The following is a 55,861-nucleotide window of genomic DNA, read 5'->3' as shown; positions in this document are numbered from 1 at the left end:
TCCAGCGCGATCACCACCTTGGCGAACTGCCCGTGCCCACCCTGTTGCTTGCGGTGGGTGTATTCGAACAGATCGACTGCCGCGGTGATGGTTTCGCGATAGGCCACACGCGGGGCGCCGATGTCGGCGTCGACCCGGAACTCCCGTTTCATCCGGTCGACCAGGATCTCCAGATGCAGTTCGCCCATGCCACCGATGACCGTCTGACCGGTTTCGGCGTCGACATGCACCGTGAACGTCGGATCCTCGTCGGCCAGCCGAGCCAGGGCGGTGCCCAGCTTGTCCTGGTCGGCGCGGGTCCTCGGTTCGATCGAGACGGCGAGTACGGGGTCGGGGACGGTCATCGACTCCAGGACGACGGGGGCTGCCCGATCGCACAGGGTGTCGCCGGTTCCCGTCGCCTTCAGGCCGATCACGGCACAGATCTGCCCGGCCTGCACCCGCTCGACGGCGATCTCGGTGCTCGAATGCATCTGGAACAGTTTGCCGAGACGCTCCTTTCGTCCATTGGTCGAATTCAGCACGGTCGCACCGGGTTCGGCGGTACCGGAGTACACCCGCAGGTAGACGAGCTTGCCGAAGAACGGGTGCAGCGCGACCTTGAACGCCAGCGCCGCGAACGGCTCGGCGATATCGGGCGCGCGGTGGACGTGCTCGCCCTCCGGCGAGAACCCGTGCACGGCCACGACATCCAGCGGCGACGGCAGGTAGTCGACAACCGCGTCCAGCAGTGGCTGCACGCCGATGTTGGCCAGCGCCGAGCCGCACAGCACCGGGTAGGCCTGTGCGTCGATCGTCATCCGCCGGATGGCGGCTTTCAGGAGGTCGACGGTGATCGCCTTGCCCGCGAGATAGCGCTCCAGCACTTCCTCGTCGGCCTCGGCGACCGCGGCCTCCAGCGCATCCCGATGCTGGAAGGCCTTGGTACGCAAGTCTTCCGGAATCTCGATGGTCTCGAAGCGAGCACCGCGATCGGTGTCGCCACGCCACACCTTGGCGGTCATCTCGACCAGGTCGATGATGCCGTCGAACTCGCGTTCCGCACCGATCGGCAGCTGAATCACCAACGGGCGCACCCGGAGTCGCTCCGCGATGGTCCGCACGGTGAACGCGAAATCGGCACCGAGCTTGTCCATCTTGTTCACGAAACAGATCCGCGGGACGCCGTACTTGTCGGCCTGGCGCCACACCTGCTCCGACTGCGGCTCCACGCCCTCCTTGGCGTCGAATACCGCGATCGCACCGTCGAGCACCCGCAGCGAACGCTCCACCTCGACGGTGAAGTCGACGTGGCCGGGGGTGTCGAGGATGGTGATCTGGTGCTCGTTCCACCAGCAGGTGGTCGCCGCCGCCGCGATCGTGATGCCGTGTTCGCGCTCCTGGATCATCCGGTCCATCACCGCGGTGCCGTCGTGCACCTCGCCGAGGGTGCGGGTGACGCCGGTGTAGAACAGCACCCGCTCGGTCGTCGTGGTCTTGCCCGCGTCGATGTGGGCGGCGATGCCGATATTGCGTATTCGGGCGAGATCGATTCTGGTCATGGGAATCCCCCAGGCTGGTCCGGTCGAGGAATCGACGCTCGCCAGTTGTGCGTTCCTGGGACGGCACGGGCGTCGGATCACGCGGCGCCGCACCGGCGCCGAACGACCCGATGCGAGCTAGAACCGCGACTGCGGACGTGCTGTAACCATGCGACAAGTTCTACGCGCCCGATCGCGCGGTGTCGACGGGATTTCCGCAGCCCGGGCATAAACGCGCGACCACGGCGGTTCGTCACAACGAACAGCCCCGCCACCCCCTAGGAGCCGATCGATGCCCGAAACCCCGCTCGACCTGCACGCCCTCATCGCCGACTCCCGCATCGGCATCCTGGCCACCATCAAGTCCGACGGCCGCCCCCAGCTCTCCCCCGTCACCCCGTACTACGACCGCGCCGCGGGCATCATCTATGTCTCCATGACCGAAGGCCGCGCCAAAACGATCAACCTCCGCCGCGACCCGCGCGCCGCGCTCGAGGTCACCAGCGCCGACGGCTGGTCGTGGGCCACCGCCGAAGGCACCGCCACCTTGACCGGCCCCGGCACGGACCCGAACGGCCCGGAAGTCGAAGCCCTGGTCGACTACTACCGCGCGGCCGCAGGCGAGCACCCCGACTGGAACGAGTACCGCGAGGTCATGGTCGCCGACCGCCGCGTGCTCATGGCGTTGTCCGTCGAGCACGTCTACGGCGCCAAGATCCGCTGAGTCAGGTTGTCGCCGAAAGGAACTCGGTGACATCCGGGGCGAACCGGGCAGGTCTGATCGCACCCGAGTGGCTTGTCGCGGGGTAGATGATCAGGCGGATCGGCGTGGCCGGGCCGGCGATTGCGCAACAACGACTCTCAGCCCATTGCCAAGGAACCTCGGTAGCTTGAGGAACAGCACGTCCGTTCTTCATCAGGCAGGAGAAGCCGTTGATTCAGGAATCGTTGTTGCGTCGGGGATTGCAGGGGATGAACGCCGGGGTGGTGGCGTTGACCGAAGCGCCTGTCATCGGGAAGGTCCTGGGTAAGTCGTTCGCGCAGATCAGCTATGTGGGTCGGCGTTCCGGGCGGACGTTCACCACGCCGGTGAACTATCGGCGTTCCGGCGAGGAGTACGTCATCGGCGCCGCGATGCCCGACAAGAAGAAGTGGTGGCGCAACTTTCTCGATGAAGGCGGCCCCGTCACCCTCCGCATCGACGGCACAGACCATGCGGGCCACGCGGTCGCCCATCGCGATCCCCGGGGCCGGGTCACCGTCCGCGTGCGGCTCGCCGCGGCCGGCTGACCCTCCCGGAAAACGCCGAACGGCGCCGCTCCCGGGGGAGCGACGCCGTTCAGGTTGTGCAGTGGGTCTTACCGACTCACTTGATGATCTTCGTGACGCGACCGGCACCGACGGTGCGGCCACCCTCGCGGATCGCGAAGCGCAGGCCTTCGTCCATGGCGACCGGCTGGATCAGCTTGACCAGCATCTCGGTGTTGTCGCCGGGCATGACCATCTCGGTGCCCTCGGGGAGGGTAACGACGCCGGTCACGTCCGTGGTACGGAAGTAGAACTGCGGGCGGTAGTTGTTGAAGAACGGGGTGTGGCGGCCGCCCTCGTCCTTCGACAGGATGTACGCCTGGCCCTCGAACTCCGTGTGGGGAGTCGTGGTGCCCGGCTTGACGACAACCTGGCCACGCTCGACATCTTCGCGCTTGATGCCACGAACCAGCAGGCCGACGTTGTCGCCCGCCTGGCCCTGGTCGAGCAGCTTGCGGAACATCTCGATGCCGGTGACGGTGGTCTTGGTCGACTTCTCCTTGATGCCGACGATTTCCACCTCCTCGTTCACGTTGACGATGCCGCGCTCGACACGACCGGTGACGACGGTGCCACGACCGGTGATCGTGAAGACGTCCTCAACGGGCATCAGGAACGGGAGCTCGGTCTCGCGGACCGGGTCCGGGATCGAGTCGTCGACGGCCTGCATGAGCTCGACGATGGCCTCGGCCCACTTCTCGTCGCCCTCGAGGGCCTTCAGACCGGAGACACGCACGACCGGCGCGTCCTCGTCGAATTCCTGCGAGGCCAGCAGTTCGCGGACCTCCATCTCGACGAGCTCGAGGATTTCCTCGTCATCGACCATGTCCGACTTGTTCAGCGCGACCAGGATGTAAGGCACGCCGACCTGACGGGCGAGCAGCACGTGCTCGCGAGTCTGCGGCATCGGGCCATCGGTGGCCGCGACCACGAGGATGGCGCCGTCCATCTGCGCCGCACCGGTGATCATGTTCTTGATGTAGTCCGCGTGGCCCGGGGCGTCGACGTGCGCGTAGTGGCGCTTATCGGTCTGGTACTCGACGTGGGAGATGTTGATCGTGATACCACGAGCCTTCTCCTCCGGCGCCTTGTCGATCTGATCGAACGCGAACGCGTCGTTCAGATCCGGGAACTTGTCAGCCAGCACCTTGGTGATCGCTGCAGTCAGCGTGGTCTTGCCGTGGTCGACGTGACCGATGGTGCCGATGTTGACGTGCGGCTTCGTCCGCTCGAACTTCGCCTTCGCCACTTTTGGGTCCTCCTGGACTTGTTGGTGCGTGCATTTGCAGCAGTGCGTGTGTCATCCCCGCTGGAGGCGGGGATCGGGGGTATTACTTGACGCCCGGCACTTGCGGTCCAGTGTGCCACTGGACCGCAAGAGGGTTTTATTCGCCGGTCGCCTTGGCGATGATCTCCTTGGACACATTGGCCGGAACCTCTGCGTACTGGGCGAACACCATGGAGTAGTTCGCGCGACCCTGGGTCTTGGACCGCAGGTCACCGATGTAACCGAACATCTCCGAGAGCGGAACCAGCGCCTTGACGACACGGGCACCACTGCGTTCCTCCATGGCCTGAATCTGGCCACGGCGGGAGTTGAGGTCGCCGATCACGTCGCCCATGTATTCCTCGGGCGTGATGACCTCGACCGCCATGAGCGGCTCGAGGATCACCGGACCGGCCTTACGGGCCGCTTCCTTGAGGGCCTGCGAACCCGCGATCTTGAACGCCATTTCCGAGGAGTCGACGTCGTGGTACGCGCCGTCGAGCAGGCTGACCTTCAGGTTCACCAGCGGGTAGCCGGCGAGCACGCCGTACTGCATGGCATCCTGGGCGCCCGCGTCGACCGACGGGATGTACTCACGGGGCACGCGACCACCGGAGACCTTGTTCTCGAACTCGTAGGTCGCGCCGTCTTCGCCGACGAACGGCTCGAGGGCGATGATGACCTTCGCGAACTGGCCGGAGCCACCCGTCTGCTTCTTGTGGGTGAACTCGTGCTTTTCGACCTTCTTGGTGATGGTCTCGCGGTAGGCCACCTGCGGCTTGCCGACGTTCGCCTCGACCTTGAACTCGCGACGCATACGGTCGACGAGGATGTCGAGGTGGAGCTCGCCCATGCCGCCGATGACGGTCTGGCCGGTCTCCTGGTCGAGCTTGACCGAGAACGTCGGATCTTCGCGCGCCAGCTTCTGGATCGCGGTGCCGAGCTTTTCCTGGTCGGACTTGGTCTTGGGCTCGATCGAGACCTCGATGACCGGATCCGGGAAGGTCATCGACTCGAGGACGACCTGGTTCTGCGCGTCGGACAGGGTGTCACCGGTGGTGGTGTCCTTCAGGCCGATGACCGCGTAGATGTGGCCGGCCGAAGCCGTGGCGACCGGCATCTCCTTGTTGGAGTGCATCTGGAACAGCTTGCCCAGACGCTCCTTCTTGCCCTTGGTCGAGTTGACGACCTGGGCGCCGGAGGCGACCTGACCCGAGTACACACGCACGTAGGTGAGTTCACCGAAGAACGGGTGCACCGCGATCTTGAACGCCAGCGCCGCGAACGGCTCGTCGACGTTCGGCTTGCGGGTGATCAGCTCTTCTTCCTTGTTGGGCACGTGGCCGGTGGTGGCCTCGACGTCCAGCGGGGAAGGGAGGTAATCGATGACCGCGTCGAGCATGGGCTGAACGCCCTTGTTCTTGAACGCGGAACCGCACAGCACCGGGTACAGCTCGGAGTTGACGGTCATCTTGCGGATGGCGCCCTTGATCTCCTCGATGGTGAGATCCTCGCCACCGAAGAACTTCTCGAGCAGTGCCTCGTCGGACTCGGCGACGGTCTCGAGCAGTTCCTGACGGTACTGCTCGGCCTTCTCCTTGAGGTCGGCCGGAATCTCGACGACTTCGTACTCTTCGCCGAGCTTGGTCTCGCCCTTCCAGACCTTGGCGTTGTTCTCGACCAGGTCGACGATGCCCTCGAAGTCGTTCTCAGCGCCGATCGGCAGCTGGATCACGAGCGGACGAGCGCCGAGACGGTCCTTGATGGTCTGCACGGTGAAGTAGAAATCCGCACCGAGCTTGTCCATCTTGTTCACGAAGCAGATACGCGGCACGTCGTACTTGTCGGCCTGACGCCACACCTGCTCGGACTGGGGCTCGACACCCTCTTTGCCGTCGAACACCGCGACCGCGCCGTCGAGCACGCGCAGCGAACGCTCCACCTCGACGGTGAAGTCGACGTGCCCGGGGGTGTCGATGATGTTGATCTGGTTGTCTTTCCAGAAGCAGGTGGTAGCCGCGGAGGTGATGGTGATACCACGCTCCTGCTCCTGCTCCATCCAGTCCATCGTGGCCGCGCCATCGTGAACTTCACCGATCTTGTACGTGATACCGGTGTAGAACAGGATGCGTTCGGTCGTGGTGGTCTTGCCCGCATCGATGTGGGCCATGATGCCGATGTTGCGGACCTTGTTCAGGTCGGTGAGCACGTCCTGTGCCACGAAATTCTCCCTTTTAAGTGACGGGCCGGGCTATCACCAGCGGTAGTGCGCGAAGGCCCGGTTCGACTCGGCCATCTTGTGGGTGTCCTCGCGACGCTTCACGGCGGCACCGAGGCCGTTGCTGGCATCGAGGAGCTCGTTGGCGAGACGCTCGACCATGGTCTTCTCGCGACGGGCGCGGGAGTAGCTGACCAGCCAGCGCAGCGCCAGGGTGTTGGCGCGGCCCGGACGGACCTCGACCGGCACCTGGTAGGTGGCGCCACCGACACGGCGGGGCTTCACCTCGAGGGCGGGCTTGACGTTGTCCAGCGCGCGCTTGAGGGTGACGACCGGATCGGTGCCGGTCTTCTCACGCGCCTGCTCGAGGGCACCGTAGACGATGCGCTCGGCGGTGGACTTCTTGCCGTCCATCAGGATCTTGTTGACCAGCTGAGTGACCAGCGGGGACCCGTAGACCGGGTCGTTGATCAGCGGACGCTTGGGTGCGGGGCCCTTGCGTGGCATATCAGCTCTTCTCCTTCTTGGCGCCGTAGCGGCTGCGCGCCTGCTTGCGGTTCTTCACGCCCTGGGTGTCGAGCGATCCACGGATGATCTTGTAACGGACACCCGGGAGGTCCTTCACACGACCGCCGCGAACGAGCACCATGGAGTGCTCCTGCAGGTTGTGGCCTTCACCGGGGATGTACGCCGTGACCTCGATCGCGCTGGTCAGGCGAACACGCGCGACCTTACGGAGCGCGGAGTTCGGCTTCTTGGGGGTGGTGGTGTACACGCGAGTGCACACGCCACGACGCTGCGGGCTCCCCTTCAGGGCCGCAGTCTTGGTCTTGGTGACCTTGTCGCGGCGACCCTTGCGGACCAGCTGGTTGATGGTTGGCATAGACCGGCTTTCCTTATTGGTAATTGCGCTTGGTGTGCAGTGTCTTGCAGTTCATCGAGCTTTCACCCGCACGTCAGACCACGTTTCCGTTAACCCGTGGTCGGGCGTGTCGCTGAGGCGCTCAGTGCCCTTTTCAAGGCACGCTGGAACGTATCGGCCGCTTTCGCTGGCCTACGTTCACACACGAACTTGCCCGCAGTAATCCGGGCACAGGGATCCACGATACCCGCGTGCCCGATTCGGGGTCAAAGCGGGGGGCCGCGTCAAGCCTTCTACCGGGCGAGATCCAGGGTCAGCTCGACCAATTTCTGGGCGGCCGCGCACGGATCGGGGTGCGCCGAGCCGGGCCGGTAGTTGATCCACCACCCGACGACGCCGACATCGGCGGCCGGTGCGGTGACGCCGCAGGAGTCGTTGTCGCCCGGTCTGCGCACCTGCAACGCCCTGCGGCCCTGCACGGTGATGTCGCCGGAGGTGTAGCCCAACTTGTCGTTGGTGGTCTTCTCGTTGTTCAGCGTACCCATCTCGTACCAGTTGAGGCTGGCCATGGCGCCCCCACCGGGTGCGTCCTCGATGTCCCACATGCACACGGCACCGCTGAACGAGGCGCTCACGCTCTTGGCGTTGCCGATGATCTCGCCGATCTTGTCCGCGGCCACCACCTCGCACTCGCGCAGCAGCTTGTCGAAGTCGGTGTTGATCGTCTCACCGCCGCCACCCTTCCCCAGCGGCTGGGCACTGCCCTCGATCTTCTGGCCGCAGCCCGCCAGCGCGAGGGTGAGCATCAGCGCCGCGGCGGCGACCTTGCCGGCGCTCACCGCAGCCGTCCCACGGTCAGCTCGGCCAGTTTCCTGGTCCGGTCGCACGGGTTGCCGCCGGTGGCGAACAGGCCGGTGGACATCGACCACTCGAAGAAGTCGTCGTCGAGTTGCACGGCGAGGTCACAGACTGTGCCGCTCTGCGGGTCGAGCGCCATGAAGCCGGTATGCCCACCCACGTCGATGGTCTCCGGCGCACGCCCCACGTTGGACACCCACGCCTTCTCACGTTCGATCGGACTGCCCCGGTAGGACGCGAAAGTGACACTGGGGGAATTCATTCCGGCCGACTGCCAGTTGCAGCCGGTCGCGTTCTTGTAGACCCGCGCGATCTGGCCCAAGCCAGCGAGGGTGCGCACTTCGTCGTCGGTGACATGACCGCACTCGCCGACGAAGGGGCCCAGTGAGGCGACCTTCGGTGGTGGACGGTTGGGCCCTGTCGGCGTATCGGAGTCGCCCCCCGATCCGCACGACGTCAGCATGACGACCAAGGTCATGCCGGTGATGATCGCCGAGGGGATCCGCATGGCATGAACTGTAGTAGGTCCGCGGACCCGGTCACAGATTGCCGCGAGCCTCCTGTTCGCGTTCGATGGCCTGAAAAAGAGCCTTGAAGTTGCCTTTTCCGAAACCGAGTGAGCCGTGTCGCTCGATGAGCTCGAAGAAGACGGTGGGGCGATCGGTGAGCGGGCGGGTGAAGATCTGCAGGAGGTAGCCGTCTTCGTCGCGGTCGACCAGGATGCCGCGGCGCTGGAGCTCGTCGACCGGAACGCGCACGGCGCCGATGCGAGCGCGCAGTTCGGGGTCCTCGTAATAGGTGTCGGGTGTCGCGAGGAATTCGACGCCCTCGGCGCGCAGGGCGTCGACGGTTTCGAGGATGTCGCCGGTGGCCAGTGCGATGTGCTGGACGCCGGGGCCGCGATAGAACTCGAGATACTCGTCGATCTGAGAACGCTTGCGGCCCACCGCCGGTTCGTTGAGCGGGAACTTCACCCGGTGATTGCCGTTGGCGACGACCTTGCTCATCAGTGCGGAGTACTCGGTGGCGATGTCGTCGCCGACGAATTCGGCCATGTTCGTGAATCCCATGACGTCGCGGTAGAAGTCGACCCAGCGGTCCATCATGCCGAACTCGACATTGCCGACCACGTGGTCGATGGCCTGGAACACGCGCTTACCCGGCTCGCGGGTGGAGGTGCGCGCGATATAGCCGGGGAGATAGGGGCCCGCGTAGCCGGAGCGGTCGATCAGGGTGTGCCTGGTGTCGCCGTAGGTGGCCAGCGCGGCCGAGCGCACAGTGCCGAATTCGTCGGTCTCGTCGTGCGGTTCGGTGAGGACGGTCGCGCCGTGATCGCGAGCCCAGGCGATGCAGCGGTCCACGTCGGGGACCTCGAGCGCGATGTCGACGACGCCGTCACCGTGGCGGTCGTGGTGGGCGACGAGCGGGCTGTCGGGGTCGACCGCGCCCGTGATCACGAACCGCGCTCCCCCGCTGCGCAGCACGAACGACTTGTGGTCGCGATTGCCGGTCTCGGGGCCCGAGTACGCCTCCAGCCGCATGCCGAACGCGGATTGCAGGAAGTGGGCGCTCTGGGTCGCGTTGCCGACCACCCAGACGAGGGCGTCCCACCCGATCACCGGAAACGGATCCACACTGTCGTCGTGCTCGATCAGCCCGACGAGCTGCTGCTCAATGGTCATGACCTAGGAGATCGCGCCGGGCCGCAGGTGGGCAACTACTCCATCTTTGTCTGAGCAGGCTGGCTCGAGAAGCCACCAGATGCCCGCAAATGGTGGACAATTTGAATAGCAACCGGACATGGAGGTCTTCGCATGCGCACCCCCGCGAAATTGGACGAACTCGACCTGGCGATCCTCACCGCGCTGCACGAGTTCCAGAAGGCCGGAATTCTCGAACTGTCGCGGCGGACGAAGGTCGCGCGGGCGACGGTGCAGGCGCGGATCAACCGGATGGAGGAATCCGGGGTGATCGCCTCCTACGATCCGCAGATCGATGTCACCGCAGCGGGTTTCGATGTACAGGCGTTCGTGACCCTGGAGATCGCGCAGGGCGCGCTGGATACCGTGAGCGCGGAGCTGGCGGCGATTCCGGGAGTGCTCGAGGCGTACGCGACGACCGGCTCCGGTGACGTGCTGTGCCGGATCGGGGCCGATTCCCATGCCGGTTTGCAGGCGGTGTTGTTGAGCATCGATCGGACGGGGTCGGTGGTGCGGTCGCACAGTGTGGTCGTGTTGTCGACGGTGGTCGCGCATCGGACCATGCCGCTGCTGCACACCTTGACCCCGGCGGGGACCGCGAAAGCCCCCGCGTACCGCGATCACCGCTGACGGCTACTGCCGGAAGCCGACTCGGGCGGAGCCGCTATTGCCTGGCGAGGCGGGTGAGCAGACCCTGCACGTGCGCCTCGGCGGCCGCGCGGGCGGACTCGGGGTGGCCGGATTCGAGGGCTTCGACGATGCGGCGGTGCTCGCGCAGGGCGACGCGGCGGTTGCGGGCCGAGCACCACAGGTCGCCCCGGTAGAGGTGGGCCTGGGCTTCCAGGCGGGCCAGTTCGTCGACGACGCACGCGTTGCCGGAGGCGTCGCGGATGAAGGTGTGGAATTCCAGGTCGAGCTGGGCGTCGCGAGCGGGGTCGGCCGGGTCGTCCAGATGCGCTTGCTGGGCGGTGATGATGCCGCTGAGCTTGTCGAGATCGGCCTCGGTGAGCCGGGTGGCGGCCGCGGCCGCGGCGAGGCCGTCGAGGGCGGCGCGGACCGCCAGGACATCGCGGATGCGGTCGTCGTCGACGGCGGCCACCTTCGCCCCGGCGTGCGGCGCGCTGACGGCGAGACCCTCGTAGATCAGCTGCTGCACCGCCTCCCGGACGGGGCTGCGACTGACCCCGAGCTCGGTCGCCAGCGCGGGCACGCTGAGCGACTGGCCCGAGGTCAGCTCGCCGGAGAGGACCATCTGCCGGATCCGTCGATGGACAGACTGGCCGAGCAGCGAGGCTTCGGTCATCGCAGTGCCCTTTCCGTTGGTTGCGGTGATTATCCCTGGGGGCGGTAGTTCGCCTGTACCCGCTGAGTCAGGAAGTCGGCCGCGGTGACGGGCGGGTACTTGCCCGCGGGCCCCTGGATGACGGCGTCGCGATCGGCCTGGGCGAAGTAGGCGATGCTGTAGCGCTCACCCTGGTATTCGCCCTCGCCGGGGCTGCGCACGCGGTGGAAGTTCGACGGCAGCAGGTCGTCGCTCCAGCGGGTGAGCATGTCACCGATATTGCAGGTGATCAGGCTCGACGAAGGAGTGATGGAAGTCCACTCCTGCTCTTCCATCTCCTTGCCGGGACACACCTGGAGTCCGCCCTGTCCGTCCCGCTGGAAAAGCAGTGTGAGGCAGTCGAAGTCGGTGTGCGCGCCGGCCCGCCACCGTCCGGGGACGCCGCGCAGTTCCTCGGGTACGGCGAAGTAGTGCAGCAGCCGCAGGGCGCTCTGGTAGGTCTCGGAGCCTGGATCGTGTGCGGCGGTGAAGTGCTCGCGCTCGAAACCGAGGCGATCGGCGAAGCAGGACAGCACCCGCATCGCCACTTCCCAGGCCCGGCTCTCGAAATCGAGGACCCGGGAACGGAATCCGGCCAGCTCGGCCTCACTGGGCCACAACTCGTCCATGTGTGGCCGGGTGATCTGATATGACTCCTTCTGATCGGGCACGCCGATGGACGGGCGCACCTGACTCAGGCTCTCCCAGCCCGCGTTGTTCTGCTTGACCAGGGGGTACTGCCCCTTGATCTGCTCGGGGAGGGCGAAGAAATCGGCTGTGGTGCCGAACATTTCGTCGATCAGGTCCTGCGGGATGCCGTGGCCGGAGAGCTGGAAGAAACCGATCTCGGTGGCGGCGGCCCACAGTTCCTCGGTGATCTCGGCGCGACGGTTGTCGAAGTCGGTGAGGTCGATGACGCGGATCTCGCGGTCGGTGGTCTCCTTGCCGAGACCACCCATCTGCTTCTCACGCGAGACTTCGGACAGGTCGTAGCTGGTGGTCATGGGTGTCTCCTTAGCCGGTGACGGAAATGGCGGGGTCGAGGAATTCCTTGGTGACCAGGTCCTTCGCGGTCAGGCCGTTCGGCACGTTCGCGCCGCCCGCTCGCAGGATGGGGCCGAATTCGTCGATGATGCGCTGGACGCGGGCCTCGTCGAAACTGCCGAGCACGCCGTCGGTGTCGTTGCCGATCAGGCCGCCGTCGATGAGGGCCTTCGACCCGAATTCGGCCAGTTCGGCGCTGTAGGGATTGAGCTTGGGGTTCTGCTCGACCACATCGACGACGACGTCGTTGACGTGGCTGGGATCGGCTTTGAAGGAGGCCGTGGCCTGCTGGATCATCGGCACCAGCTTCCGCAGGCACGGACGCAGCGCGGCGAGCTTGTCGGCGCGCACGTTGACGGTGCGGGCATATCCCTCGTAGCCGACATCCTTGAGCAGCTGGTAGCCGACCGGCTTGTTCCAGGCCCGCACCTCGTGCTCGTAGGTGAAGGGTTCGGCATTGGCGAAGCCCTGCTGAGCGAAGGACGGATCGGTGACGAAGCGCGAGGGCGAGTTGTCGTAGGAGGCGTCGACCTGCTCCTTCTTCACCAGCCCGCGCGCGACCAGCCAGTCCGGGTACAGCTGGCCCTTGGAGACCACCACCGGCTTGCCGGACTTGCCGATATCGGTGATGCCCTTCCAGTCCGGGTTGGTCTTCGGGTCCCACATCAGCATCTGCGGGCTGTTGCGCAGCAGCGTGGTGACGGCGACGATCGGCTGCTGACCCGAGGCGGCGATGGCGTGCTCGGAGTGCGCGAGACCGAGGGTGATGCTCTGGTCGACGTACATCTGCGACGGCACGGTCTGGAAGCCGATGGCCGGGCCGCCCGCCCGGATCTCCAGCTTCACGCCGGTGTCCTTGCCGTCGGCGACGAGCGGGCCGGTGATCTTGTTGTTGTCGGCGTCGACCGTGTAGCCGGGCCCGAGCAGACCGAAGATGGGGCCGGAGTCGGTTTCCGGTGCCCACTGGAGCTGAACGACCACGGTGGCGGGGCAGGCGCCGGCGAGTTGTTGTTCGGCAGGCGCGGGTTCGAGCGCGACAGCGGGGGCGGCGGTGGTGTCGTCGGAACAGGCGGACGCGGTGCCCGCCAGCAGCACAGCCAGCGCGGCGAAACCGAGGCGGCGCAAGGGAGGTGTCTTCATGGGGAGTCCTGTCGAGCTATTGGGCGGAGTTGTGCCAGCGGCCGACGCTGACCTTCTGGATGACCGTGAACACGGTGAACACGAGCACGCCGAACAGGGCGGCCAGCAGCAGCGCACCGATCAGATCCTCGGATTGCAAGCGGGCGCGGTAGGTGTCGAGCAGGGTGCCGATGCCGGGTTTGCCCTGCGCGAAGAACATGTCGCCGATGATGGCGCCGGTGACAGAAAGTCCTGCGGCGGTACGCAATCCGGTCAGTGTCGAGGGCAGCGCGGCAGGCAGTTGCAGCGACCAGAGGCGGCGCAGACGGCCCGCTCGGCCGAGGGTGAACAGCTCTTGGAGATTGCCGTCGACGGATTTGATACCGAACAGGGTCATCGCGATGATCGGATGGATCGCGATCAGCACGCACACGGTGGTGCGGGCGGCGAAGCCGTAGCCCAGCCACAAGCCGATGAGCGGGACCACTGCCAGCACCGGGATCGCTTGGAGGACAACCGCGTACGGGTAGACCACGTTCTCGATCGGTTTGGCCTGACTCATCAGGACCGCGATCGCCACCCCCAGCACCGCCGAGATCAGCAGGCCGGTGATCGCGACCCTGGCGGTGACGGCCAGCGCCTCGAGCATCACCTCGAGCTTCTTCGGATCGGCCAGCGATTCACGGAACACCACGTGCGGCGGTGGCAGCAGGAAACGACGGCCCTCGCTGAGGATCAGCATCGATACCGCGTACCAGGCTGCCAGCGCCAAGGTGATCGAAACAATCGGCGCTACCAGCGAACTGCCGAATTTGCGCAGGTGCGCGGTGGGCAGCTGCATCTTCGTGGCGGCGGGAACCCGGGCCGCGACACTCACCATCAGGCAGCCTCTTTCAACGAGCGCGAGATGCGCGAGACGAGTTGGGTGAACGCGGGTTCGAAGCGGAGTTCGCGTTCTCGCGGGTAGGGCAGGTCGACGTCGATCACCTCGTGGATGCGGCCCGGCCTGGCCGACATCACCACCACCCGCGAGGCGAGGAATACGGCCTCGGAGACCGAGTGGGTGATGAACAGGGCGGTGAAGGCGTTGTCGCGGTAGAGGCGAAGCAGCTCCTCCTGCATGTTCAGCCTGGTCATCTCGTCGAGCGCGCCGAACGGTTCGTCCAGGAGCATCAGGCGCGGTTCCAGCGACAGCGCCCTGGCGAGCGAGACGCGCATGCGCATGCCGCCGGAGAGCTGGCTGGGCAGCTTGTTCGCGAAGTCGGCCAGGCCGACGGCTTCGATCGCCCGCTCGACCCGGTCGCGGCGCGTCTTGCGATCGACCCCGGCCAGTTCGGCCGAGAGTTCGACATTGCGGCGAACCTTGCGCCACGGCAGCAGCGTGGCTTCCTGGAAGATGAAGCCGATCGAATTCGTGCGCACCGCAACGGCTCCCGAGCTCACCGGCTCGAGACCGGCCGCCAGGCGCAGCAGCGTCGACTTACCGCAGCCGGACGGGCCGACCACCGCGACGAATTCGCCTTCGCGGATGGCGAGGTCGACATCGGTCAGGGCGAGTGTGCCGCCTTCGCCGCCGAAGCGCTTGCTCACACCGGCGAAGGAAACCTCCATGCCGGACAGCAGCGTCCTCGCGTCGGCGTCGTTCACCGTGTCGTAGAGCGTCACCGTGATCACCTTCTCCTGCGGTATATCGGTTTTGCGTGCAACCTTGGGGCAGATTCAGTTTGATCTAGCTGAATTACATGCAATGTGTCGTTCGTTTCCGATGGATTAACAGTCATCGCATGCGGATCAGACGTCGCGCGAGATCCTGATGATCGACGCGGGTACTGAGGCCGTCGCGGATCACGGCCTCGCCGTCGACCCACACGGTGTCGATCACGCGCGGTGACGCGGCGGTGAGCAGGGTGGCACCGGGGTCGAGAACCGGCAGGCAGGCGAAGTCGCGGTCGAAGCGCACCAGGGTGAGGTCGGCGCGGTCACCGATCGCGATGCCGGCGCGCGCGGGGCGGCCGAGCACTCGTCCTGCCGCGCCGGTCGCCATGTGCAGCATCTGCTCGACACCGAGCAGATCGGCCTTCTTGTGGGCCGCACGCTGCAGGTATGCGCCGATGCGCAGGGCCAGCAGCATGTCCTGGGTGTCGTTGCTGGCGGCGCCGTCGACGCCGAGGGTGACATCGATGCCTGCTTCGAGCATTGCCGGAACGGGGGCGACGCCACTGCCGAGGCGCATGTTCGAGACCGGGTTGTAGGAGACCGCGACGCCGCGCTCGGCGAAGACCTCGCGGCCGTGGTCGTCGAGGTTGACGCAGTGCACGGCCAATGTGCGATCCCACAGGAAACCGCTCGCGTCGAGATAGTCGACGGCGCCTGCGCCTGCGTGCAATCGGCACATGTCGTCGTCGGTGGTGGTCTCGAGAACATGTATCGACACCGTCTTGCCGGTGGACTGCGCGTACTCGCGAGCGGCCGCCATGCCGTCGGGGGTGAGGCAGCGCGGGTTGGGGACGGCCAGCGCGGTGGTGATGCGGGTGCCGAGCAGCTGCTTGTCGAGTTCGTCGACGTGGGCGAGCGCCTCGTCGAGTGGTTGCAGCAGGCGCGGGTCGAGGCCCCATTTGCGGGTGATGTCGGCCCGGTCGGCGATGCCGCGACCGAAGACCACGCGGATGCCCAGTTCCCGCAAGGCGCGGAGCATCGCCTGGTGGACCTCGTCGGACGGGTTGGGCCACAGGTGTTCAACGACCGTGGTGACGCCGCTGCGCAGCAGTTCCAGACCGCCGGCCAGCGCCGACAGGTAGGTCCGTTCCGGGGTGGCGGCCACGGTGTGTTCGCCGACGCAGCGCAGCCATTCCAGCAGTGGCAGGCCCTCGCCGACCCCACGCAGGACAGCCTGCTGGAGGTGGGTGTGGGTGTTGACGAAGCCGGGAAGCAGGTAGCCACCGCCACCGTCCGAACGGGGCAGATCGGCGTGCTCGGGACCGGCCCACAGGGCGACGACGATGCCGTCGCGCACCACGATTTCGGCCGGTGTCCAGCCTGTTTCGGTGTAGGCCGTGACATCGGTGATGACGACGGAAGCGGCAGAATCCATGCGCGCACCTCTTTCGGGATGCGGCTGGACAGCTCGCCGTTTTCAGCGGAGCGCGTCGTCCGTTGCAGCCATGAACGACGTGGGACCGACCCTAGGAAGCCGTTGTTGCCCCGACGTTAAAGCGATGTCACGGGCGAAGGTCGGCGCCGGGCTCGAGGATCTCGACGACGGGTTCGGATTCGGCCTCGAGGAAGGCGAGCAAGGCACCCGCTTCCGCTTCCACCTGCGCCGCTTCGGTTTTCGTCCACGGGCGGGCCGGACTGATCCGCAGGCGAGCGGTACCGGACTTGACGAAGATCTTGTACACCCCGGCCGCGAAACCGTCGATCAGGATCGGCGAGACATTGGTGGCGAAGGCGCGCAGGGTCGGCGGGTTGTCGTGGCCGGTGATCCGCGCGCGGTCCTGGTGCGACAGCAGCGCGTTGTCGTACCAGCCGAGCAGCCGGACCGGCGCGGGCAGGTCGGGATCGGCGAGTTCGAGGTCGGCCGCGTCGTAGAGGGTGCGGCCGCGGGCGTCGGTGTAGGTGCGCACCCGGTCGCCCAGTTCGGCGACGGCCTTCTTCATGGCGGGCAGGCGTGACCACGCCTGCATGTCCATCGTGCTCGCGGGACCGAAGGCGCGCAGGTACCGCAGGATCAGTTCCGGCACCGGGTAGCCGGGGTCGAGTGGTGCGCCGAGCCAGGGCTGCACGCGCGACCACACCGGGCGGCTGTTGTCGCCCCAGCGGCCGCGCGGCGGGGTCTGCAGCACGGGAAGCTGGTACAGCCAGGTCTGCACGACCGCACCGGCATCGCGGTCGGGGAAGCGGCGGGTGGCCTCGGCGCGCAGATCCGCCGCCGACATCGGTTCGTCGCCGAGCGCCGCCTCCCCGTGCGCGCGCACCTCGTCGGGGTCGAGGCCGACCATCGCGCCGTAGTTGAAACCCTTACGGAACGGGGCTTTCTCGAGCTCGGGCTGAATGTGCGGCGCGATCCGCAACGCGTCGAGCGGTGTGACGAGATGAATCGTGCCGCGCATCAAGGTGATCCGCACGAGCGACCGATCATCGAGGCCCTTCGATACCGTCGCCGGATCGAAATCGGCTATCCGACTCCACAAGCCGATGAACGGCGGCGGTACGTCCTGGGCCTGCAAGCCGACCAGGTGCTCGCACATCTGGTCGGTGGTCAGCGTCGAGCGCTCCAGCAGATGCTGCCGGGCCAGCAACGTCCGGTTGAGCGTTCTGTTCGACAGCTGCATTCGGTTTCCTTCGTCGACCCGCGATGACCCGCCGACATTACCGCCGACCTGTGACAGTCGGCGCGGTCAGCGCAGCCGCACGACCACCTTGCCGGTGGCGGTCCGGTTGTCCAGTGCCGCAACGGCTTCGGCGGTGCGCTCCAGCGGGTACAGCACCGGGTCGGGAGCCGGAATCGCGCCGGATGCCAGCAGCGGGGCGATCTCGGCCCACTGCTCGGCGAGGTAGGTGGGGTGGCTCATCACCCATTCGCCCCAGGCCGCGCCGACGACCTCGACGTTCTTGAGCAGCAGGCGGTTCACCTTCACCGTCGGGATCTCCCCCGCCGTGAAACCGACGACCAGCAGGCGGCCGCCGCCCGCTAGGGAACGGACGCTGTCGGTGAAGCGGTCGCCGCCGACCGGGTCGAGGACGATGTCGACGCCACGACCGTCCGTCAGGTCCTTCACCGCGGCGAGCCAGCCTTCGGTCAGCACCACATCGGTGGCGCCATTGGCCTTGGCCACCTGGGCTTTGGAATCGGTGCTGACCACCGCGATCACCCGGCCCGCGCCGAGCGCCCTGGCCATGCGCAGCGTGGAGGTGCCGATACCGCCTGCCGCGCCGTGCACCAGCACCGTCTCGCCCTCGGCCATCCTGCCGCGCTTGGTCAGGCAGAAGTGGACGGTGAGGTCGTTGAACAGCACGCCCGCGCCGGCTTCGAGAGAGACGTTGTCCGGCAGGGCGAACACCGCGTGCTCCGGCGAGACCGCCACCTCGGCGACGCCGTTGCCGAGCATGGTCAGCGCGGCCACCCGGTCACCGGGGCGCAGCGACGAACCCTCCGGAGCCTCGCGCACGACACCGGCCACCTCGCCGCCGACGACGAACGGCAGGCCCGGCTTCATCTGGTAGAGACCGCGCGTCATCAGCACGTCGGGGAAGGCGATGCCCGCGGCGTGCACGTCGATCAGCACACCGCCCGGATAGGCCACCGGCTCGGGCAGATCGACGATCTCGATCGCCGACGGTCCGTCCAACTTGCCGACCTGGGCTGCGCGCATTTCCGACACCTCTCTTGATGACATTCACCCGCGAACATAACCCGCCGGCGGGATCAGCGATGGGCGAACTCGGTGACCGGCTCGCTGGCGAGCACCGAACCGGCCTTGATGATCGTCAGACCGGAGGAGTCGAGCTGGTACTGCGTGCCGTCGGTCGGGTTGGTGACGGTGTACGCGCCACCGCCGTTCGGTACCGGATCATCGAGTTCGATGCCGGCGCCGTCGCTGGCGCGTACACCCTTGTAGTAATACCGCTGGTCACCGGTGTGACAGATGACGACACGCGATCTGGTGGTGCGGGCGATGGACATCGCGGCGTCGTTGTCGTTGCACCGCGGGCCCGCGGTCAGGAAACCTTGGCCGTCGGCGCCGGAGACACTCGATTGCAGCGGGGGGACGGTGGTCGTGATCGGCGATTGTTCCGTGGTGGGGACCGTCTGGCTGACGGTCTCGATCACCGAGGGATCGACGACGCCGGACGCGGGCAGCGGCGGCACAGCCACATCGCGGCGGTCGTCGACGGTCATCATGAACCACACCCCGATCCCGACCGCCGCCAACACGATCAGCGAACCCAGCGCACCGGCCAGCACCGGGGTGGCCGAACTACGTTGCGGGGGAATCGGTAGCGGTGCCGACGGATGGGTGTAGCCACTCCCCTGGCCGGGACCGGTCACCCCGGGTGCGGCACGCAGGACCGTGGGCTCGTGCCCCGTTGCCCGGTACGCACCTGTGGGTTGGGGTCCGGTCACCCGGCGCGTCGGCTGCGGTCCGGCGGATTGCGGGCCGGTCACACGACGCGGCGAATACGGTTCGGCGGAATAGGCTGCCGCGCCGTGGATCGTCGGGCGCGACGGCGAGTCACGCGACAGCGCCGCGGAATCCCGGGTGGGGGGCGAAAGGGCCACGGAGTCGCGAGTCGGCGGGGCTTGCGAGTCGGCCGAGACGACGGCAGAGCCGCGGGTTGTCGGCGGGGAAGCGAGATCGCCGGACCGGCTCGGCGGTGTCTGCGGGCCGGTGATCTCGATCCGGGGCCCGGATACCGTTGCGGGAGTAGAGCGTTCGGCTTGGATCAGCGCCGCTCTGGCGGCCCGGGCCAGGTCGACGGGGGTCGCGTAGCGCTGGTCGGGGCGCTTGGCCATGCCCCGTTCGACGACCGGGTCGAAGGTGCTCAGCGTGGCGTCGGCGGCGCTGGGGCGCGGGGCGGGCGCCATCTGATGCGAGCCGATCGCGCCCGCGAGGCTGTTCACCGGGTACGGCACCCGGCCCACCAGGCATTCGTAGAGAACACAGGTGAGCGCGTAGGTGTCCACCGACGGCGACATCGGCACACTCTCGAACCGCTCCGGCGCCATGTACGCCATCGAGCCGACCGCGCTGCCCGCGCTGGTGAGCTGCGGGTCGGTGGCGGTGTGGGCGATGCCGAAGTCGACCAGGTAGGCGAACAGGTTGCCGGTGAGCAGGATGTTGCCCGGTTTCACGTCGCGATGGACCAGGCCGACCTCGTGGGCGGCGTCGAGCGCGAACGCGATCTGCTCGACCACCTGCACCGCCTCCACCGGCGTGAGCCTGCCGTGCTGCTGCAAGCGCTCCTTGAGATCGACGCCCTTGACCAGGCGCATGTCGATGTAGAGAACGCCGTCGACCTCGCCCCAGTCGTGCACCGGGATGACGTGGGGCTCCTGCACGCTCGCCATGGCCTGCGATTCGCGGCGGAAGCGCTGCACGAAGGTGGGATCACCGGCGAGTTCACGGTTGAGCATCTTGAGGGCGACAACACGATTCTTGGAGGTGTCGTAGGCCTCGTAGACCTCCCCCATACCGCCGACTCCGAGAAGTCTGCGAATTTCATAGCGCCCGAACATCGAGCCCGCCATCGCTCCGCCGGCCATTACAGCAGGCTACCTGGGCGCGGATAGGTCTGTCATGTAGGACAACCCCGCTGCGACGCCCTTGGTGACCCACACCTGGTACCGCTACTCCCGGCTCGGCGCGAGGGTGTGATCTGCGACCCGTAAAGTCGTCTACAGAACTACGCAAGAAGTCGCGGCGCACTGGTGTGTCGCGCAAGGAGCACACGTGTCACTCGATCAGCCACTGGCCCCGCTTCCCGAGGAGGGCACGGGTTTCGCCACGGCGTGGCCCGTCCGGGCAGGCGACGTGGATCCTTATCAACGACTCCGTCTGGACGCCGTTGCGCGCTACCTGTCCGACATCGCCTGGGACGAGCTCAATCAGACCGCGCTGCATCTCACCGACCCCACCTGGATCGTGCGCCGCACCGTCATCGACGTGATCCGCCCGGTCGTGTGGCCCGATCACGTGCATCTCGAGCGCTGGTGTTCGTCGATGTCCACCCGGTGGACGAATATGCGCACGCGGATCACCAGCGAACGCGGTGGGTTGATCGAGACCGAGGGATTCTGGATCAACCTCAGCGAGTCGAGCAATCTGCCCGCCCGGATCAGCGACGACGGCCTTGCCTACCTGGCCCGATCCACCGACGAGCATCGCCTGCGCTGGCGGCCCTATCTCACCGATCCGGCGCCGCGCGAATCCGACGCCGACCTGCCGTTCCCGGTGCGGGCGACCGATATCGACCAGTACAACCACGTCAACAACGCCTGCTACTGGCAGGCCGTCGAACAGTTCCTGGTCGACTTCCCGAAGCTGGTCGCCGGACCGCATCGCGCCGTGATCGAGTACGTGGCGCCGGTGCTGGCCCGCGAGCACATCACCGTGCGCGCCCGCCACGAACCGGGCGACCGGACCGGGCAGATGGTGCTGCGACTGTGGTTCGTGGTCGGCGGCGTCACCACCACCGTCGTCCGGATCATGCCGCTGCCGTGATTTCGGCGGCCGGCGCCGCGTGCTCTCAACCCGGCCTGCGGCCGTTGCTATGGCGCGGCCGGCACGGGAACCCGGCGCCGCGGGTCCCGTGCCGGCTCTGCACCTAGCCCTTGGCTGCTTTGAGCAGATCGGCGCGGGTGGTGAACTTGACCCGCGGCCTGCCTGCCGCCTTGCCCGCGGTCTTCTCGGCCTGGTCGATGGTCTTCCAGCCCTTGCGGTCGACCAGATCGGGCTGGCGCTGCGCGAGCAGTGCCCGCAGTGCGGCGCGGTCGCCGGTCGGCGCGGTGAGTTTGCCCGCGATGAAGTCGGCGATCACCGCTTCGACGGTCTCCTCGGCGTCGATCCGGTTGGAGCCGATCACCCCGCGCGGGCCGCGCTTGATCCAGCCGGAGACGTAGACGCCGGGGACGGGCTCGGCGGCGTCGATGACCCGGCCGTGCTCGCTCGGCACGGTGCCACGACGCTCGTCGAAGGGCAGGCCGGCGACGGGTTCACCGCGGTAGCCGATCGAGCGCAGCACCAGGCCGGTCTCGATGGTCTCGGTGCGATCGGTGGCGGTGGCCACCAATTGCCCGTTCTCCTCGGTCAATTCGTTGTGCGCGAACTCGATCCCGGTGACCGCGTCGGTGCCGTGCACGGCGGTCGGCGTGGCGAGGTAGCGGAACACGATCCGCTTGTTCGACAGGTCGGGCGCGGCCGCCGAATACTCTTGCGCGAGCTCGTACTTCAGGCGCAACGAGGGTTCGATGTTCGGATCGTCGAGCAACGCGCGGCTGTGCGGGTCGAGTTCGATATCGGCGGGGTCGACGATCACATCGACGCCCGTGCGATGGGTGAGCGCCAGGAACTCCGGCGAGCTGTAGGCAGCTTGCAGCGGCCCGCGTCGCCCGAGGATCACCACCTCGCGGATGTTGCTGCGCCGCAGGGCGTCCAGCGCGTGGTCGGCGATGTCGGTCTTGGCGAGCTCGTCCGGGTCGCCGGTGAGCACGCGCGCCACATCGAGGGCCACGTTGCCGTTGCCGACAATCACCGCACGTTCACCGGACAGGTCGAACTCACGCTCGGCGAAGTCGGGGTGGCCGTTGTACCAGGCCACGAACTCGGTGGCCGAGTGGCTGCCGGGCAGGTCCTCACCGGGGATGCCGAGCGCGCGGTCGCTCGAGGCGCCGACGGCGTAGATCACCGCGTGGTGGTGGTCGAGGAGCTCCTGGTGATCGATGTGCTCACCGACCTCGACATTGAGGTAGTACTGCAGCGTGTCGCGGCGGAACGCCGACTCGAACATCTCGGCGACGCCCTTGGTGCCCGCGTGATCGGGGGCGACGCCCGCGCGCACCAGACCCCACGGAGTCGGCAGCCGGTCGAACATCTCCACCTCGACATCGCTGCGCCGCAGCAGTTCGTCGGCGGCGTAGCAGGCAGCGGGGCCCGCGCCGACGATCGCGACGCGCAGCGTGCCCAGGCTCTTGGGCGGGCGGACCGGCGTGCTCAGCGGGTCGAAGTTCGACTCGAGCGGGTGACGCTGGAAGTAGGCGGCGTTGATCTCGCGATATCTGGACAGCGAGGCCAGCAGGTCATCTTCGGAGAAGATCGCGTCCACCGGGCACGCGTCAACGCAGGCACCGCAGTCGATGCAGGTGTCGGGGTCGATGTACAGCATCTCCGCCGTGGCGAACTCCGGTTGATCCGGAGTCGGGCGGATGCAGTCGACCGGGCATTCGGTGACGCAGCTGGCGTCGTTGCAACAACGCTGCGTGATGACGTAGGCCATAGGTGCAGATCCTCGAAATGTGTGGTCGGTGGCTCGAGACGCCCCCTATCAAGGCCCGTGGCGGGTGAACCACGAACCCATCGATGGTGACGCAGCTTTCAGTGTGCCTCGAGTGTGACTGCTACCTCACCGCTGCCCAGGATTACGGTGGTCTCATGGTGGCGACCCTGATCCTGATGCGGCACGGAAAATCGGCCTATCCCGACAACGTCGACGACCACGCGCGCCCGCTCGCACCGCGTGGCGAGCGCGAAGCGGCGCTGGCCGGGGACTGGTTGCGCGCCGCCGCGCCGCCGATCGACGCGGTGCGCTGCTCGACGGCCGAGCGCACCAGACAGACCCTCGCGGCCACCGGCATCACCGCGCCCGTCGAGTACACCGACGACATCTACGACGCGAACCCGCACACCCTCATGGAACTGATCGGGCTCACCGACGACACGATCTCGACACTGCTCATCGTCGGCCATGTGCCCGGGATTCCCTGGACCGCGTGGGAGCTGGCGGGCAACCGCGAATCCGATCAGGCGACCGAACTCAGCCGCAAGTTCCCCACCTCGGCGCTGGCCGTGCTCGAATTCGATCGGCCATGGGCACAGCTCGGCCCCGGCACGGGCGAACTCACGACGTTCCACGTCCCGCGCTGATCTCACTCGATGCCGCTCACTTGAGCAGCTTGCCGCCGACGACGATGCCCACCCCCAGCAGCACGAGGAGCACGAACGCGACGAATCCGTTCGTCAGCGCCCAGACCACGCCCAGCACGAGTACCACCGGGGCCACCGCGATCGCGGTGATCACCGGGCTCTCCTTGACCGTTTCCCAAGCCGAGCGGGCCCTGACGCGGTCGATGTCCTTACCAGCCATGTGATCCACACTACGTTTCCGTCGGACCACCGTGTCATGCTCGACCACATGGATTGGAAAATCGAACTCGTTGCCATCCCGGTCACCGATGTCGACCGGGCCAAGGATTTCTACACCAGCATCGGCTTCAACGCCGATCACGACCACACGCCGTCGCCGGAGATCCGATTCGTCCAGCTCACACCGCCGGGTTCGGGGTGTTCGATCTGCATCGGCCGCGGGCTCACCAGCGCCGCGCCGGGCAGCGTCGAGGGCATGCAGATGGTCGTGGCCAGCGCCGACAAGGCCTATGAACAGCTGATCGCCGCGGGTGTGGCGGCCACCCCCGTCGAGGACATGGGCTGGGGACGGTTCACCTTCTTCGCCGACCCCGACGGCAACAAGTGGGCGATCCAGGAGCTGCCGAACTACAGCTGACTTCACTCGTCCCCGTGCGAACAGGTATTGCTTGGAGTGCACTCCAGGTGGATACCGTCTAGGAAGTTCCACGGGAAGGGACGAGCACGATGGATCAGGACGCGGCGCTGCGCGCCGAGAGCGGCGACGACGAGCACGAACGCCCGAGGTATTCGATCGGCCAGGTGGCCGATCGCTCGGGCCTGAGCCGCGACACCCTGCGCTGGTACGAGCGGATCGGGCTGATGGGCTACGTCGGTCGCGATCACACCGGCAACCGCCGGTTCAGCGACCGCGATCTGGAGTGGCTGGCGCTCATCGCGCGGCTGCGGCTCACCGGCATGCCGGTGGCCGACATGATCCGCTACGCCGAACTGGTACGGGCAGGCGAGCAGACCTACCCGGATCGGCTGGAGATGTTCCGGCAGACCAGATCCGACGTGCTCGACAAGATCGCGGAGCTGCAGCAGACCGTGGCCGTTCTCGACTACAAGATCGCCGTCTACGAAGGCCGATCGGATGTAGTCCGTCCCGCCACGATCACCGTGCACACGAGCGAAGGAAGCGACACATGAGCACCACCGCGACACTGCCGACCACGACTCTGGGCGCCGACGGGCCGCTGATCGGCACCCAGGGGCTCGGCTGTATGGGCATCAGCGAGTTCTACGGTGATACCGACGCGGCCGAATCGCGGGCCACCCTCGACCACGCGCTCGAACTCGGCGTCACCCTGTTCGACACCGCCGATGTGTACGGATCCGGCCACAACGAGGAATTCCTCGCCGACTTCGTACGCGCCAACCGCGAAAATCTGCTCATCGCCACGAAATTCGGCATCGTGCGCAAGGCCGACGATCCGTCGTTCCGCGGCTTCGACAACTCCCCCGCCTACATTCGCGCGTCGGTCGAGGCCAGCCTGCGCAGGCTCGGCGTCGACACGATCGACCTGTACTACATGCACCGGCGCGACCCGCGGGTTCCGATCGAGGAGACCGTCGCCACCATGGCCGAACTCGTCGCGGCGGGCAAGGTGCGAGCGCTCGGATTGTCCGAGGTGACCGGTGACGAGCTGCGGGCCGCGCACGCGGTGCACCCGATCGCGGCGTTGCAGTCGGAGTGGTCGCTGTTCTCCCGCGACGTGGAACGCACCGCGGTGCCCGCCGCGGCCGAACTCGGTGTGGCGTTCGTTCCGTACTCGCCGCTGGGCCGTGGCTTTCTCACCGGTGCTTTCACCTCGGCGGCAGAGCTCGGCGACCAGGACTTCCGCAAGTTCCAGCCCCGCTTCACCGGCGACAACGCCCAGCACAACGCCGCGTTGCTCACGCCGCTGGCCGCGATCGCCGCCGCGCACGACATCACCCAGGCCCAGGTCGCACTGGCGTGGGTACACGCGAGGGCGGGTGTGCACGACTTGTCCGTGGTGCCGATTCCCGGCACCCGCAAGCGGACCAGACTGGCCGAGAACGTCGCCGCGGCATCGGTACGCCTGTCTGCGGACGAACTGGCGGCACTGGAGCCGATCGCCGAACAGGTGGCAGGCAGCCGGTACGCGGATATGACGTTCACCTCGGCAGGACGCGAACAGAGTCCCGCGACGACCGGCGATCGCACGGAATAGGCTGCGGCCGAAGAATGGTTCTGTTTACCGTCACGGTCGACGCAACGACGCGCCGACCCTCAGCGCACCGCCGTCGGTGCGGAAGGAGCGTTTGCCGATGACCGAGACAGCAGAGTCACAGCGCCGCGTCGTGCGCAATGTGGAGAAGAATCGCTACGACGTGTTCTTCGACGATGAGCTCGCCGGCTTCGCCGAATACATCGAGCGCGACAACGACACCGATTTCATCCACACCGAGATCGATGACGCGTTCGCGGGCAAGGGACTCGGCGGCGTCCTCGCCCGCCAGGCCGTCGAGGACGTGATCGCGCGTGGGCGCACCATCACCGCGCACTGCCCGTTCATTCGTGGCTGGCTGGACAAGCACCCCGAGTACGACGCGCACGTGGTGGGCAAGGGCATCACCGGATGAGCGACATGGAGATCGACCCGGACGAGGCGCTGTGTGAGCCGTCGCCCCGCCCGGGTCCGATCACCGAGTTGTATCCGGCCAGGGAGGTCCCACTCGGCGGGGTGCGCGGGGTGTACGTGGAACGGACACTGCCGCAGCGGGATCTGCCGACCGTCGGTGCGTGGTGCTTCCTCGACCGGTTCGGTTCGGCCACCGCGACCGAGGCCGGCGCCTCCCCCGACATCCTGCCCCACCCCCACATCGGCTTGCAGACGGTGACCTGGCCGCTCGACGGCCGCATCCGGCATCGCGATTCGGTGGGCTCCGACGTCGAGATCGAGCCGGGGCAGCTGAATCTGATGACCTCCGGTCGCGGTATCGCGCATTCGGAGTTCGGCGTGCCCGGCGCCGAAGCGGGCCACGGCCTCCAGTTGTGGATCGCGCTGCCCGGCTCCGCCACCGGCATCGACCCGCATTTCGAGCAGCATCGCGAACTGCCGACCTACGCGGCGCCGGGACTGCGCGCCACCGTCCTGATCGGCGCGCTGGGTGGTGTCGCGTCACCGGCGAAGGCCTACACGCCGATCGTCGGGGCCGACATCGTGCTCGACTCCGGCGCCGAGGTGTCGCTCCCGCTGGACCGCGCGTTCGAGCACGCCGTGCTGGTGATCGAGGGCACGGTGACGATCGACGGCACCGAATTCACCCCTGGCCCGCTGCTGTACCTGGGCACCGACCGCACCGAATTGCGCCTGTCCAGCACCGGCGGTGCGCATTTCGCGCTGGTCGGGGGCGAGCCCTTCGCCGAGGAACTGGTGATGTGGTGGAACTTCGTCGGCCGCAGTCACGAGGAGATCGTCGACGCGCGCGAGGCGTGGGAAGCCCACGACACCAGCCGTTTTCCGCTGGTCGTCGGCCACGCCCCTGAGGAGCGGATACCCGCTCCGCCGCTACCACCGTTGCGCTTGAAGCCGCGCAAACGAGCGACCGGCTGCACTCACCTCTGACTCGGCGCCGAGGCCGAATCGCACTCCCGAACAGCCTGCGCCGCAACGGGCCGCGCTGTCACCCGATGCGGGCTCCCGGGCGCCGCATCGGGTTCGCACGCTCAGCGACCGCCGGCGAGCAGGGCGTCGAGGGCCCGGTAGCTGTCGTTGAGGCCGACCTCCATGCCCGAGGCGAGCATGCCCGCGCATTCCTCGGCCGTGTGGAAGATGCTGTCGGTGGCGACCCGGGTGCGGCCGTCGCCGAGATCGATGAAGGTGGTCGAGTCGATGCAGATGTGGGCGGGCATGCCGTCCCACTCGAAGGACTGCACGATGCGTTCCTTCGGGGTGATCTCGCGAAAGCGGCCCTCGAAACCGTAGGACTCGTCGCCGTCGTGTTCGACGAAACGCCAGTGGCCGCCCTTGCGGAACTCCCAGCGCTCGACGTCGACCACATGGCCGCGACCCCACCAGCGCGAGAGCTGCTCGATGCGGCTGTAGGCGTCCCATACCCGGTCCAGTGGGGCGTCGAAATCGCGTTCGATGTGGACTTCGCGGTCCGAGGTGGAGGTGATGACGGCGTCGTTGGTGGTGGTGCTCATTGCTCTGGCTCCGTTCGTTGCAGGAATTCACCGAGACGGTCCATCCGGGCTTCGAGCATCTGCCGATAACCCTGCATCCAGGCCACCTCACGATCGAAGACGTGCTCACAGATCCGGCAGTACCGCACCCGCCCACGCTTCTCGGTGACCACCATGCCCGCGTCCTCGAGCAGGCCGATGTGCTTCTTGATGCCGGTCAAGGTCATCTCGAAACGCTCGGCCAACTCGCTGATACTCGCGGGCCCACGCCCGAGCTGCTCGAGGATGCCCCGCCGTGTGGGGTCCGCGAGCGCCCCGAACGAGGCGTCTAGGAAGTCATACTGAACCATCTAGTTCAGTATTGCGTGGCGACGTCATCCGGTCAACCCCTTTTCGGAAAACCCTGGACGGGCCGACGAATTCACTACTACGCTTTGTCGTAGAACTTGGCGGGAATCATCGAGGGGGAACACTCATGGACAAGACCACCTGTTGCATCGTCGGCGGCGGCCCCGCGGGCACGATGGCCGGTCTCCTGCTCGCCAGAGCAGGCGTCGAAGTGACCGTGCTGGAAAAGCACGCCGACTTCCTCCGGGATTTCCGCGGCGATACGGTGCACCCGTCTACGGTGCGACTGATCGACGAACTGGGGCTCGGCGCGGACTTCGCCCGGTTGCCGCGCTCCGAGCTCACCCGGATGTGCATGCACGCCGGCGACCGCATGGTGGTCGCCGCCGATTTCACCCGAATTCCCGGCAAGTACCGGCACATCGCCATGGTGCCGCAATGGGACTTCCTCGACCTGCTCACCAGCGCCGCGGCCGAGGAACCGACCTTCACCCTGCACATGCGCTCGACCGCGACCGGACTGATCGAGGAGGCCGGCCGGGTGGCAGGCGTGCGCTATCTCGATGCCGACGGTGCCGAACACGCCCTGCGCGCCGATCTCGTGATCGCCTGCGACGGACGCGATTCCGTGACACGCGAGGCCGCGGGCCTGCGCCGGCGCATGGAGGACGTACCGATGGACATGTGGTTCTTCCGCATCCCGAAATCGGAGGACGACACCGACGGCGGTGCCGTGCAGGCCCGCTTCACCAACGGCAACTCCGCGGTGGCCATCGACCGCGGCGACTACTACCAGACCGGCTACATCATCGAAAAAGGCTGTGACGCAGAGCTTCGCGCCGCCCACGATGTGCGGTGGCTGCGCGATCGCGTCAGCGAACTGTTCGGCTGGTCCACCGAGGCGACAGCGGCGATCCGGACCTGGGACGACGTCAAGTTGCTCGAGGTGACGGTGGGCATGCTCGACCGGTGGTACGTCCCCGGCCTGCTGTGCATCGGCGATGCCGCGCACACGATGTCACCGGTCGGTGGGGTCGGCGTCAACCTCGCGGTGCAGGACGCCGTCGCGGCCGCGCGCATCCTGGCCCAGCCGCTGCTCGACGGCACCGTGCAGACCGCCGACCTGGAAAAGGTGCAGCGCAGGCGGATGTTGCCCGCGAGCTTCACGCAGCGATCCCAGCGCGGCGAACACGACATGCTCATCGCGCCCGCGTTGCGGGGAACACTGCACACCGCGCCCCTGCCGCTGCGGGTTGTCGACGCCGTGCCCGCGCTCGCCGGAATCACCGCCTATCTCGGCGGTATCGGGCTGCGCCCCGAGCACGCGCCGGATTTCGCCCGACGTCCACAGACCGGCGTCGAACCGTCGAACGCGCGGCGCTGATCCGTCCCGGCCCCACTGGCTGTGGACTTTCCGAACGGGGGCCGCAACGGCTAGGTTTGCCGCGACGAACGGGACGAATCGGTCCCGGGTGAGGCAGCGGGAGGCTTGCGGGATGAGGATCGGCACTGGGATAGGGGCGGCACTGCTCGCGATCGGGGTCATCGTGGCGGCAGCCGGGAACGGGCACGCCGAGCCCGCCCCGGTGGTCGCCGAGCAGCCGGTCGAGGCGCCCTCGTTGCGCGGCATCGACAAGGGCGTGAACTACCAGGTGAGCGCCACCGATGACCGGCGCGCGGTGGTCACCACCATCGACACGGGACGGTTCCAGCTCGTCCACGACGCGACAGTCGTCGCGATCACCGACGAATCGGGTGCGGTCCTCGCGGCGCTGCCGATGGTCGTGCGCGTCGGTGCGCACGCGGTGCCGCTCACGCCGTCGATCGACGAGCGGGGCACCAGCCTGACCCTCACCCCGATCAGCGAATCCGCCACACCGGTGCGCGACATCAGCGCACAGGAACGCTTCTTCGCCGAAACCCAACGCCTGCAACCGAAGATCATCGAAGGCGCCGCCATCGGGGCTGCCATCGGTTTCGTACTCGGCTTCCCGCTCGGCCTGTTCATCCTGGACTTCATCACCGTCCCGGTCGCCACCGTGGCAGGGGCGGCGATCGGCGCACTCGCCGGGTACGCGCTGGCAGGAGGTCAGCCCGCGATCGACACCGCGCTGGCCTATGTCACCGGAGCGCCCTGAATCACTGTGTCGGACTGAGGAGCTGGGTGCCGATCACCCGCAGCAGCGCCATCTTCTCCACCGCGTCGGTGCCGGGACGCGGCAGGTAGACCAGCAGTCGCTGGGCGGCGTTCGGGGTGAGCAGGGTTTCGCAGATCGTATCGATCAGGCCGATCTCCGGATGCAGGAACTGTTTGGTGTCGGAGATCCGTACGGCCACTTCGTGTTCGTTCCACAGCTCTTCGAATTCCGTGCTGTTGCGACGTAAGTCGCCGATGAAGCCGGTGACTTCGGCATCGTCGGCGCGACGTGCCGCGGTGGCACGCAGATCGGCCACATGGCTGCGGCTCATGCGGGCCCAATCCGACTCGGGGAACAGCGTTCTCGCCGACGGATCGGTGAACCAGCGCCAGGAATAGAAGCGCTCGAGGCCTCTGCGGGTGCCGTGGTCACCGGCCAGCAGACTGTGCATGCGGTTCTGGACGAGGACCTCGCCGAGATCGGTGATCACGGCGGCGGGGACGTCGTCGAGTTTGTCCAGCATGTGCAGCAGCCCGGGACCGACGTGCTTGTCGCGCAGCCCACGGTCCGGTGACGGGTGACCGCACAGATGGAACAGGTGGTCGCGCTCGTCGGCACTCAGGCGCAGCGCGCGAGCCAGCGCGGCGAGGACCTGGGTGGACGGGCGTGGACCACGCGCCTGTTCGAGGCGGGTGTAGTAGTCGGTCGACATGCCCGTGAGCAGAGCTACCTCGTCGCGTCGCAGACCGGGGGTGCGCCGGCGCACGCCGGGCGGCAGGCCCACGTCGGCGGGGGTGAGCAGTTCCCGGTGACGGCGCAGGAAGTCGGCCAGCTCGGATCGGTCCATGTCTCCATGGTGCGCTTCACGGCGCCGCCCAGCCAGGGACCGGCGATCCCCCGATGAACGATCTCTGCCGCGAGCCGCGCTCGCGGCGCAGGCTCGAAGCATGACGAACTCACAGATTCCCACCGTCGTCCTCGGCGACACCGGCCCCCGCGTCAGCCGCATCGGCCTCGGCGCGATGGGCATGTCCGGGATGTACGGCGCCTCCGACGACCGTGAATCGGTCGCGACCCTCCACGCCGCCATCGACGCGGGCATCAACCTCATCGACACCGGTGACTTCTACGGCGCCGGCCACAACGAATTGCTGGTCGGCAAGGCCATCGCCGAACGCGCCCGCGAGGACGTGGTACTCAGCGTGAAGTTCGGCGCGCTGCGCGGGCCGGGCGGAACATGGGGCGGCTTCGACGGGCGACCGGCCGCCCTCCGCAACTTCCTCACCTACACACTCACTCGACTCGGCGTCGATCACATCGACATCTACCGGCCCGCGCGCCTGGATCCCGAAGTGCCGATCGAGGACACCGTCGGCGCGATCGGCGAACTCGTCGAGGCGGGATACGTGCGGCACATCGGACTCTCCGAGATCGGTGCCGACACGTTGCGACGGGCCGCCGCCGTGCATCCGATCGCCGACCTCCAGATCGAGTACTCGCTCATCTCCCGCGGCATCGAACAGGAAATCCTCCCGGTCGCCAGGCAACTCGGCACGGGCATCACCGCCTACGGCGTGCTCTCACGGGGGCTGCTCAGCGATACCTTCCGCAACGGCGGGCCTGCGACGGCCGGCGACTTCCGTGCTCACAGCCCGCGCTTCCAGGGCGAAAACCTCACCAGGAACTTGCGCTTGGTCGAGGCGCTGGCCGATATCGCTGCCACGAAACAGGTTTCGGTCGCCCAGCTGGCGATCGCCTGGGCACTGAGCCGTGGCGAGGACATCGTGCCGGTCATCGGCGCGCGCAGCCGGACGCGCCTCGACGAGACGCTCGGGGCGCTCGCGATCTCGCTCACGCCGGACGAGCTGGCCGTGATCGAGGCGGCAGCACCGGCCGACGCCGTCGCGGGCGAGCGGTACGCGGCCGAGCAGATGGCGATGCTGGACAGCGAACGCTGATTTTCGCTGTCCGCCGACCGCGCGTTGCCGCCGGTCTCCGCTACCGTTGACACCAGTGAGTCCGCACGGGTGGGTGGTGATGAGAGTGGTGTTCGACCCGCTGGCCGATATCGAACGCGCCCTGGCCGAACAGGCCGGGTGGACGTGGTTCGACGACTACCTGCTGTACACCTGCGGGGTGGCCGATCTGCTGGCGCGCGGCGAGGTGGGACTGATCCCGCACACGGCGACGCGGGTGCGGATCGAGCCCGGCGAGGTCGGTCTCGCCGAGGGAGCCGTCAACTGGTACACGTGGCGGGCGACCGGCGACGGCAATTGGACTCGGAGCCGGGGCCCTGTCGCCGGTCCGGCCCCGATCGTCGCGGCCGCACAATTGGGTAATGCCGTCGTGAACCGGACCCGGCGCACTCAGGCAGCGGCCGCCGCGCAACCGCGCTGGGTGGCGGAACGGCCGGGGTCGGTGATGATCTCGGACCGGCGCTTGCACCTCACCAACCCCGACCGGTCGTTCTCGCTGTACTGGTCCGCGCTCGAGTCCATCGACCTCACCGCGCCGGATCGCGTCGGCTGCCGATTCCCCGACCGAGACGGCAAGTTGCAGCAGATCCAGATCCAAAGCCCCTGGGCAGTCTTACTTTTCGTCACCGCCGCCCTGCGGCACTTCCCGCACCACCCGCTGCTGAAGACCGGTACCTGGCTGCCCGCGGGATTCGAGGACAAGTGCCATCTGGCGGGCAAGAAGTGCCCTAAGGTGCGCACTTTGGGCTGATGCACGGCCGAAGCGACGAGCCCAGTCGTCGCAGCTTTTCGGGCGTCTCTGCGGCACTCAGCGCTGACGCGCGCGGTAGGCGGCGACGGCGTTGCGGTTGCCGCATGCGGTGCTGCAATAGCGGCGGGAACGGTTGCGGGACAGGTCGAGTACCAGTCCCGCGCAGTCCGCGTCGGCGCAGATCGAGAGCCTGCTCAGGTCGTCGGCGCGGATCAGGTCGATCATCGCCATCGCGGTTTCGACGGCGATGCGAACCGGAAGTGGTGCTTGCGGCGGGACCGCGTGCACGTGGTAGTCGACGTCGCCGTGACGGACCAGCTGCGGTACGGCGCGGTGCCCGGCGAGAGTCTCGTTCACGAGCGTGACGGCGGCATCGCGGTCGCTGGTGAGCATCGCGCGTAGCGGCGCGCGCAGGGCCCGGACAGCGGTCAGTTCGGCCGCGTCGCCGGTGTGCGCGCCCGTGTAGACGTGTCGTTCGAAGAACTCGGCGAGCTGGGCCGTCTCGGTCAGGGTGTCGGGGTCTTCGGCGGAATTGACCAGTTCGACCGCCGCCAGCAGGGCCGCCTCGGTGTCATGAGCAAAAACCACATTGACATATTACCGCAGGCTGCTTACCGTCATTAGTCATGGCGACTTTGACTCATGACAGCGCGATCCGGATGCGGTCCGGGCTGCTGCTCGCGCTGGCGTCGGCCACCTCGTTCGGGCTGTCCGGTCCACTCGCGCGTGGGCTGATGAACGCGGGCTGGAGCGCCGCCGCCGTTGTCGCCGCGCGCGTGCTGCTGGCCGGGGTGGTTCTCGTACCGCTCGCACTCCCCCACCTGCGGGAAAATCGGAAACTATTGCGCGCCAACGTGAATCTCATCGTCGCGTACGGCCTGATCGCCGTGGCGGGTACCCAGCTCGCCTACTTCAACGCCGTCGCGCACATGGAGGTCGGCGCCGCGCTGCTGATCGAATACACCGCACCCATCGTCGTGGTCGGCTGGCTGTGGGTGCGCCACCGGCAACAGCCCGGCGCGGCCACCATCGCAGGCGCGGCCCTCGGGATCACCGGCCTGCTGCTCGTCCTCGATGTGACCTCCGGCCTGTCGACCGACCCGATCGGCATCGCCTGGGCCCTGGCCGCGATGCTCGGCGCCGCGGCCTATTTCGTCCTCTCCGCCCAGGGCGGCGACCTCCCCGGCACCGTCCTGGCCTGCGGCGGACTCCTCATCGGCGGCCTCACCCTGATCCTGGCGGGCGCCCTCGGCATCGTCCCCCTGCACGCCACCACCCACCGGGTCGCCTTCGCCGACTTCACCACCCCCTGGTGGATCCCGATCCTCTTCATCGGCATCGTCACCGCCGCCATCGCCTACGTCACCGGCATCGCCGCCACCCGCCGCCTCGGCTCCCGCCTGGCCTCCTTCGTAGCCCTCACCGAAGTCCTCGCGGCCCTGATCTTCGCCTGGATCCTGCTCGCCGAAGCCCCCCGGCCCATCCAGCTACTCGGCGGCGCTTTGATCCTCATCGGAGTCGTCGCCGTCCGCCTCGGCGAGCCCACCTCACCCGCGCTCGGCGACCCCGAGACACCGGCAGACACCCTGACGGAAATCCCGCGGACTCGGACCGAGCAAGGATCCTGACCGTCGACAGAACCCGAGTCACCAGCGGTAGTCGAGGAATTTGCCGTCCAGGGTGATGACGACGCGGTCGCCGTCGGGGTGGGGGCGGCGGGCTATGTCGATGTTGAAGTTGATGGCGCTCATGATGCCGTCGCCGAATTCCTCGTGGATGAGTTCCTTGAGGGCGGGGCCGTAGACCGAGACGGCTTCGACGAGGCGGTAGATGGTGGGGTCGGACAGTTTCGCCGGGTCGGCGCCGCGGGAGGGTTGCAGACGCAGGCTTTCGGCGACGGTGTCGTCGAGGTCCAGCAGGGTGCAGACGGCGGCGGCCTGTTCCTCGGTCATCGGGTGCTGGCCGAGCAGGGCTGCCGTCGTCCAGACCACGGGTGCGCCGATCGATTCCGCGATGCCCGCCCACGTCATACCCTTGCGGATACGAGCGGCGACGATGAGGTCGGCGGCGGCGGACTTGCTCAGGATCGGTTGCATGCAGGGCTCCTAGGGTCGGGGTCGCAGCCAGCCTGCCATTCGGAGGCACTCGCCGCCATAGTGGAATACCACTATTTACGTGGGAGCAACGTCCGGTGACCGCGAGGCAACCTCGACAGCGAAAACTCCTGCGCTAGAAGCACTACGAAGGGTTTTCCATGTCCTATCTCACACCGGCGGACTTCGTCGAGAAGATGATCGACGCGGGCGAGGCCAAAGCCTTCATGTCCACCCGCGACACCGTGATCCGCGCTTACATGGCGGGCGCGATCCTCGCCCTCGCCGCCGCGTTCGCGGTGACCATCACCGTGAACACCGGCGAACCACTACTCGGAGCCGTGCTCTTCCCGGTCGGGTTCTGCATGCTCTACCTGCTCGGATTCGACTTGCTCACCGGCGTTTTCACGCTGGTTCCGCTGGCCCTGATCGACAAACGCCGCGGCGTCACCGTCCGCTCGATGCTGCGCAACTGGGGACTGGTCTTCGTCGGCAATTTCGCGGGCGCGTTCACCGTCGCGGTGATGATGGCCATCATCCTCACCATGGGTTTCTCCGTCGACCCCAGCGCCGTCGGCGAGAAGCTCGGCGAGATCGGCGAATCCAGAACCCTCGGCTACGCCGAACACGGAGCCGCGGGCATGCTCACGCTGTTCATCCGCGCCGTGCTGTGCAACTGGATGGTCTCCACCGGCGTGGTCGCCGCCATGATGTCGACCTCGGTGTCGGGCAAGGTGATCGCAATGTGGATGCCCATCATGCTGTTCTTCTACATGGGCTTCGAACACTCCATCGTCAACATGTTCCTGTTCCCCTCCGGCCTGCTCCTGGGCGGTGACTTCTCCCTCGGCGACTACCTGGTCTGGAACGAAATCCCCACCGTCCTCGGCAACCTCGTAGGCGGACTCACCTTCGTCGGCCTGACCCTCTACGCCACCCACGCCCGCACCGCCCCGTCACGCCGGCAGCCCGAGCCCACAGAATCCGCTGTGGCGGAATGAAGTTCGCCGAGAAGGCAACCACTACCGGTCGCGGTACTCCGCATCTGCGATCTTCAGCTCCGTACCCGGCATCGTGATCGTCAGGAGGGCGGTGTCCGGATTCCAGGTGGCTGCGACGTCGCCTGCCGGGTACGGAATGTCGTAGAACAAGCCGCGATTGGGCGCGATTCCGACATGGATCACGTACTCGGTGGCCAGCAGCCCTGGCGTTGTTCGGTGGTACACGCAGTACGACCTGCCAGGGTCCGGGCGGCAGCTGACTACTACCTGGTCCGACATCACGCTGGTGGCGACTCGATAGGCGGTGAACGCGGACGCCAGCACACCGATCACCGCGAGCACGACCACGACTATCTGAGACTTCACGCAGGCGACTGTACGCAGAAAACGGCCCCCGCTCTCGAAAGAGCGGGGGCCGAAATCTGTTGGCTACCTACGAGCTGGCGGCAACCGCTGAAGCCGTATTCGCCCAGCGGGGTAGCTGACCTCGCGCGAGCGGTTCTACGATGCGGGCGAGGCCGCTAGTCTGAATGACCCCCTATGCGGCAACAATCCAGGCGGTGACGGTGCACGATCCGATGGCAGATGTCGAACGGGCGTTGGCCGCGCAGGTCGGCTGGAATTGGGTCGACGACCACCTGCTGTACGCCTGCGAGATGCTGTCGCGGTTGCGGGCGGGCGGCATCGCGGCGCTGGAGCCGTACCCGACATCGATCGTGATGGAGGAACAGGAGACCTGCTTCGGTGAAGGCCAGGGCATGTGGGCGGCGTTTCGTAGGCCTGAGCTGCCGCCGCCACCGCCGCCGACAATTGCCCCATCGGTGGTCGCGGCCCTCCCGCCGTCAACTCCAGTTTTTGTTCCACCACGCGGCAGCTCGCGCCGCGATATCCAGCGAGCCCGCACGGCAGCCAACGCCGCGGCCTTCAACGCCAGACAACGAAGCGAACGTATGGCTGTTCAGATGGTTCAGGCGGCGGCCGAGGCCGCACGCGTGGCAAACGCCGCGGCAGCAGCGGCTCGCGAACAGGCGGCTCTGCCACGCTGGATACCGGAGCCGAGCGGCCGCATCACCCTCACGAATCGTCGAATCCACCTCGCCAACCAATATCGCTCGTCCCCGATCCCGCTCACGGCATTGGAGCACATCGAGTTGACCCAACCCGACCGGCTGCGAATCCGATTCACCGAAGCGACCACATCGCATTACCTCGAATTGGCGACGCCATGGGCGGCGCCGGCGTTCCTTGTCGCCAGCCAGGCGAGATTCCCCCATCACCCGCAACTGATCAGCGGTTCCTGGTTACCGCACGGCTTCGAGGAGCGCTGTCATATCGCGGGTAAACCCTACCGGCGAGTGCGCTGACCCGGACACGACGAACGCCCCGCTCCAAGAAGGAACGGGGCGTTCGGGTTACTGCTTAGCGGTAGTCGCTGAAGCCGTAGTCGTCCAGCGGCACTGCTGCGCCGGTGGAGGAGCCGAAGCTGTCCGGGGAGTAGTAGGTGTCGTCATAGGACGGCACCGCGTACGCCGCGGCACGGGCTTCTTCGGTCGGCTGCACCTGGATATTGCGGTAACGGTTGATACCGGTACCGGCCGGGATGAGCTTACCGATGATCACGTTCTCCTTCAGGCCGATCAGCTTGTCGGAGCGGCAGTTGATAGCCGCGTCCGTCAGCACTCGGGTGGTCTCCTGGAAGGAAGCCGCCGACAGCCACGAATCGGTGGCCAGCGACGCCTTGGTGATACCCATCAGCACGGGACGGCCCGAAGCCGGCTCGCGGCCTTCGGCCACCACGCGACGGTTCGAGTTCTCGAACTCGGCGCGCTCGGTGAGCGAACCGGGCAGGAACTCGGTCGCACCCGAATCGATGATCGTCACACGACGCAGCATCTGGCGAACGATGACCTCGATGTGCTTGTCGTGGATCGACACACCCTGCGAGCGGTAGACCTCCTGGACCTCGTGGACCAGGTGGACCTGCACCTGACGGGGACCCATCACGCGCAGCACCTCGTGCGGATCGGCAGCGCCCTCGAGCAGCTGCTGACCCACCTCCACGTGGTCACCGTCGGCCAGCAGACGCTCGGAGCCGTCGTCGTGCTTGAAGACACGCAGACGCTGACGCTTCGAGAGCTTGTCGTAGACGACTTCTTCCGACCCGTCATCAGGGATGATCGTGATCTTGTAGAAGCGGTCGTCGTCCTCGAGACGCACCCGACCCGAGACCTCCGCGATCGGCGCCTTGCCCTTGGGGACACGGGCCTCGAAGAGCTCCTGAACACGCGGCAGACCACCGGTGATGTCGTCGCCCGCGACGCCACCCTGGTGGAAGGTACGCATGGTCAGCTGGGTACCGGGCTCACCGATGGACTGGGCCGCGACGATGCCGACGGCCTCGCCGATATCGACCAGCTTGCCGGTGGCCATCGAACGGCCGTAGCAGGTGGCACAGACGCCGGTACCGGTGGTGCAGGTCAGCACGGAGCGGACCTTCACCTCGGTGATACCGGCCGCGAGCAGCGCGTCGAGCGCGGGGTCGCCGAGGTCGGCGCCCTTCGACACGACGACATTGCCCTTGGCATCCACCGCGTCGGACGCGAGCGTCCGGGCGTAGGTGGAGGTCTCGACGTGCGCGTCACGGATGATCGTGCCGTCGGCCAGCTTCTCCGCGATCGGCACCAGGATGCCGCGTTCGGTGCCACAGTCCTCTTCGCGGACGATGACGTCCTGCGACACATCGACCAGACGGCGGGTCAGGTAACCCGAGTCGGCGGTACGAAGCGCCGTGTCGGCCAGACCCTTACGAGCACCGTGGGTGTTGATGAAGTACTCGAGCACGGTCAGGCCCTCACGGAACGAGGACTTGATCGGGCGCGGGATGAACTCACCCTTCGGGTTCGTCACCAGGCCCTTCATACCCGCGAGGGTACGGGTCTGGGTGAAGTTACCCGTGGCGCCGGAGTCGACGATCGTGATGATCGGGTTGTCCGGCGGGTAGTGGGTACGCAGCGCGGCACCCACTTCCTCGGTGGCTTCCTGCCAGATCTTGACCAGGGCGTTGTTGCGCTCGGAGTGATCGAGCGCGCCACGCTGGTACTTCTTCTCGATCAGGTCCGCCATCGACTCGTAGCGTTCCATGATCTCGGGCTTCTCCGGCGGAACGAGCACGTCCGACATGGAGACGGTGACACCCGAACGCGTGGCCCAGTAGAAGCCGGCGTCCTTGAGCTTGTCGACGGTCTGCGCGACGACGATCATCGGGTAGCGCTCGGCCAGATCGTTGATGATCGTGGCCTGACGCTTCTTCGGCATCGGCTCGTTGATGAACGCGTAGTCCGCCGGGAGCAGATCGTTGAAGATCACGCGACCCAGGGTGGTCTCGGCCAGCCACGCTTCGCCGCGCTTCCAGCCGTCCGGGAACAGCTCGTTCTCGATGTCCCGCGGCGGGCGCTGCTCGGTCAGTCGCACCTTGATGGTGGACCGCACGGTCAGCTCGCCACGATCGACGGCCATCTGTGCCTCGGCGGGCGAGGAGTACACGCCGTACTCCGGCACATCCTTGGCGGCGGCCTTGTAGGTGCCGACACCGTTCTCGTCGAGGCGGGTCAGGTAGAACAGGCCCGTCACCATGTCCAGACGCGGCATCGCCAGCGGGCGACCCGACGCCGGGGACAGGATGTTGTTCGACGACAGCATCAGGATGCGTGCCTCGGCCTGCGCCTCCGCGGACAGCGGAAGGTGCACGGCCATCTGGTCACCGTCGAAGTCGGCGTTGAACGCCTCACAGACGAGCGGGTGCAGCTGAATGGCCTTGCCTTCGACCAGCTGGGGCTCGAAGGCCTGGATGCCGAGGCGGTGCAGGGTGGGCGCGCGGTTCAGCAGCACAGGGTGCTCGGCGATGACCTCTTCGAGGACATCCCACACCTGAGCGCGCTGACGCTCGACCATCCGCTTGGCGGACTTGATGTTCTGCGCGTGGTTCAGATCGACCAGACGCTTCATGACGAACGGCTTGAACAGCTCGAGCGCCATCAGCTTCGGCAGACCACACTGATGCAGCTTGAGCTGCGGACCGACCACGATGACCGAACGGCCCGAGTAGTCGACGCGCTTGCCGAGCAGGTTCTGACGGAAACGACCCTGCTTGCCCTTGAGCAGATCGCTCAGGGACTTCAGCGGGCGGTTACCCGGTCCGGTGACCGGACGGCCACGACGGCCGTTGTCGAACAGTGCGTCGACCGACTCCTGCAGCATCCGCTTCTCGTTGTTCACGATGATCTCGGGCGCACCCAGATCGATCAGTCGCTTCAAACGGTTGTTGCGGTTGATCACGCGGCGGTACAGGTCGTTCAGGTCGGAGGTGGCGAAACGGCCACCGTCGAGCTGAACCATCGGACGCAGCTCCGGCGGGATCACCGGGACAGCGTCGAGCACCATGCCCATGGGCGAGTTGCCGTTGGTCTGGAAGGCCGCGACGACCTTCAGACGCTTGAGCGCGCGCAGCTTCTTCTGCCCCTTGCCGGAGCGAATGGTCTCGCGCAGGCTCTCGGCCTCGGCGTTGATGTCGAAGTTCTCCATCAGCTTCTGGATGGACTCCGCACCCATGGCGCCGGTGAAGTACTCGCCGTAGCGGTCGACGAGCTCGCGGTAGAGCACCTCGTCGACGATGAGCTGCTTGACCGACAGCTTGGTGAAGGTCGTCCAGATCTCGTCGAGGCGGTCCAGCTCACGCTGCGAGCGGTCGCGCAGCTGACGCATTTCGCGCTCGCCGCCGTCCTTGACCTTGCGACGCACGTCGGACTTGGCGCCCTCGGCTTCCAGCTCGGCCAGATCGGCTTCGAGCTTCTGCGCGCGGGCTTCGAGGTCGGCGTCGCGCTGATCGGCGACAGCCTTCTTCTCGACCTCCATCTCGGCTTCGAGCGTGGAGAGCTCGTTGTGACGCAGCTCCTCGTCGACACCGACGATGACGTAGGCGGCGAAGTAGATGATCTTCTCGAGATCCTTCGGCGCCAGGTCGAGCAGGTAACCCAAGCGCGACGGGACGCCCTTGAAGTACCAGATGTGAGTAACCGGAGCGGCCAGCTCGATGTGGCCCATCCGCTCGCGACGCACCTTGGCGCGAGTCACCTCGACGCCACAGCGCTCACAGATGATGCCCTTGAAGCGGACACGCTTGTACTTGCCGCAGTAGCACTCCCAGTCCCGGGTGGGACCGAAGATCTTCTCGCAGAAGAGCCCGTCCTTCTCCGGCTTGAGCGTGCGGTAGTTGATGGTCTCCGGCTTCTTCACCTCGCCGAAAGACCACTGGCGGATGTCATCGGCGGAGGCAAGGCCGATCCGGAGTTCATCGAAGAAGTTGACGTCTAGCACGTAACTTCCTTTCCCCTATTCGGGTCGAATTCGAGCAAAAGTTCACTAGTTGTCGAGCGCGGTGCGCGGTGCGGTCGCTTCCACAGCGACCGCACCGCTTACCACCTAGTTCGCCAGATCGTCGATGGTGGCGGCTTCGTTCCTGGACAGGTTGATGCCCAGGTTCGCGGCCGCGCGCTCCAGATCCTCGTCTTCGCCGCCGCCCATCTCGATCGCGGCGCCGTCCGAAGACAGCACCTCGACGTTGAGGCACAGCGACTGGAGTTCCTTGAGGAGCACCTTGAACGACTCCGGAATGCCCGGCTCCGGAATGTTCTCGCCCTTGACGATGGCCTCGTAGACCTTCACGCGGCCGACCACGTCGTCGGACTTGATGGTCAGGAGTTCCTGCAGCGTGTACGCCGCACCGTAGGCCTGCATGGCCCAGCACTCCATCTCACCGAATCGCTGACCACCGAACTGCGCCTTACCACCCAGCGGCTGCTGCGTGATCATCGAGTACGGACCGGTCGAACGGGCGTGGATCTTGTCGTCGACCAGGTGGTGCAGCTTCAGGATGTACATGTAACCGACCGCGACCGGGTACGGGAACGGCTCACCCGAACGACCGTCGAACAGCGTCGACTTGCCGTCGGCGTTGACCATCCGCTCACCGTCACGGTTGGGCAGGGTCGACCCGAGCAGACCGGTCAGCTCGTCATCCTTGGCGCCGTCGAAGACGGGCGTGGCGATGTTCGAGTCGGCCGGCGCGGCCAGCATCTCCTCGGGCAGCGTCGCCGCCCACTCGGGGCGGGTGCCGTCCGCGGCCACGTCGATATTCCAGCCGGCCTTACCGATCCACCCGAGATGGGTTTCCAGGATCTGGCCGATGTTCATACGACGGGGCACACCGTGGGTGTTCAGGATGATGTCGACCGGCGTGCCGTCGGGCATGAACGGCATGTCCTCGATGGGGAGGATCTTGCCGATGACGCCCTTGTTGCCGTGGCGACCGGCGAGCTTGTCGCCGTCCTGGATCTTGCGCTTCTGGGCCACGTAGACGCGGACCAGCTCGTTCACACCGGGAGGCAGATCGTCGTCGTCTTCGCGCGAGAACACGCGAATGCCGATGACCTTGCCGGACTCACCGTGGGGCACCTTGAGCGAGGTGTCGCGCACTTCGCGAGCCTTCTCACCGAAGATGGCACGCAGCAGACGCTCTTCCGGGGTGAGCTCGGTCTCGCCCTTGGGCGTGACCTTGCCGACCAGGATGTCGCCGTCGCGGACCTCGGCACCGATGCGGATGATGCCGCGCTCGTCGAGGTCGGCGAGGACCTCGTCGGAGACGTTCGGGATGTCCCGGGTGATCTCCTCGGCACCGAGCTTGGTGTCGCGGGCATCGATCTCGTGCTCTTCGATGTGGATCGAGGTGAGAACGTCCTCTTCCACGAGGCGCTGCGACAGGATGATCGCGTCCTCGTAGTTGTGGCCTTCCCACGGCATGATCGCGACGAGCAAGTTCTTGCCCAGCGCCATCTCACCGTTCTCGGTGCAGGGGCCGTCCGCGAGGACCTGCCCCTTCTCCACCCGATCGCCCTCGTCCACGATCGGACGCTGATTCGAGCAGGTGCCCTGGTTCGACCGGTTGAACTTGCGCATCCGGTAGGACTTGCGGCTGCCGTCGTCGGCCATCACGGTGACGTAATCGGCCGAGACCTCTTCGACGACACCGGGCTTCTCGTTCACGACGACGTCACCGGCGTCGACGGCTGCGCGCAGCTCCATGCCGGTACCCACGATCGGGGACTCGGAACGGATCAGCGGCACGGCCTGACGCTGCATGTTCGCGCCCATGAGGGCACGGTTGGCATCGTCGTGCTCGAGGAACGGGATCATGGCCGTCGCGACCGACACCATCTGGCGCGGCGAGATGTCCATGAAGTCGACCTGCGCCGGCGTCACGAACTCGACCTCTTCGCCCGCACGGCGGACGAGGACCTTCTCCTCGAGGAAGCGACCTTCGGCGTCGACCGGGGAGTTGGCCTGCGCGCGAACGTAGCGGTCTTCCTCGTCGGCGGTCAGGTACTTGACCTCGTCGGTGACCTTGCCGTCGACAACCTTCTGGTACGGCGTCTCGATGAAGCCGAACGGGTTGACCCGCGCGTACACCGACAGCGAACCGATCAGGCCGATGTTCGGGCCTTCCGGGGTCTCGATCGGGCACATGCGGCCGTAGTGCGACGGGTGGACGTCACGAACTTCCAGACCGGCGCGCTCACGGGACAGACCACCGGGGCCCAGCGCCGACAGGCGGCGCTTGTGGGTCAGACCCGACAGCGGGTTGTTCTGGTCCATGAACTGCGACAGCTGGGAGGTTCCGAAGAACTCCTTGATCGCGGCGACCACCGGGCGGATGTTGATCAGGGTCTGCGGCGTGATCGCCTCGACGTCCTGAGTCGTCATCCGCTCACGAACCACGCGCTCCATACGAGACAGACCGACACGGATCTGGTTCTGGATGAGCTCACCGACGGTGCGCAGACGACGGTTACCGAAGTGGTCGATGTCGTCGATCTCGACGGGGACCTCTTCACCGCCGGGGGCGGTCATCGTGCGGTCACCGGCGTGCAGGCGCACCAGGTACTCGATGGTGTCGACGATGTCTTCCTTGGTGAGAACCGAGGAGGTCACCGGCTCGTGCACGTGGATGCCGAGCTTCTTGTTGATCTTGTAGCGGCCGACGCGGGCCAGGTCGTAGCGCTTCTCCTTGAAGAACAGGTTCTCCAGCAGAGTCTGCGCGGACTCCTTGGTCGGCGGCTCGCCCGGACGCAGCTTGCGGTAGATGTCGAGCAGCGCCTCGTCCTGGCCGGGCGTGCTGTCCTTCTCCAGGGTGGACATCATGATCTCGGAGAAGCCGAAACGCTCGACGATCTCCTCGGTCGTCCAACCCAGCGCCTTGAGCAGCACGGTGACCGGCTGACGACGCTTGCGGTCGATACGGACACCGACGGTGTCGCGCTTGTCGACGTCGAACTCCAGCCACGCGCCGCGCGACGGGATCACGCGCACGCTGTGCAGGTCCTTCTCGGTGGTCTTGTCGATGTTGTGATCGAAGTAGACGCCCGGGGAACGGACCAGCTGCGAGACGACGACACGCTCGGTGCCGTTGATGATGAAGGTGCCCTTGTCGGTCATCATGGGGAAATCGCCCATGAACACCGTCTGGCTCTTGATCTCGCCGGTGTTGTTGTTGATGAACTCCGCGGTGACGAACAACGGCGCCGCGTAGGTCATGTCCTTCTCTTTGCACTCATCGATGGAGGCCTTGACCTCTTCGAAGCGCGGATCAGAGAACGACAGGGACATGGATCCGGAGAAGTCCTCGATCGGTGAGAGCTCTTCGAGCACCTCCTCGAGGCCGCCTGCGAGACCGACGTCGCCGCGAGCGGCCGCCTTCTCACGCCAGTCGGGAGTACCGACCAACCAGGCGAACGAGTCCGTTTGTAGGTCGAGAAGTCCGGGCACCTCCAAGGGCTCTCGGATCTTCGCGAACGAAACCCTCAAAGGGGCTCCGGGGATACCAGCCTTGGTCTGGGTGGAGACTGCCAAGATGCGTCCTTCCAGCACCTCACGCGCGTCGCGTGGTGGTCCGCGACCGTCGCTTGTCTGCTACGAATTCCGCTGGTTACAGCCCGAACGAAACCAGAACAAGCAGCAGCGGAAGTAACACCGGAAGGGTGGAACTTTCGAGTGCGAATCAAGGTGTGGACAGGAGGCAGCCAGCGCAACGTCCAAACTTACACCCCTAGACAAGGGAGTGTCAACATACCATCCGTGTGACCGCACGCACGGGATAACGCGCCGAAGCCCTGGACGCTGGCCGCGTCGGGTTCCTTCACCGCTGCGCGCCCTGCCGCCGACTCCCCCGAGCCGACTGCTCGCTTGGCGCTGAGCTCTCTATTCAACTGGCGCCGACCCCTGTCAGCTGGTGCTGGGCCGAATTCTCGCTGGCGTTGATGCCCCTCAACAGCTCACGCTGCTGTGAATAGGGTGACGGTTTGCGGGCCCCTCGTCAAGTGGCGCGCGAAGGTCTGTTCGCGATGCGAGATCGCCTGGCGCGCTGAGGATCCCCCACCCCGCGCCGCGGTCATTTTACTCGCGACACGCCGTGCGCGCCACCCCGGCGACGGCCGGTCAGCAGTTGTTTTCCGCCCTGTCACACAGAAGAGCCCCGGCCGTAGGCCGGGGCTCATCCGAGGCGTAAAAGTCGCTCAGCCGTTGATCTGGCCGTGCGGAACCGTCTTGAACGTTTCGGTGGGCTGATCGTTGCCGCCGTAGGCAGCCATCACCTGAGTGTCATCGGAGGAATCCAGCGACTCGCGGATCGCCACCTGCGCCGCGTGCGGCAGGGTGTGGATGATCTCGCGCACGCGCGCCTGGCGACGGAACACGGCCTGGCGGGCGGGCATGCCGGGCTCGGCCTTCATCTGCGGGATGATGCCGTCGATCTCCTCGGCGCCACCGTGGTGGTGACCGGCGTCGACGAGCGCCTGCTCGCGCGCCATCTGCGCCTCGTCCTTCTCCTCCGACATACCGATCGGGCCGATCATGCGGCCGTTGAGGAACTGCTTGACCACCGGCTCCTCGCTGGTGAGCAGCACCTCACGGGGGCCGAACATCACCAGGTTGCGGCGGAAGAGCATGCCGATGTTGTCCGGCACGGTACGGGCCAGGTTGATGTTGTGCGTCACGATCAGGATCGTGGCGTCGATCTGCGCGTTGATGTTGAGCAGCAGCTGCGCCAGGTACGAGGTACGCACCGGGTCGAGGCCCGAGTCGGGCTCGTCGACGAGGATGATCTGCGGGTCGAGGACCAGCGCGCGGGCCAGACCGGCGCGCTTGCGCATACCACCGGAGATCTCGCCGGGCAGCTTGCCCTCGGCGCCGAGCAGACCGGTCAGCTCGAGCTTCTCCATGACCACGCGGCGGATCTCGGATTCCGACTTCTTCGTGTGCTCACGAAGCGGGAACGCGATGTTGTCGTACAAATTCATCGAGCCGAACAGCGCGCCGTCCTGGAAAAGGACGCCGAACAGTTTGCGGATCTCGTAGAGCTCCTTGTTGGAGCAGGTCATGATGTCGGTGCCATCGATGAAGATCGACCCGCGCTCGGGCCGCAGCAGACCGATGAGCGACTTCAGGAACACCGACTTACCCGTACCCGATGGGCCGAGCAATGCACTGACCTCACCCGAAGGGAGCGTGATCGACACGTCCTGCCAAATTCGCTGTGAACCGAAGGATTTTGTTACACCCTCGGTCCTGACCTCGACGCCCACTGCTACCTCCATTGATCCCTGCGAGCACCCCACCCGCGTTCCCGCGCGCTCACATCACGGCGGTGCGCTACGACTCTGTGGGTCCGGTCACTGTAACCCATCAGTGAGACGGGGCACACCCCTACATGACTGAAGAGTAACCTGGCGCGGCTACTACGACCCGGATCACTTTCGCATGTCCGGACAAATAGCAAACGGGCGGCCCGGAAAGGACCGCCCGTTCACAACAGCACTGGTTCCGAATTACTTGACGGAAACCTTGGCGCCGGCCTCTTCGAGCTTCGCCTTGGCGGCCTCGGCGGCATCCTTGGCGACCTTCTCCAGGATCGGCTTCGGGGCGCCCTCGACCAGGTCCTTGGCTTCCTTCAGGCCCAGGCCCGAGACGATCTCACGGACCACCTTGATGACCTGGATCTTCTTGTCGCCGGCACCCTCGAGGATGACGTCGAACTCGTCCTGCTCTTCGGCGGCGTCGGCCGGCGCAGCAGCGCCACCGGCGGCGGCGACCGCGACGGGGGCGGCGGCGGTGACGTCGAAGGTCTCTTCGAAGACCTTGACGAACTCAGCGAGCTCGAGCAGGGTCAGCTCCTTGAAGGCGCCGATCAGTTCTTCGGTGCTCAGCTTTGCCATGGTGGTTCCTTTCGTGGTGTACCTCGCAGCGCATACGCACCCCGAGGCGGGTAATAGATGTCTTATTCGGCGTCAGCCGCGGGTGCTTCTTCGGCAGCAGGAGCGCCTTCGGCACTCGTGCGCTTCTCGAGCAGCGCCTGGGCGAGCCGGGCGACCTGCGAAGCGGGAGCGGCGAACAGGGCGGCAGCCTGCGAAGGCTTGGCCTTGAACGCACCGGCCAGCTTGGCCAGCAGCACCTCACGCGAATCGAGGTCAGCGATACGCTCGACCTCGGACACGGACAGCGCGCGGCCGTCCATGTATCCGCCCTTGATGACCAGGGACTTGTTGTCCTTGGCGAACTGCTTGAGCGCCTTGGCGGCATCGACCGGCTCACCCTGGATGAAGGTGATAGCGGTCGGGCCGACGAACAGCTCGTCGAGACCCGCCACACCGGCTTCGCCGGCAGCGATCTTGACCAGGGTGTTCTTGGCGACGGAGTACGTGGCGTCGGCGCCGAGCGCACGACGCAGCTCGGTGAGCTTGCCGACCGACAGGCCACGGTATTCCGTGACAACAGTGGCCGTGGAGTTCTTGAACTGCTCCGCGATCTCCGCGACAGCGGTGACCTTTTCAGGTTTCGCCATACTTCGCCTCCTCTCTGATGTCGGTTTCGTTGGTGCACTACCGAATCAGGGGCCGGCGACAAAACGAACGCCCCGGACGCAAGGCGTACCGGGGCGCAAAATATCTTCGGCCTCAGCTCTCCCTGCGTGGGTCGCCGGCAATGTCGCCGGACCTTCGATCGACACCGTGAAATTCGGCATCAACGACCAACGGTCTTCGGTAGAACGAATGGGTGTGGTCTTCACCGGATGTATGCACATCCCGCATGACCGTTGACCACTGTACCCGCCACCTCCCCCATCTGCCAAAACGGGTGTCCCCCGGTCCGATTCGGCCGGATTGACTGTGATGCAGACCACTTCCGCAACGCAATGTGGCAGTGATCCTACCGAGAAGGTGTTACGCAGAGTGACAGTAATCTGATTCACTCCAATGCTATGGCAACCTCCATAGTCGCTCCATCAGTGCTGCTGGACCGGCGTTCGCAGCGGTTTCTCGCGCTCGCCGTCATCTGTCTGGCCGAATTGCTGGTGGTGCTCGACAACACCATCGTCAATGTCGCCCTCCCCTCGATCGGCGTCCAACTACGGACCGGAGTCTCCGGCCTGCAGTGGGTCGTCGACGCCTACACCCTCACCTTCGCCGGCCTGCTGCTGGCGGCGGGCAACCTCGGCGACCGCTACGGCCGCCGCCGGATCATGACCGTCGGCCTCGTCGGCATCGCGGTGATGTCGGTCGGCGGCGCACTCGCCGAAACGATGACGCAGGTCATCGTCGCCAGAGCCGCGATGGGCATCTTCGCCGCCGCGGTCTTCCCCGCCACCCTCGCCCTCATCATCAATATCTTCACCGACCGGCGCGAACGCGCGCTGGCCATCGCCGCGTGGACCGCGATGGCCGGGTTCGCGATCGCCATCGGCCCGATCTCCGGCGGCTGGCTGCTCGAACATTTCAGCTGGCATTCGGTGTTCTGGATCAACGTGCCGGTGGCGCTGGTCGCGCTGGTCGCGACGCTGATCTGGGTGCCCGAATCCCGCGCCGACCACATCGGCAAGCTCGATCTCGTCGGTATCGCGCTCTCGATCGCCGGGATCACGTTGCTGGTGTGGTCGATCATCGAAGCGCCGCACAATGGCTGGCTCTCGCTCACCACACTGTGCACCGCGGCGCTCGGCACCGTCCTGCTCGCCGCCTTCGTCACCTGGGAATTGCGCACTGCCGCACCGATTCTCGACATGCGGTTGTTCCGCAACCGCCGATTCTCGTTACCCGCGCTGGCAATTGCCATCGGCTACTTCTCGATGTTCGGTTTCCTTTTCCTGATCACCCAGTATTTCCAGGGCGTGCGCGAATACACGCCGCTCGAATTCGGCATCGCCTCATTGCCGTTCGCCTTCTCGGTCGCCATCGGCGCACCGGTCGCGACGCTGCTGGCACAACGGGTCGGCACCACCGCGGTGCTGGTGATCGGCCTGCTACTCATCGGCGCGGGCCTCTACCTCGGCGGACAGGTCACCGTCGACAGCAGCTATCTGATCGGCGTCCTGCCCTCGATGGTGTTGATGGCGCTGGGTCTCGGCATCGTGCAGGGACCGGCCACCGAATCGATCATGTCCTCACTGCCGCTGAACGAGGCGGGGGCGGGTTCGGCGGTCAACGACACGACGCGCGAGATCGGCGGCACGCTCGGTGTCGCGGTGCTCGGCTCGATCGTGGCCTCGTACTACACCAGCCGGATCGGCGCACGCATCGACGCCATCCCGATGGGCATCATGAACGACAACGAGAAGAGCCTGGTCAAGGCCAGTCCGCTGAGCGTACTGGAACTGCGCAAACGTGAGCTCGCGCCGTTCTTCGAGACCCAACGCGAGAACCTGATCGTCGCCATGAAGGCCGCGACGCTCCAGGGCGCCCACGCCGCGTCCCTGGTCGCCACCGTCGCGGTGCTCGTCTGCGCGGTGATCGTCGCGATCTTCCTGCCCTGGCGGCCGCATGACGGAGAGTCCGTACTGCTCGGCTGGCGCGAGACCGAGGACACCGAGACGAAGAACTGACTTGACGCGCACCGGGCCGTCGCGGCCCGGTGCGCGCACGTCACACTCCGATTCGACGGAGATGAGCAGCCAGCTCGACCAGTGCGATCGACGCGTTCAGCGGAAACTCCCGATCCGCGACCAGACCGTTCTCGTCGACCTCGGCGCCGAGTACCGGCACCCGCAGACACGCCCGCTCGACGACATCGGCGCCGACATAACCGAGCACCGTGGACAGCGTGTCCAGCGCACCCTCGCCGCGGCCCGGTTGAGCCACCGACAACCAGGCCGTGGGCTTCTCGTGCAGGTCCGCCGTACCGACGGTCCAGTCGAGCAGGTTCTTCAAGCTGCCGGGAAGCATCCCCGCGTATTCGGGGGTGCAGATGAGTACCGCGTCCGCGCTGGCGAGCTCGGCGCGTAGGTCGACCACCGCGGGATAGTCGTCCGGATCGTCGCCGGGAACGAAAGCGGGCAGCTCACGCAGGCCGGTGTAGAGGTCGGCGCGCATTCCGTCGAGCGCGAGCCCGGCCACGGTGCGGAGGGCGGCGGTATTGGTAGATCCGGCTCTGGTGCTGCCGGAGATCAGCAGAATCCTGGTCACACCTGTGCGCAACCGGGATGTCGGGGCGATTAGTCCCCCGGAAAACCTCGAGGGTGGGAACGCCATGCGTTCCCACCCTCGAGTTGCTCTCAGGAGCTAACTGTCAGCCGAAGCTCACGCATCCTCGTCGAGGAGGTTGCGGGTGCGGTTCGGGTCCACCGGGATGCCCGGTCCGGTGTTCGTCGAAACCGTGATCTTCTTGACGTAGCGACCCTTGGCGGTCGACGGCTTCACACGCAGGATCTCGTCCAGCGCGGCGCCGTAGTTCTCCACCAGCTTGGCGTCGTCGAAGGACGCCTTGCCGATGACGAAGTGCAGGTTGGCCTGCTTGTCGACGCGGAAGTTGATCTTGCCGCCCTTGATCTCGTTGACGGCCTTGGTCACATCGTTGGTGACGGTGCCCGTCTTCGGGTTCGGCATCAGACCACGCGGGCCCAGGACTCGCGCGATGCGGCCGACCTTGGCCATCTGATCCGGGGTGGCGATCGCGGCGTCGAAGTCGAGCCAGCCGCCCTGGATCCGCTCGATCAGGTCCTCGGCGCCCACGGCGTCGGCGCCTGCGGCCTCGGCCTCGGAAGCCTTCTCGCCCGCGGCGAACACGATGACGCGGGCAGTCTTACCGGTGCCGTGCGGCAGGTTGACGGTGCCACGGACCATCTGGTCGGCCTTGCGGGGATCCACGCCGAGACGGACGGCGACCTCGACGGTCGCGTCGGTCTTGGTGGTCGCGGTCTCCTTCGCCAGGCGCGCGGCGGCCAGCGGGGAGTACAGGTTGTCGCGATCGACCTTCTCAGCAGCGGCGAGGTACGCCTTGCTTCGTTTTGCCATGATTTTCTGTCCTTAAAGTTTCGAGTTCAGATGTGGTTGTCGGGCCTGGCCGGCCCTCCCACATGAGAGCGAGATTCGCTCAGCCTTCGACGGTGATACCCATCGAACGCGCGGTACCGGCGATGATCTTCGCGGCCTGATCGAGATCAGTGGCGTTGAGATCCTCGGCCTTGGTCTTGGCGATCTCCCGGACCTGGTCCATGGTGACCTTCGCGACCTTGGTCTTGTGCGGCTCAGCGGAGCCCTTCTGCACACCGGCGGCCTTGAGCAGCAGACGAGCGGCAGGCGGGGTCTTCAGCTTGAAGTCGAACGTCCGGTCCTCGTACACCGAGATCTCGACCGGAATGACGTTGCCACGCTGCGACTCGGTCGCGGCGTTGTACGCCTTGCAGAACTCCATGATGTTGACGCCGTGCTGACCGAGCGCGGGGCCGACCGGCGGTGCCGGGTTGGCTGCGCCGGCCTGGATCTGCAGCTTGATGATCCCGGCGAGCTTCTTCTTCTTGGGGGGCATCTTTCTTCCTTGGCTTTCTGGGGTTCGGTTCCTTACGGTTGCCGTAAGCCTCGTATCCGCGCACGACTAGGCCCCGACAAGTACTGCGGGGAAGTCAGAACACGAACCATCACACTCTACTTGACTCGACCCGTGACCCGGCAATCGGGTAGCGACCAGCACAAACGCGAAACGGCACCGCCGGTGAGCGGTGCCGTTTGCGAAAGCGAGAGAACTCAGATCTTGGAGACCTGGGTGAAGTTCAGCTCGACCGGGGTCTCACGACCGAAGATCGACACGAGCACCTTGAGCTTCTGCTGCTCGGCGTTGACCTCGGAGATCGAGGCGGGCAACGTCGCGAACGGGCCGTCCATGACGGTGACCGACTCGCCGACCTCGAAGTCGACCTCGATGGTGGGCTTGCCCGAAGCCGCGCTACCGGTATCCGAACCACCGGCAGCGGCCGCGGCGGCCTTCTTCTGCGCCTGCGCACCGGCCGGAACCAGGAACTTCACGACCTCGTTGATGGTCAGCGGGGTCGGCTTGGCGCCGGGGCCACCGCCGGTCATACCGACGAAACCGGTGACGCCGGGGGTGTTGCGCACCGCGCCCCACGACTCGTTGTTCAGTTCCATCCGGACCAGGATGTAGCCCGGCAGCACCTTGCGGTTGACGTTCTTCTTCTGGCCGTTCTTGATCTCGGTGACCTCTTCGGTCGGCACCTCGACCTGGAAGATGTAGTCCTCGAGTCCGAGGTTCTGCACACGGGTCTCGAGGTTGGTCTTGACCTTGTTCTCGTAGCCCGCGTAGGAGTGCACGACGTACCAGTCGCCGGGCACGCGGCGCAGCTTGGTCTTCATCGACTCGATCGGGTCGGCCTCGGGGTCGTCCTCGGTGGCGACTTCTTCGATCATGGCTTCGTCGGCAACGGCTTCGTCGGCATCGGCGAGCTCGGCGGCCTCGACCTCGTCGGTGGCGGTTTCCGCCACGACAGCGTCGTCAACCGGGAACTCGTCGTTGGTGTCGTTCTCCGGGGTGCTCACTGAGGCACTCGCTTCCTGTGTCGTCACGTACATCCTCTGGGCCGGGTCGGGTGCGCGGAGGCACACTCCGCCCTTCCGACCCGCGATCGGCTACCGGCGTGGGTGTCGGCGATCAGCCGAACAGCCAGTCGACACCCTTGACGAACGCCACGTCGATCCCGGCGATGAACGCGACCATGAAGACCACGAACACCAGAACGACGGCCGTATAGGTGACCATCTGCTTCCGGTTGGGCCAGATCACCTTGCGCAGTTCCGCGATGACCTCTCGCAGGAACTTGAGCAGCCGCTTGAACGGGTTGCCCGTCTTTGCCTTACCGGCGGTCTTGTCTGCCTTGCGCGAGCCCGACGGCCGATCGAGCGTGGCCACGGATCCGTTGTCTGCCGGAGCATCCGACGCGCGCACACGACGAGCAGACCGCTTGCCACTCGGTCGAGTGGCAGCGGCGGTGTCCTCGCCGTCTTCGCCGCGAGTATCCCGCTCGTCGCTCACGTCGATCCTCTCTCGTCGCTGGCATTCAGGGCAGGGGCGACAGGACTTGAACCTGCAACCTGCGGTTTTGGAGACCGCTGCTCTGCCAATTGAGCTACGCCCCTTCGGTTGGACCAGCCTGAGCTGTAGTGCCCAACCACATTCGATATTCAGTTGTCCCCAGTGTCACACAACACGCGCGCCGCTTCCATGAGGGGATAACCCCTCGGGAAGATCAGCGCGCAGCATCTCGTGACCCCAGAGACCCGACTATACGTCACCGCGCGCGGTTATCGCCAATCCGGGACACTCGACCAGGTCAGGACAGCTGAACGGTTGCCGTGGCGCGGCCGAAGATCTTTTTACCCGCCGACTTCGCCGTGATGGCGACAACAGCGGTGCGGGTCTGCGGATCGACCGATTTCACCTTGCCGGTGTATTCGACCTCCGCCGGGACATCGGAACCGACGTAGACCGGGCTGGTGAAGCGGACGTTGTATTCCTTCACCGCGCCGGGATCACCCAGCCACGAGGTGACGAAACCGCCGCCGAGCCCCATCGTGAGCATGCCGTGCGCGACCACGTTGTCCAGGCCGACCAGCTTCACGACCTCGTCGCTCCAGTGGATCGGGTTCGCGTCGCCGGACACGCCCGCGTAGTTGACGAGGTCGCCGCGGGTGAGTCGCGCCACGCGGGTGGGCAGCTCGTCGCCGACCGACACGCTGTCGAAGGACAGGGCGTGCACGCTGACCGTCGGCTCCGGCTGCTTGGTGATCGGGTCGGACGTGGTCCCGACGGACAGCTCGGCCGGCGCGTGATGAGCGGGTTCCTCCTCGCCGAGGCCGTGCATCAACACGTTGCGGACCGCGTCCGACATCTGGGGATCGATGTCGCCCCCGCTGCGGCCGATCAGGGTGGTGTAGGTGGTGAGCACCAGTTCGTCGTCCTGGGCGGTGACGATGTTCTTGGTCACGATGATGTCGCCACCGAAGGCCTGCCGGAAAGAATGCAGATACACATCACAGGTCAGCTGGTCGCCGACCCGAATCGGGCGGTGGAATTCCAGGATCTGATCGGTCTGCATGATCTGGCTCAGGTCGTAGCCGGTCACGATCCGCTCGAACAGCTTGCGCTGGGCGAGGATGCCGACCAGGGAGATGAAGGTGAGCGGGGCGAGCAGACCCTGGTGGCCGTACTCGCGGGCGATGTCTTCCTCCCAGTGCACCGGGTGGTAATCCTGCACCGCACGGGCGTATTCGCGCACCTTCTCCCGGCCGACCTCGTAGTAGTCGTCGACGCGGTAGTGGTGGCCGACCATCGAGGCCGCGTGGGCGGCGGGATCGAAGGATTCGGCGGCTGCGGCAGGGACCGCTTCGTGAGTTCCGGTGTTCACTGTCACAACGTGGACCTTACTCACTCGTAAGACAGCACCGAAGTCGACCGGTGTAAAACGTGATGCGTCCGGGTACTGTATCGGCCCCGAACTTTCCATGAACTTCCCGGGAAAAGCACAAAGGCCGGACTCTCGTCCGGCCTTCGGCAGATGTTTCTGAAAACTAGCGCGACTCGCGGTGCGCCCGGTGAGTTCCGCAGTTCGGGCAGAACTTCTTCAGCTCGAGGCGATCCGGGTCGTTACGCCGGTTCTTCTTGGTGATGTAGTTGCGGTGCTTGCACTCGTCGCAGGCCAAGGTGATCTTTGGCCGGACATCGGTGGACTTCGCGGCCACGATTTGCCTTCTTTCCGGTCTGGGCTGAGTTGAAATTGGTAGCGATGGCCGGACTTGAACCGGCGACACAACGATTATGAGTCGTTTGCTCTACCAACTGAGCTACACCGCCACGGCGGACTAATATCCCGATGATGCCGCGGTAAGCCGCTCACCACCGGCAATCCGGCGAGCCCCCTAACGGAATCGAACCGTTGACCTTTTCCTTACCATGGAAACGCTCTACCGACTGAGCTAAGGGGGCATGACTACGTGGCACAGAGTCTGTATCGGCAAGCCGATCAGCGTGACCCCGTGCTCCGGCGTCCTGAACGAGATTACACACTCCCCGGCCAGAGCACCAAATCGGCAGCTCAAAGGGCATTTTCACGGGGTTTC

The 55,861-nt window shown here is 66.3% G+C and carries 55 protein-coding genes and 3 tRNA genes (1 of these 58 cut by a window edge); 18 read left to right on the top strand and 40 right to left on the bottom strand.

What is annotated here, in order from left to right:
* On the bottom strand, positions 1-1,541 hold the 5' portion of the coding sequence (gene fusA / locus ACFTS5_RS23070; protein WP_378634360.1) for an elongation factor G. It extends 538 nt beyond the left edge of the window; 1,541 of the gene's 2,079 nt are visible here — the first part of the coding sequence; the start codon lies at positions 1,539-1,541; its stop codon lies beyond the left edge, outside the window.
* Positions 1,542-1,812: 271 nt separating this feature from the next.
* On the opposite strand from fusA (ACFTS5_RS23070), the gene ACFTS5_RS23065 reads away from it, so the two are divergent.
* Positions 1,813-2,244: a PPOX class F420-dependent oxidoreductase gene (locus tag ACFTS5_RS23065; RefSeq protein ID WP_378634358.1), complete on the top strand. Its 432-nt coding sequence runs from the start codon at positions 1,813-1,815 to the stop codon at positions 2,242-2,244.
* A gap of 209 nt (positions 2,245-2,453) precedes the next feature.
* Entirely contained in the window at positions 2,454-2,810 is a 357-nt protein-coding gene (locus ACFTS5_RS23060; protein WP_378634355.1) for a nitroreductase/quinone reductase family protein, read from the top strand.
* A gap of 76 nt (positions 2,811-2,886) precedes the next feature.
* Here the strand turns inward: ACFTS5_RS23060 and tuf are convergent, their stop codons facing one another.
* The 7 genes from tuf to hppD all read right to left on the bottom strand — a co-directional run bounded on the left by tuf (position 2,887) and on the right by hppD (position 9,715).
* Positions 2,887-4,077, bottom strand: coding sequence for an elongation factor Tu (tuf, locus tag ACFTS5_RS23055; protein WP_358109020.1), 1,191 nt, complete (start codon positions 4,075-4,077; stop codon positions 2,887-2,889).
* 136 nt (positions 4,078-4,213) lie between these two features.
* Positions 4,214-6,316 carry an elongation factor G gene (gene fusA, locus ACFTS5_RS23050; protein WP_056814212.1) on the bottom strand — a complete coding sequence of 701 codons (2,103 nt, stop codon included), beginning with the start codon at positions 6,314-6,316 and terminating at the stop codon, positions 4,214-4,216.
* Between the two features lie 33 nt (positions 6,317-6,349).
* Complete coding sequence (gene rpsG, locus ACFTS5_RS23045) at positions 6,350-6,820, bottom strand: 30S ribosomal protein S7 (RefSeq protein WP_056814216.1); 471 nt, start codon at positions 6,818-6,820, stop codon at positions 6,350-6,352.
* Position 6,821: 1 nt separating this feature from the next.
* Complete coding sequence (rpsL, locus tag ACFTS5_RS23040) at positions 6,822-7,196, bottom strand: 30S ribosomal protein S12 (RefSeq protein ID WP_056814220.1); 375 nt, start codon at positions 7,194-7,196, stop codon at positions 6,822-6,824.
* A 272-nt stretch (positions 7,197-7,468) separates the two neighbouring features.
* Complete coding sequence (locus tag ACFTS5_RS23035) at positions 7,469-8,014, bottom strand: DUF3558 domain-containing protein (protein ID WP_378634352.1); 546 nt, start codon at positions 8,012-8,014, stop codon at positions 7,469-7,471.
* Positions 8,011-8,541 carry a DUF3558 domain-containing protein gene (locus tag ACFTS5_RS23030; RefSeq protein ID WP_378634349.1) on the bottom strand — a complete coding sequence of 177 codons (531 nt, stop codon included), beginning with the start codon at positions 8,539-8,541 and terminating at the stop codon, positions 8,011-8,013. Before ACFTS5_RS23030 ends, ACFTS5_RS23035 begins: the two co-directional genes overlap by 4 nt.
* Positions 8,542-8,572: 31 nt before the next feature.
* The gene (gene hppD, locus ACFTS5_RS23025) at positions 8,573-9,715 is read right to left on the bottom strand and encodes a 4-hydroxyphenylpyruvate dioxygenase (protein WP_378634347.1); all 1,143 of its coding nucleotides are present in this window, start codon (positions 9,713-9,715) and stop codon (positions 8,573-8,575) included.
* Between the two features lie 132 nt (positions 9,716-9,847).
* Here hppD and ACFTS5_RS23020 point away from each other — a divergent pair, with 132 nt between their 5' ends.
* The gene (locus ACFTS5_RS23020; RefSeq protein ID WP_378634344.1) at positions 9,848-10,363 is read left to right on the top strand and encodes an Lrp/AsnC family transcriptional regulator; all 516 of its coding nucleotides are present in this window, start codon (positions 9,848-9,850) and stop codon (positions 10,361-10,363) included.
* Between the two features lie 34 nt (positions 10,364-10,397).
* On the opposite strand, the gene ACFTS5_RS23015 is transcribed toward ACFTS5_RS23020, so the two are convergent.
* The 9 genes from ACFTS5_RS23015 to ACFTS5_RS22975 form a co-directional block, all read right to left on the bottom strand.
* Positions 10,398-11,036: a GntR family transcriptional regulator gene (locus tag ACFTS5_RS23015; RefSeq protein WP_378634342.1), complete on the bottom strand. Its 639-nt coding sequence runs from the start codon at positions 11,034-11,036 to the stop codon at positions 10,398-10,400.
* 29 nt (positions 11,037-11,065) lie between these two features.
* Positions 11,066-12,058, bottom strand: a complete 993-nt coding sequence (locus ACFTS5_RS23010; RefSeq protein WP_378634339.1) for an isopenicillin N synthase family dioxygenase — start codon at positions 12,056-12,058, stop codon at positions 11,066-11,068.
* Positions 12,059-12,068: 10 nt separating this feature from the next.
* On the bottom strand, positions 12,069-13,238 hold the full coding sequence (locus ACFTS5_RS23005) for an ABC transporter substrate-binding protein (RefSeq protein WP_378634336.1): 1,170 nt from the start codon (positions 13,236-13,238) through the stop codon (positions 12,069-12,071).
* Between the two features lie 16 nt (positions 13,239-13,254).
* The gene (locus ACFTS5_RS23000; RefSeq protein WP_378634334.1) at positions 13,255-14,097 is read right to left on the bottom strand and encodes an ABC transporter permease; all 843 of its coding nucleotides are present in this window, start codon (positions 14,095-14,097) and stop codon (positions 13,255-13,257) included.
* Positions 14,097-14,882 carry an ABC transporter ATP-binding protein gene (locus ACFTS5_RS22995; RefSeq protein ID WP_378634331.1) on the bottom strand — a complete coding sequence of 262 codons (786 nt, stop codon included), beginning with the start codon at positions 14,880-14,882 and terminating at the stop codon, positions 14,097-14,099. Before ACFTS5_RS22995 ends, ACFTS5_RS23000 begins: the two co-directional genes overlap by 1 nt.
* 112 nt (positions 14,883-14,994) lie before the next feature.
* The gene (locus ACFTS5_RS22990; protein ID WP_378634328.1) at positions 14,995-16,308 is read right to left on the bottom strand and encodes an amidohydrolase family protein; all 1,314 of its coding nucleotides are present in this window, start codon (positions 16,306-16,308) and stop codon (positions 14,995-14,997) included.
* Positions 16,309-16,435: 127 nt separating this feature from the next.
* Complete coding sequence (locus tag ACFTS5_RS22985; protein WP_378634326.1) at positions 16,436-17,548, bottom strand: winged helix DNA-binding domain-containing protein; 1,113 nt, start codon at positions 17,546-17,548, stop codon at positions 16,436-16,438.
* A gap of 66 nt (positions 17,549-17,614) precedes the next feature.
* The gene (locus tag ACFTS5_RS22980; RefSeq protein ID WP_378634324.1) at positions 17,615-18,589 is read right to left on the bottom strand and encodes an NADPH:quinone oxidoreductase family protein; all 975 of its coding nucleotides are present in this window, start codon (positions 18,587-18,589) and stop codon (positions 17,615-17,617) included.
* Between the two features lie 53 nt (positions 18,590-18,642).
* Positions 18,643-20,481, bottom strand: a complete 1,839-nt coding sequence (locus ACFTS5_RS22975) for a protein kinase (RefSeq protein WP_378634322.1) — start codon at positions 20,479-20,481, stop codon at positions 18,643-18,645.
* Between the two features lie 187 nt (positions 20,482-20,668).
* Here ACFTS5_RS22975 and ACFTS5_RS22970 point away from each other — a divergent pair, with 187 nt between their 5' ends.
* Positions 20,669-21,439, top strand: coding sequence for an acyl-[acyl-carrier-protein] thioesterase (locus ACFTS5_RS22970; RefSeq protein WP_378634320.1), 771 nt, complete (start codon positions 20,669-20,671; stop codon positions 21,437-21,439).
* A gap of 103 nt (positions 21,440-21,542) precedes the next feature.
* On the opposite strand, the gene ACFTS5_RS22965 is transcribed toward ACFTS5_RS22970, so the two are convergent.
* Positions 21,543-23,210: an FAD-dependent oxidoreductase gene (locus tag ACFTS5_RS22965; protein ID WP_378634318.1), complete on the bottom strand. Its 1,668-nt coding sequence runs from the start codon at positions 23,208-23,210 to the stop codon at positions 21,543-21,545.
* A gap of 155 nt (positions 23,211-23,365) precedes the next feature.
* On the opposite strand from ACFTS5_RS22965, the gene ACFTS5_RS22960 reads away from it, so the two are divergent.
* Positions 23,366-23,857, top strand: coding sequence for a SixA phosphatase family protein (locus ACFTS5_RS22960; protein WP_378634316.1), 492 nt, complete (start codon positions 23,366-23,368; stop codon positions 23,855-23,857).
* A 16-nt stretch (positions 23,858-23,873) separates the two neighbouring features.
* On the opposite strand, the gene ACFTS5_RS22955 is transcribed toward ACFTS5_RS22960, so the two are convergent.
* Complete coding sequence (locus ACFTS5_RS22955; RefSeq protein ID WP_056816178.1) at positions 23,874-24,077, bottom strand: hypothetical protein; 204 nt, start codon at positions 24,075-24,077, stop codon at positions 23,874-23,876.
* 48 nt (positions 24,078-24,125) lie between these two features.
* Here ACFTS5_RS22955 and ACFTS5_RS22950 point away from each other — a divergent pair, with 48 nt between their 5' ends.
* The 5 genes from ACFTS5_RS22950 (at position 24,126) to ACFTS5_RS22930 (ending at position 27,492) form a co-directional block, all read left to right on the top strand.
* Positions 24,126-24,494 carry a VOC family protein gene (locus ACFTS5_RS22950; RefSeq protein ID WP_378634314.1) on the top strand — a complete coding sequence of 123 codons (369 nt, stop codon included), beginning with the start codon at positions 24,126-24,128 and terminating at the stop codon, positions 24,492-24,494.
* Between the two features lie 89 nt (positions 24,495-24,583).
* Entirely contained in the window at positions 24,584-25,048 is a 465-nt protein-coding gene (locus tag ACFTS5_RS22945; protein ID WP_378634312.1) for a MerR family transcriptional regulator, read from the top strand.
* Entirely contained in the window at positions 25,045-26,094 is a 1,050-nt protein-coding gene (locus ACFTS5_RS22940; RefSeq protein ID WP_378634310.1) for an aldo/keto reductase, read from the top strand. The genes ACFTS5_RS22945 and ACFTS5_RS22940 overlap by 4 nt, the downstream gene beginning before the upstream one ends.
* A gap of 97 nt (positions 26,095-26,191) precedes the next feature.
* On the top strand, positions 26,192-26,506 hold the full coding sequence (locus tag ACFTS5_RS22935; protein WP_378634307.1) for a GNAT family N-acetyltransferase: 315 nt from the start codon (positions 26,192-26,194) through the stop codon (positions 26,504-26,506).
* Positions 26,503-27,492, top strand: a complete 990-nt coding sequence (locus ACFTS5_RS22930) for a pirin family protein (protein WP_378634305.1) — start codon at positions 26,503-26,505, stop codon at positions 27,490-27,492. Before ACFTS5_RS22935 ends, ACFTS5_RS22930 begins: the two co-directional genes overlap by 4 nt.
* Before the next feature lie 101 nt (positions 27,493-27,593).
* On the opposite strand, the gene ACFTS5_RS22925 is transcribed toward ACFTS5_RS22930, so the two are convergent.
* Both ACFTS5_RS22925 and ACFTS5_RS22920 read right to left on the bottom strand, forming a co-directional pair.
* A complete protein-coding gene (locus ACFTS5_RS22925) occupies positions 27,594-28,073 on the bottom strand; it encodes an SRPBCC family protein (RefSeq protein ID WP_378634302.1) in 480 nt (159 codons plus the stop codon).
* Positions 28,070-28,402 carry an ArsR/SmtB family transcription factor gene (locus tag ACFTS5_RS22920; protein WP_378634300.1) on the bottom strand — a complete coding sequence of 111 codons (333 nt, stop codon included), beginning with the start codon at positions 28,400-28,402 and terminating at the stop codon, positions 28,070-28,072. Before ACFTS5_RS22920 ends, ACFTS5_RS22925 begins: the two co-directional genes overlap by 4 nt.
* A gap of 125 nt (positions 28,403-28,527) precedes the next feature.
* Between ACFTS5_RS22920 and ACFTS5_RS22915 the strand changes: the two genes are divergently transcribed.
* Together ACFTS5_RS22915 and ACFTS5_RS22910 are read left to right on the top strand one after the other, a co-directional pair.
* Positions 28,528-29,784: an FAD-dependent oxidoreductase gene (locus ACFTS5_RS22915; RefSeq protein ID WP_378634297.1), complete on the top strand. Its 1,257-nt coding sequence runs from the start codon at positions 28,528-28,530 to the stop codon at positions 29,782-29,784.
* 112 nt (positions 29,785-29,896) lie between these two features.
* On the top strand, positions 29,897-30,538 hold the full coding sequence (locus ACFTS5_RS22910) for a hypothetical protein (RefSeq protein WP_378634294.1): 642 nt from the start codon (positions 29,897-29,899) through the stop codon (positions 30,536-30,538).
* 1 nt (position 30,539) lies between these two features.
* On the opposite strand, the gene ACFTS5_RS22905 is transcribed toward ACFTS5_RS22910, so the two are convergent.
* The gene (locus ACFTS5_RS22905) at positions 30,540-31,385 is read right to left on the bottom strand and encodes a helix-turn-helix transcriptional regulator (protein ID WP_378634292.1); all 846 of its coding nucleotides are present in this window, start codon (positions 31,383-31,385) and stop codon (positions 30,540-30,542) included.
* Positions 31,386-31,485: 100 nt separating this feature from the next.
* On the opposite strand from ACFTS5_RS22905, the gene ACFTS5_RS22900 reads away from it, so the two are divergent.
* Positions 31,486-32,496 carry an aldo/keto reductase gene (locus ACFTS5_RS22900; RefSeq protein ID WP_378634289.1) on the top strand — a complete coding sequence of 337 codons (1,011 nt, stop codon included), beginning with the start codon at positions 31,486-31,488 and terminating at the stop codon, positions 32,494-32,496.
* A 55-nt stretch (positions 32,497-32,551) separates the two neighbouring features.
* Positions 32,552-33,265 (top strand): hypothetical protein, encoded by a 714-nt coding sequence (locus tag ACFTS5_RS22895; protein WP_378634287.1) that lies wholly within the window; start codon positions 32,552-32,554, stop codon positions 33,263-33,265.
* A 57-nt stretch (positions 33,266-33,322) separates the two neighbouring features.
* Here the strand turns inward: ACFTS5_RS22895 and ACFTS5_RS22890 are convergent, their stop codons facing one another.
* On the bottom strand, positions 33,323-33,853 hold the full coding sequence (locus tag ACFTS5_RS22890; RefSeq protein WP_378634284.1) for a CGNR zinc finger domain-containing protein: 531 nt from the start codon (positions 33,851-33,853) through the stop codon (positions 33,323-33,325).
* Between the two features lie 38 nt (positions 33,854-33,891).
* On the opposite strand from ACFTS5_RS22890, the gene ACFTS5_RS22885 reads away from it, so the two are divergent.
* On the top strand, positions 33,892-34,893 hold the full coding sequence (locus ACFTS5_RS22885) for a DMT family transporter (protein WP_378634281.1): 1,002 nt from the start codon (positions 33,892-33,894) through the stop codon (positions 34,891-34,893).
* Between the two features lie 18 nt (positions 34,894-34,911).
* Here the strand turns inward: ACFTS5_RS22885 and cynS are convergent, their stop codons facing one another.
* Complete coding sequence (gene cynS, locus ACFTS5_RS22880; protein WP_378634279.1) at positions 34,912-35,361, bottom strand: cyanase; 450 nt, start codon at positions 35,359-35,361, stop codon at positions 34,912-34,914.
* 158 nt (positions 35,362-35,519) lie between these two features.
* Between cynS and ACFTS5_RS22875 the strand changes: the two genes are divergently transcribed.
* Positions 35,520-36,359 carry a formate/nitrite transporter family protein gene (locus tag ACFTS5_RS22875; protein ID WP_378634276.1) on the top strand — a complete coding sequence of 280 codons (840 nt, stop codon included), beginning with the start codon at positions 35,520-35,522 and terminating at the stop codon, positions 36,357-36,359.
* 21 nt (positions 36,360-36,380) lie between these two features.
* On the opposite strand, the gene ACFTS5_RS22870 is transcribed toward ACFTS5_RS22875, so the two are convergent.
* Entirely contained in the window at positions 36,381-36,725 is a 345-nt protein-coding gene (locus ACFTS5_RS22870) for a hypothetical protein (RefSeq protein ID WP_378634274.1), read from the bottom strand.
* 233 nt (positions 36,726-36,958) lie between these two features.
* Here ACFTS5_RS22870 and ACFTS5_RS22865 point away from each other — a divergent pair, with 233 nt between their 5' ends.
* Positions 36,959-37,723, top strand: coding sequence for a hypothetical protein (locus tag ACFTS5_RS22865; RefSeq protein WP_378634272.1), 765 nt, complete (start codon positions 36,959-36,961; stop codon positions 37,721-37,723).
* Positions 37,724-37,778: 55 nt separating this feature from the next.
* Here the strand turns inward: ACFTS5_RS22865 and ACFTS5_RS22860 are convergent, their stop codons facing one another.
* The 5 genes from ACFTS5_RS22860 to rplJ form a co-directional block, all read right to left on the bottom strand.
* Positions 37,779-41,732, bottom strand: coding sequence for a DNA-directed RNA polymerase subunit beta' (locus ACFTS5_RS22860; RefSeq protein ID WP_378634269.1), 3,954 nt, complete (start codon positions 41,730-41,732; stop codon positions 37,779-37,781).
* 105 nt (positions 41,733-41,837) lie between these two features.
* A complete protein-coding gene (locus tag ACFTS5_RS22855) occupies positions 41,838-45,338 on the bottom strand; it encodes a DNA-directed RNA polymerase subunit beta (RefSeq protein WP_358060948.1) in 3,501 nt (1,166 codons plus the stop codon).
* A gap of 644 nt (positions 45,339-45,982) precedes the next feature.
* Positions 45,983-47,062: an ABC transporter ATP-binding protein gene (locus ACFTS5_RS22850; protein WP_378634266.1), complete on the bottom strand. Its 1,080-nt coding sequence runs from the start codon at positions 47,060-47,062 to the stop codon at positions 45,983-45,985.
* A 231-nt stretch (positions 47,063-47,293) separates the two neighbouring features.
* Positions 47,294-47,680 (bottom strand): 50S ribosomal protein L7/L12, encoded by a 387-nt coding sequence (gene rplL / locus ACFTS5_RS22845; protein ID WP_056814330.1) that lies wholly within the window; start codon positions 47,678-47,680, stop codon positions 47,294-47,296.
* Positions 47,681-47,742: 62 nt separating this feature from the next.
* Positions 47,743-48,306, bottom strand: a complete 564-nt coding sequence (gene rplJ / locus ACFTS5_RS22840) for a 50S ribosomal protein L10 (RefSeq protein ID WP_062988862.1) — start codon at positions 48,304-48,306, stop codon at positions 47,743-47,745.
* 417 nt (positions 48,307-48,723) lie between these two features.
* Between rplJ and ACFTS5_RS22835 the strand changes: the two genes are divergently transcribed.
* Positions 48,724-50,340, top strand: coding sequence for an MFS transporter (locus ACFTS5_RS22835; RefSeq protein ID WP_378634262.1), 1,617 nt, complete (start codon positions 48,724-48,726; stop codon positions 50,338-50,340).
* Positions 50,341-50,380: 40 nt separating this feature from the next.
* On the opposite strand, the gene ACFTS5_RS22830 is transcribed toward ACFTS5_RS22835, so the two are convergent.
* From ACFTS5_RS22830 to ACFTS5_RS22785, 10 genes are all read right to left on the bottom strand, one after another.
* On the bottom strand, positions 50,381-50,920 hold the full coding sequence (locus ACFTS5_RS22830; RefSeq protein ID WP_378634260.1) for an NADPH-dependent FMN reductase: 540 nt from the start codon (positions 50,918-50,920) through the stop codon (positions 50,381-50,383).
* 114 nt (positions 50,921-51,034) lie between these two features.
* Positions 51,035-51,748 (bottom strand): 50S ribosomal protein L1, encoded by a 714-nt coding sequence (rplA, locus tag ACFTS5_RS22825; RefSeq protein WP_301903705.1) that lies wholly within the window; start codon positions 51,746-51,748, stop codon positions 51,035-51,037.
* Positions 51,749-51,827: 79 nt separating this feature from the next.
* Complete coding sequence (rplK, locus tag ACFTS5_RS22820; RefSeq protein ID WP_019049397.1) at positions 51,828-52,262, bottom strand: 50S ribosomal protein L11; 435 nt, start codon at positions 52,260-52,262, stop codon at positions 51,828-51,830.
* A gap of 215 nt (positions 52,263-52,477) precedes the next feature.
* The gene (gene nusG / locus ACFTS5_RS22815) at positions 52,478-53,284 is read right to left on the bottom strand and encodes a transcription termination/antitermination protein NusG (RefSeq protein WP_378634506.1); all 807 of its coding nucleotides are present in this window, start codon (positions 53,282-53,284) and stop codon (positions 52,478-52,480) included.
* A 112-nt stretch (positions 53,285-53,396) separates the two neighbouring features.
* On the bottom strand, positions 53,397-53,777 hold the full coding sequence (secE, locus tag ACFTS5_RS22810; protein WP_378634257.1) for a preprotein translocase subunit SecE: 381 nt from the start codon (positions 53,775-53,777) through the stop codon (positions 53,397-53,399).
* Positions 53,778-53,808: 31 nt separating this feature from the next.
* Positions 53,809-53,881 (bottom strand) — tRNA-Trp (locus ACFTS5_RS22805).
* Between the two features lie 194 nt (positions 53,882-54,075).
* A complete protein-coding gene (locus ACFTS5_RS22800; RefSeq protein ID WP_378634504.1) occupies positions 54,076-55,149 on the bottom strand; it encodes a fused (3R)-hydroxyacyl-ACP dehydratase subunits HadA/HadB in 1,074 nt (357 codons plus the stop codon).
* Positions 55,150-55,312: 163 nt separating this feature from the next.
* On the bottom strand, positions 55,313-55,483 hold the full coding sequence (gene rpmG / locus ACFTS5_RS22795) for a 50S ribosomal protein L33 (protein WP_056814348.1): 171 nt from the start codon (positions 55,481-55,483) through the stop codon (positions 55,313-55,315).
* 36 nt (positions 55,484-55,519) lie between these two features.
* Positions 55,520-55,595 (bottom strand) — tRNA-Met (locus ACFTS5_RS22790).
* A gap of 59 nt (positions 55,596-55,654) precedes the next feature.
* Positions 55,655-55,727 (bottom strand) — tRNA-Thr (locus ACFTS5_RS22785).
* Positions 55,728-55,861: the final 134 nt, after the last annotated feature.

It is taken from the genome of Nocardia sp. NPDC056952, from assembly GCF_042674185.1.
Lineage (GTDB): Bacteria > Actinomycetota > Actinomycetes > Mycobacteriales > Mycobacteriaceae > Nocardia.
This window is presented reverse-complemented; position numbering and strand designations above follow the sequence as displayed.

What these genes read in the sequence shown, in the direction of transcription:
- ACFTS5_RS23065 (WP_378634358.1), top strand. Translation starts at nt 1,813, where the DNA reads ATGCCCGAAACCCCGCTCGACCTGCACGCCCTCATCGCCGACTCCCGC.
- rpsG (WP_056814216.1), bottom strand. Translation starts at nt 6,820, where the DNA reads ATGCCACGCAAGGGCCCCGCACCCAAGCGTCCGCTGATCAACGACCCG.
- rpsL (WP_056814220.1), bottom strand. Translation starts at nt 7,196, where the DNA reads ATGCCAACCATCAACCAGCTGGTCCGCAAGGGTCGCCGCGACAAGGTC.
- ACFTS5_RS23030 (WP_378634349.1), bottom strand. Translation starts at nt 8,541, where the DNA reads ATGCGGATCCCCTCGGCGATCATCACCGGCATGACCTTGGTCGTCATG.
- hppD (WP_378634347.1), bottom strand. Translation starts at nt 9,715, where the DNA reads ATGACCATTGAGCAGCAGCTCGTCGGGCTGATCGAGCACGACGACAGT.
- ACFTS5_RS23020 (WP_378634344.1), top strand. Translation starts at nt 9,848, where the DNA reads ATGCGCACCCCCGCGAAATTGGACGAACTCGACCTGGCGATCCTCACC.
- ACFTS5_RS23015 (WP_378634342.1), bottom strand. Translation starts at nt 11,036, where the DNA reads ATGACCGAAGCCTCGCTGCTCGGCCAGTCTGTCCATCGACGGATCCGG.
- ACFTS5_RS23010 (WP_378634339.1), bottom strand. Translation starts at nt 12,058, where the DNA reads ATGACCACCAGCTACGACCTGTCCGAAGTCTCGCGTGAGAAGCAGATG.
- ACFTS5_RS23005 (WP_378634336.1), bottom strand. Translation starts at nt 13,238, where the DNA reads ATGAAGACACCTCCCTTGCGCCGCCTCGGTTTCGCCGCGCTGGCTGTG.
- ACFTS5_RS23000 (WP_378634334.1), bottom strand. Translation starts at nt 14,097, where the DNA reads ATGGTGAGTGTCGCGGCCCGGGTTCCCGCCGCCACGAAGATGCAGCTG.
- ACFTS5_RS22990 (WP_378634328.1), bottom strand. Translation starts at nt 16,308, where the DNA reads ATGGATTCTGCCGCTTCCGTCGTCATCACCGATGTCACGGCCTACACC.
- ACFTS5_RS22985 (WP_378634326.1), bottom strand. Translation starts at nt 17,548, where the DNA reads ATGCAGCTGTCGAACAGAACGCTCAACCGGACGTTGCTGGCCCGGCAG.
- ACFTS5_RS22980 (WP_378634324.1), bottom strand. Translation starts at nt 18,589, where the DNA reads ATGCGCGCAGCCCAGGTCGGCAAGTTGGACGGACCGTCGGCGATCGAG.
- ACFTS5_RS22975 (WP_378634322.1), bottom strand. Translation starts at nt 20,481, where the DNA reads ATGGCCGGCGGAGCGATGGCGGGCTCGATGTTCGGGCGCTATGAAATT.
- ACFTS5_RS22965 (WP_378634318.1), bottom strand. Translation starts at nt 23,210, where the DNA reads ATGGCCTACGTCATCACGCAGCGTTGTTGCAACGACGCCAGCTGCGTC.
- ACFTS5_RS22960 (WP_378634316.1), top strand. Translation starts at nt 23,366, where the DNA reads ATGGTGGCGACCCTGATCCTGATGCGGCACGGAAAATCGGCCTATCCC.
- ACFTS5_RS22955 (WP_056816178.1), bottom strand. Translation starts at nt 24,077, where the DNA reads ATGGCTGGTAAGGACATCGACCGCGTCAGGGCCCGCTCGGCTTGGGAA.
- ACFTS5_RS22950 (WP_378634314.1), top strand. Translation starts at nt 24,126, where the DNA reads ATGGATTGGAAAATCGAACTCGTTGCCATCCCGGTCACCGATGTCGAC.
- ACFTS5_RS22945 (WP_378634312.1), top strand. Translation starts at nt 24,584, where the DNA reads ATGGATCAGGACGCGGCGCTGCGCGCCGAGAGCGGCGACGACGAGCAC.
- ACFTS5_RS22940 (WP_378634310.1), top strand. Translation starts at nt 25,045, where the DNA reads ATGAGCACCACCGCGACACTGCCGACCACGACTCTGGGCGCCGACGGG.
- ACFTS5_RS22935 (WP_378634307.1), top strand. Translation starts at nt 26,192, where the DNA reads ATGACCGAGACAGCAGAGTCACAGCGCCGCGTCGTGCGCAATGTGGAG.
- ACFTS5_RS22930 (WP_378634305.1), top strand. Translation starts at nt 26,503, where the DNA reads ATGAGCGACATGGAGATCGACCCGGACGAGGCGCTGTGTGAGCCGTCG.
- ACFTS5_RS22925 (WP_378634302.1), bottom strand. Translation starts at nt 28,073, where the DNA reads ATGAGCACCACCACCAACGACGCCGTCATCACCTCCACCTCGGACCGC.
- ACFTS5_RS22920 (WP_378634300.1), bottom strand. Translation starts at nt 28,402, where the DNA reads ATGGTTCAGTATGACTTCCTAGACGCCTCGTTCGGGGCGCTCGCGGAC.
- ACFTS5_RS22915 (WP_378634297.1), top strand. Translation starts at nt 28,528, where the DNA reads ATGGACAAGACCACCTGTTGCATCGTCGGCGGCGGCCCCGCGGGCACG.
- ACFTS5_RS22910 (WP_378634294.1), top strand. Translation starts at nt 29,897, where the DNA reads ATGAGGATCGGCACTGGGATAGGGGCGGCACTGCTCGCGATCGGGGTC.
- ACFTS5_RS22905 (WP_378634292.1), bottom strand. Translation starts at nt 31,385, where the DNA reads ATGGACCGATCCGAGCTGGCCGACTTCCTGCGCCGTCACCGGGAACTG.
- ACFTS5_RS22900 (WP_378634289.1), top strand. Translation starts at nt 31,486, where the DNA reads ATGACGAACTCACAGATTCCCACCGTCGTCCTCGGCGACACCGGCCCC.
- ACFTS5_RS22885 (WP_378634281.1), top strand. Translation starts at nt 33,892, where the DNA reads ATGGCGACTTTGACTCATGACAGCGCGATCCGGATGCGGTCCGGGCTG.
- cynS (WP_378634279.1), bottom strand. Translation starts at nt 35,361, where the DNA reads ATGCAACCGATCCTGAGCAAGTCCGCCGCCGCCGACCTCATCGTCGCC.
- ACFTS5_RS22875 (WP_378634276.1), top strand. Translation starts at nt 35,520, where the DNA reads ATGTCCTATCTCACACCGGCGGACTTCGTCGAGAAGATGATCGACGCG.
- ACFTS5_RS22850 (WP_378634266.1), bottom strand. Translation starts at nt 47,062, where the DNA reads ATGGAGGTAGCAGTGGGCGTCGAGGTCAGGACCGAGGGTGTAACAAAA.
- rplL (WP_056814330.1), bottom strand. Translation starts at nt 47,680, where the DNA reads ATGGCAAAGCTGAGCACCGAAGAACTGATCGGCGCCTTCAAGGAGCTG.
- rplJ (WP_062988862.1), bottom strand. Translation starts at nt 48,306, where the DNA reads ATGGCGAAACCTGAAAAGGTCACCGCTGTCGCGGAGATCGCGGAGCAG.
- ACFTS5_RS22835 (WP_378634262.1), top strand. Translation starts at nt 48,724, where the DNA reads ATGGCAACCTCCATAGTCGCTCCATCAGTGCTGCTGGACCGGCGTTCG.
- rplA (WP_301903705.1), bottom strand. Translation starts at nt 51,748, where the DNA reads ATGGCAAAACGAAGCAAGGCGTACCTCGCCGCTGCTGAGAAGGTCGAT.
- rplK (WP_019049397.1), bottom strand. Translation starts at nt 52,262, where the DNA reads ATGCCCCCCAAGAAGAAGAAGCTCGCCGGGATCATCAAGCTGCAGATC.